General features: G+C 36.5%; 55 protein-coding genes and 1 riboswitch (2 of these 56 only partly in view). Of the genes, 34 read left to right on the forward strand and 21 right to left on the reverse strand.

What is annotated here, in order from left to right; all coding sequences use genetic code 11:
* Positions 1 to 196, forward strand: partial view of a nickel pincer cofactor biosynthesis protein LarC2 gene (larC2, locus tag COJ96_RS06250; RefSeq protein ID WP_098572102.1) — the 3' end only. The gene continues 281 nt to the left of window position 1, outside the view; 196 of the gene's 477 nt are visible here — the last part of the coding sequence; the start codon falls outside the window, past its left edge; it ends in the stop codon at positions 194 to 196.
* A 96-nt stretch (positions 197 to 292) separates the two neighbouring features.
* On the opposite strand, the gene COJ96_RS06255 is transcribed toward larC2, so the two are convergent.
* The 4 genes from COJ96_RS06255 to COJ96_RS06270 form a co-directional block, all read right to left on the reverse strand.
* The gene (locus COJ96_RS06255; RefSeq protein WP_098572103.1) at positions 293 to 571 is read right to left on the reverse strand and encodes a hypothetical protein; all 279 of its coding nucleotides are present in this window, start codon (positions 569 to 571) and stop codon (positions 293 to 295) included.
* 10 nt (positions 572 to 581) lie between these two features.
* The gene (locus COJ96_RS06260) at positions 582 to 1,862 is read right to left on the reverse strand and encodes an ArsB/NhaD family transporter (protein WP_098572104.1); all 1,281 of its coding nucleotides are present in this window, start codon (positions 1,860 to 1,862) and stop codon (positions 582 to 584) included.
* Between the two features lie 153 nt (positions 1,863 to 2,015).
* Complete coding sequence (locus tag COJ96_RS06265; protein WP_098572105.1) at positions 2,016 to 3,131, reverse strand: metallophosphoesterase; 1,116 nt, start codon at positions 3,129 to 3,131, stop codon at positions 2,016 to 2,018.
* Between the two features lie 215 nt (positions 3,132 to 3,346).
* Positions 3,347 to 5,524, reverse strand: a complete 2,178-nt coding sequence (locus COJ96_RS06270) for an MMPL family transporter (protein ID WP_257148450.1) — start codon at positions 5,522 to 5,524, stop codon at positions 3,347 to 3,349.
* Between the two features lie 186 nt (positions 5,525 to 5,710).
* Here COJ96_RS06270 and COJ96_RS06275 point away from each other — a divergent pair, with 186 nt between their 5' ends.
* The 10 genes from COJ96_RS06275 (at position 5,711) to COJ96_RS06320 (ending at position 15,832) form a co-directional block, all read left to right on the forward strand.
* Positions 5,711 to 6,652 (forward strand): DNA-binding transcriptional repressor DeoR, encoded by a 942-nt coding sequence (locus COJ96_RS06275; RefSeq protein ID WP_098572107.1) that lies wholly within the window; start codon positions 5,711 to 5,713, stop codon positions 6,650 to 6,652.
* A 134-nt stretch (positions 6,653 to 6,786) separates the two neighbouring features.
* Positions 6,787 to 7,461, forward strand: a complete 675-nt coding sequence (gene deoC / locus COJ96_RS06280; protein WP_098572108.1) for a deoxyribose-phosphate aldolase — start codon at positions 6,787 to 6,789, stop codon at positions 7,459 to 7,461.
* Between the two features lie 24 nt (positions 7,462 to 7,485).
* Complete coding sequence (locus COJ96_RS06285; RefSeq protein ID WP_098572109.1) at positions 7,486 to 7,656, forward strand: XapX domain-containing protein; 171 nt, start codon at positions 7,486 to 7,488, stop codon at positions 7,654 to 7,656.
* Between the two features lie 25 nt (positions 7,657 to 7,681).
* A complete protein-coding gene (locus COJ96_RS06290) occupies positions 7,682 to 8,080 on the forward strand; it encodes a cytidine deaminase (RefSeq protein ID WP_098572202.1) in 399 nt (132 codons plus the stop codon).
* A gap of 115 nt (positions 8,081 to 8,195) precedes the next feature.
* Positions 8,196 to 8,708, forward strand: a complete 513-nt coding sequence (locus tag COJ96_RS06295; RefSeq protein WP_098572110.1) for a DUF3189 family protein — start codon at positions 8,196 to 8,198, stop codon at positions 8,706 to 8,708.
* 14 nt (positions 8,709 to 8,722) lie between these two features.
* Positions 8,723 to 9,526 carry a pyrroline-5-carboxylate reductase gene (gene proC / locus COJ96_RS06300; protein ID WP_098572111.1) on the forward strand — a complete coding sequence of 268 codons (804 nt, stop codon included), beginning with the start codon at positions 8,723 to 8,725 and terminating at the stop codon, positions 9,524 to 9,526.
* Positions 9,527 to 9,769: 243 nt separating this feature from the next.
* Entirely contained in the window at positions 9,770 to 10,207 is a 438-nt protein-coding gene (locus COJ96_RS06305; protein WP_098572112.1) for a response regulator, read from the forward strand.
* Positions 10,194 to 11,231, forward strand: coding sequence for a HEAT repeat domain-containing protein (locus COJ96_RS06310; protein WP_098572113.1), 1,038 nt, complete (start codon positions 10,194 to 10,196; stop codon positions 11,229 to 11,231). The genes COJ96_RS06305 and COJ96_RS06310 overlap by 14 nt, the downstream gene beginning before the upstream one ends.
* 3 nt (positions 11,232 to 11,234) lie before the next feature.
* Positions 11,235 to 12,647: a glycosyltransferase family 2 protein gene (locus COJ96_RS06315; RefSeq protein WP_098572114.1), complete on the forward strand. Its 1,413-nt coding sequence runs from the start codon at positions 11,235 to 11,237 to the stop codon at positions 12,645 to 12,647.
* A complete protein-coding gene (locus COJ96_RS06320; protein ID WP_306460583.1) occupies positions 12,644 to 15,832 on the forward strand; it encodes a hypothetical protein in 3,189 nt (1,062 codons plus the stop codon). Before COJ96_RS06315 ends, COJ96_RS06320 begins: the two co-directional genes overlap by 4 nt.
* Before the next feature lie 96 nt (positions 15,833 to 15,928).
* On the opposite strand, the gene COJ96_RS06325 is transcribed toward COJ96_RS06320, so the two are convergent.
* The 3 genes from COJ96_RS06325 to COJ96_RS06335 form a co-directional block, all read right to left on the reverse strand.
* Positions 15,929 to 16,516 carry a YitT family protein gene (locus COJ96_RS06325; RefSeq protein ID WP_098572115.1) on the reverse strand — a complete coding sequence of 196 codons (588 nt, stop codon included), beginning with the start codon at positions 16,514 to 16,516 and terminating at the stop codon, positions 15,929 to 15,931.
* A 107-nt stretch (positions 16,517 to 16,623) separates the two neighbouring features.
* Positions 16,624 to 17,631 (reverse strand): inorganic phosphate transporter, encoded by a 1,008-nt coding sequence (locus tag COJ96_RS06330; protein ID WP_098572116.1) that lies wholly within the window; start codon positions 17,629 to 17,631, stop codon positions 16,624 to 16,626.
* 11 nt (positions 17,632 to 17,642) lie between these two features.
* Positions 17,643 to 18,260, reverse strand: a complete 618-nt coding sequence (locus COJ96_RS06335) for a DUF47 domain-containing protein (protein ID WP_026565940.1) — start codon at positions 18,258 to 18,260, stop codon at positions 17,643 to 17,645.
* A gap of 391 nt (positions 18,261 to 18,651) precedes the next feature.
* Here COJ96_RS06335 and COJ96_RS06340 point away from each other — a divergent pair, with 391 nt between their 5' ends.
* Positions 18,652 to 18,909 (forward strand): GlsB/YeaQ/YmgE family stress response membrane protein, encoded by a 258-nt coding sequence (locus tag COJ96_RS06340; RefSeq protein ID WP_098572117.1) that lies wholly within the window; start codon positions 18,652 to 18,654, stop codon positions 18,907 to 18,909.
* Positions 18,910 to 18,960: 51 nt separating this feature from the next.
* Here the strand turns inward: COJ96_RS06340 and COJ96_RS06345 are convergent, their stop codons facing one another.
* Positions 18,961 to 19,884: an RluA family pseudouridine synthase gene (locus COJ96_RS06345; RefSeq protein ID WP_098572118.1), complete on the reverse strand. Its 924-nt coding sequence runs from the start codon at positions 19,882 to 19,884 to the stop codon at positions 18,961 to 18,963.
* Positions 19,885 to 19,991: 107 nt separating this feature from the next.
* Between COJ96_RS06345 and COJ96_RS06350 the strand changes: the two genes are divergently transcribed.
* Positions 19,992 to 20,378, forward strand: a complete 387-nt coding sequence (locus COJ96_RS06350) for a YhcU family protein (protein WP_098572119.1) — start codon at positions 19,992 to 19,994, stop codon at positions 20,376 to 20,378.
* A 193-nt stretch (positions 20,379 to 20,571) separates the two neighbouring features.
* Positions 20,572 to 22,314: a phospho-sugar mutase gene (locus COJ96_RS06355; RefSeq protein ID WP_098572120.1), complete on the forward strand. Its 1,743-nt coding sequence runs from the start codon at positions 20,572 to 20,574 to the stop codon at positions 22,312 to 22,314.
* A 149-nt stretch (positions 22,315 to 22,463) separates the two neighbouring features.
* Here the strand turns inward: COJ96_RS06355 and COJ96_RS06360 are convergent, their stop codons facing one another.
* Positions 22,464 to 22,718, reverse strand: a complete 255-nt coding sequence (locus COJ96_RS06360) for a YhdB family protein (RefSeq protein WP_026565946.1) — start codon at positions 22,716 to 22,718, stop codon at positions 22,464 to 22,466.
* 137 nt (positions 22,719 to 22,855) lie between these two features.
* On the opposite strand from COJ96_RS06360, the gene COJ96_RS06365 reads away from it, so the two are divergent.
* The 5 genes from COJ96_RS06365 to COJ96_RS06385 all read left to right on the forward strand — a co-directional run bounded on the left by COJ96_RS06365 (position 22,856) and on the right by COJ96_RS06385 (position 27,903).
* Entirely contained in the window at positions 22,856 to 23,842 is a 987-nt protein-coding gene (locus COJ96_RS06365; protein ID WP_098572121.1) for a M14 family metallopeptidase, read from the forward strand.
* A 91-nt stretch (positions 23,843 to 23,933) separates the two neighbouring features.
* Positions 23,934 to 25,349: a SpoVR family protein gene (locus COJ96_RS06370; protein ID WP_098572122.1), complete on the forward strand. Its 1,416-nt coding sequence runs from the start codon at positions 23,934 to 23,936 to the stop codon at positions 25,347 to 25,349.
* Positions 25,350 to 25,479: 130 nt separating this feature from the next.
* Positions 25,480 to 26,232 (forward strand): GTP cyclohydrolase II, encoded by a 753-nt coding sequence (locus tag COJ96_RS06375; RefSeq protein WP_098572123.1) that lies wholly within the window; start codon positions 25,480 to 25,482, stop codon positions 26,230 to 26,232.
* Positions 26,225 to 27,331, forward strand: a complete 1,107-nt coding sequence (gene ribD / locus COJ96_RS06380; protein WP_098572124.1) for a bifunctional diaminohydroxyphosphoribosylaminopyrimidine deaminase/5-amino-6-(5-phosphoribosylamino)uracil reductase RibD — start codon at positions 26,225 to 26,227, stop codon at positions 27,329 to 27,331. Before COJ96_RS06375 ends, ribD begins: the two co-directional genes overlap by 8 nt.
* Positions 27,331 to 27,903, forward strand: a complete 573-nt coding sequence (locus COJ96_RS06385) for a 5' nucleotidase, NT5C type (RefSeq protein WP_098572125.1) — start codon at positions 27,331 to 27,333, stop codon at positions 27,901 to 27,903. The genes ribD and COJ96_RS06385 overlap by 1 nt, the downstream gene beginning before the upstream one ends.
* A gap of 59 nt (positions 27,904 to 27,962) precedes the next feature.
* Here the strand turns inward: COJ96_RS06385 and ald are convergent, their stop codons facing one another.
* Together ald and COJ96_RS06395 are read right to left on the reverse strand one after the other, a co-directional pair.
* Positions 27,963 to 29,096: an alanine dehydrogenase gene (gene ald / locus COJ96_RS06390; protein ID WP_098572126.1), complete on the reverse strand. Its 1,134-nt coding sequence runs from the start codon at positions 29,094 to 29,096 to the stop codon at positions 27,963 to 27,965.
* 129 nt (positions 29,097 to 29,225) lie between these two features.
* On the reverse strand, positions 29,226 to 30,383 hold the full coding sequence (locus tag COJ96_RS06395; protein ID WP_251456622.1) for a PucR family transcriptional regulator: 1,158 nt from the start codon (positions 30,381 to 30,383) through the stop codon (positions 29,226 to 29,228).
* A 385-nt stretch (positions 30,384 to 30,768) separates the two neighbouring features.
* Between COJ96_RS06395 and alaP the strand changes: the two genes are divergently transcribed.
* On the forward strand, positions 30,769 to 32,169 hold the full coding sequence (alaP, locus tag COJ96_RS06400; RefSeq protein WP_098572128.1) for an alanine permease AlaP: 1,401 nt from the start codon (positions 30,769 to 30,771) through the stop codon (positions 32,167 to 32,169).
* A gap of 72 nt (positions 32,170 to 32,241) precedes the next feature.
* On the opposite strand, the gene COJ96_RS06405 is transcribed toward alaP, so the two are convergent.
* Both COJ96_RS06405 and COJ96_RS06410 read right to left on the reverse strand, forming a co-directional pair.
* On the reverse strand, positions 32,242 to 34,473 hold the full coding sequence (locus COJ96_RS06405) for an MMPL family transporter (protein WP_098572129.1): 2,232 nt from the start codon (positions 34,471 to 34,473) through the stop codon (positions 32,242 to 32,244).
* Between the two features lie 61 nt (positions 34,474 to 34,534).
* On the reverse strand, positions 34,535 to 35,167 hold the full coding sequence (locus COJ96_RS06410) for a TetR/AcrR family transcriptional regulator (protein ID WP_098572130.1): 633 nt from the start codon (positions 35,165 to 35,167) through the stop codon (positions 34,535 to 34,537).
* Between the two features lie 167 nt (positions 35,168 to 35,334).
* Here COJ96_RS06410 and COJ96_RS06415 point away from each other — a divergent pair, with 167 nt between their 5' ends.
* Positions 35,335 to 36,138 (forward strand): 5'-nucleotidase, lipoprotein e(P4) family, encoded by an 804-nt coding sequence (locus COJ96_RS06415; protein WP_373561660.1) that lies wholly within the window; start codon positions 35,335 to 35,337, stop codon positions 36,136 to 36,138.
* Positions 36,139 to 36,211: 73 nt separating this feature from the next.
* Here COJ96_RS06415 and COJ96_RS06420 read toward each other — a convergent pair whose 3' ends face one another.
* Positions 36,212 to 36,577 (reverse strand): cytochrome-c oxidase, encoded by a 366-nt coding sequence (locus COJ96_RS06420; RefSeq protein WP_098572131.1) that lies wholly within the window; start codon positions 36,575 to 36,577, stop codon positions 36,212 to 36,214.
* Between the two features lie 142 nt (positions 36,578 to 36,719).
* Positions 36,720 to 37,979 (reverse strand): DUF445 domain-containing protein, encoded by a 1,260-nt coding sequence (locus COJ96_RS06425; protein ID WP_098572132.1) that lies wholly within the window; start codon positions 37,977 to 37,979, stop codon positions 36,720 to 36,722.
* A 199-nt stretch (positions 37,980 to 38,178) separates the two neighbouring features.
* Here COJ96_RS06425 and COJ96_RS06430 point away from each other — a divergent pair, with 199 nt between their 5' ends.
* Complete coding sequence (locus tag COJ96_RS06430; RefSeq protein WP_098572133.1) at positions 38,179 to 38,709, forward strand: hypothetical protein; 531 nt, start codon at positions 38,179 to 38,181, stop codon at positions 38,707 to 38,709.
* A gap of 78 nt (positions 38,710 to 38,787) precedes the next feature.
* Here COJ96_RS06430 and COJ96_RS06435 read toward each other — a convergent pair whose 3' ends face one another.
* Positions 38,788 to 39,099 carry a HesB/YadR/YfhF family protein gene (locus tag COJ96_RS06435; RefSeq protein ID WP_098572134.1) on the reverse strand — a complete coding sequence of 104 codons (312 nt, stop codon included), beginning with the start codon at positions 39,097 to 39,099 and terminating at the stop codon, positions 38,788 to 38,790.
* Positions 39,100 to 39,532: 433 nt separating this feature from the next.
* Between COJ96_RS06435 and COJ96_RS06440 the strand changes: the two genes are divergently transcribed.
* Positions 39,533 to 39,829 (forward strand): hypothetical protein, encoded by a 297-nt coding sequence (locus tag COJ96_RS06440; RefSeq protein WP_098572135.1) that lies wholly within the window; start codon positions 39,533 to 39,535, stop codon positions 39,827 to 39,829.
* 142 nt (positions 39,830 to 39,971) lie between these two features.
* On the opposite strand, the gene COJ96_RS06445 is transcribed toward COJ96_RS06440, so the two are convergent.
* The 4 genes from COJ96_RS06445 to COJ96_RS06460 form a co-directional block, all read right to left on the reverse strand.
* The gene (locus COJ96_RS06445; protein WP_098572136.1) at positions 39,972 to 41,336 is read right to left on the reverse strand and encodes a hemolysin family protein; all 1,365 of its coding nucleotides are present in this window, start codon (positions 41,334 to 41,336) and stop codon (positions 39,972 to 39,974) included.
* A 292-nt stretch (positions 41,337 to 41,628) separates the two neighbouring features.
* Positions 41,629 to 42,957: a hemolysin family protein gene (locus COJ96_RS06450; protein WP_098572137.1), complete on the reverse strand. Its 1,329-nt coding sequence runs from the start codon at positions 42,955 to 42,957 to the stop codon at positions 41,629 to 41,631.
* A gap of 144 nt (positions 42,958 to 43,101) precedes the next feature.
* Entirely contained in the window at positions 43,102 to 43,656 is a 555-nt protein-coding gene (locus COJ96_RS06455) for a GNAT family N-acetyltransferase (RefSeq protein ID WP_098572138.1), read from the reverse strand.
* Between the two features lie 148 nt (positions 43,657 to 43,804).
* On the reverse strand, positions 43,805 to 44,932 hold the full coding sequence (locus COJ96_RS06460; protein ID WP_098572139.1) for a histidine kinase N-terminal domain-containing protein: 1,128 nt from the start codon (positions 44,930 to 44,932) through the stop codon (positions 43,805 to 43,807).
* A gap of 216 nt (positions 44,933 to 45,148) precedes the next feature.
* Positions 45,149 to 45,257: riboswitch (TPP riboswitch) on the forward strand.
* A gap of 113 nt (positions 45,258 to 45,370) precedes the next feature.
* Between COJ96_RS06460 and thiT the strand changes: the two genes are divergently transcribed.
* From thiT to COJ96_RS06500, 8 genes are all read left to right on the forward strand, one after another.
* Complete coding sequence (gene thiT, locus COJ96_RS06465; protein WP_098572140.1) at positions 45,371 to 45,952, forward strand: energy-coupled thiamine transporter ThiT; 582 nt, start codon at positions 45,371 to 45,373, stop codon at positions 45,950 to 45,952.
* Between the two features lie 185 nt (positions 45,953 to 46,137).
* Positions 46,138 to 46,362 (forward strand): FeoA family protein, encoded by a 225-nt coding sequence (locus COJ96_RS06470; protein WP_098572141.1) that lies wholly within the window; start codon positions 46,138 to 46,140, stop codon positions 46,360 to 46,362.
* A complete protein-coding gene (gene feoB / locus COJ96_RS06475) occupies positions 46,362 to 48,365 on the forward strand; it encodes a ferrous iron transport protein B (RefSeq protein ID WP_098572142.1) in 2,004 nt (667 codons plus the stop codon). Before COJ96_RS06470 ends, feoB begins: the two co-directional genes overlap by 1 nt.
* Before the next feature lie 21 nt (positions 48,366 to 48,386).
* Positions 48,387 to 48,542, forward strand: a complete 156-nt coding sequence (locus COJ96_RS06480) for a FeoB-associated Cys-rich membrane protein (RefSeq protein ID WP_098572143.1) — start codon at positions 48,387 to 48,389, stop codon at positions 48,540 to 48,542.
* 110 nt (positions 48,543 to 48,652) lie between these two features.
* Entirely contained in the window at positions 48,653 to 49,108 is a 456-nt protein-coding gene (locus COJ96_RS06485; RefSeq protein WP_098572144.1) for a helix-turn-helix transcriptional regulator, read from the forward strand.
* Between the two features lie 194 nt (positions 49,109 to 49,302).
* Entirely contained in the window at positions 49,303 to 51,276 is a 1,974-nt protein-coding gene (locus tag COJ96_RS06490; RefSeq protein WP_180230003.1) for a transglycosylase domain-containing protein, read from the forward strand.
* A 442-nt stretch (positions 51,277 to 51,718) separates the two neighbouring features.
* Positions 51,719 to 53,476 (forward strand): ABC transporter ATP-binding protein, encoded by a 1,758-nt coding sequence (locus COJ96_RS06495; RefSeq protein ID WP_098572146.1) that lies wholly within the window; start codon positions 51,719 to 51,721, stop codon positions 53,474 to 53,476.
* The gene (locus COJ96_RS06500; protein WP_098572147.1) at positions 53,473 to 55,488 is read left to right on the forward strand and encodes an ABC transporter ATP-binding protein; all 2,016 of its coding nucleotides are present in this window, start codon (positions 53,473 to 53,475) and stop codon (positions 55,486 to 55,488) included. The genes COJ96_RS06495 and COJ96_RS06500 overlap by 4 nt, the downstream gene beginning before the upstream one ends.
* A 36-nt stretch (positions 55,489 to 55,524) precedes the next feature.
* Here the strand turns inward: COJ96_RS06500 and COJ96_RS06505 are convergent, their stop codons facing one another.
* On the reverse strand, positions 55,525 to 56,145 hold the full coding sequence (locus COJ96_RS06505) for an NAD(P)-dependent oxidoreductase (RefSeq protein WP_098572148.1): 621 nt from the start codon (positions 56,143 to 56,145) through the stop codon (positions 55,525 to 55,527).
* Positions 56,146 to 56,457: 312 nt separating this feature from the next.
* Between COJ96_RS06505 and COJ96_RS29580 the strand changes: the two genes are divergently transcribed.
* The 3 genes from COJ96_RS29580 to fumC form a co-directional block, all read left to right on the forward strand.
* Positions 56,458 to 56,553, forward strand: a complete 96-nt coding sequence (locus COJ96_RS29580) for an acyl-CoA synthetase family protein (protein ID WP_373561661.1) — start codon at positions 56,458 to 56,460, stop codon at positions 56,551 to 56,553.
* A 153-nt stretch (positions 56,554 to 56,706) separates the two neighbouring features.
* The gene (locus COJ96_RS06510; protein WP_098572149.1) at positions 56,707 to 57,168 is read left to right on the forward strand and encodes a PaaI family thioesterase; all 462 of its coding nucleotides are present in this window, start codon (positions 56,707 to 56,709) and stop codon (positions 57,166 to 57,168) included.
* Between the two features lie 145 nt (positions 57,169 to 57,313).
* Positions 57,314 to 57,671: the start of a class II fumarate hydratase gene (gene fumC, locus COJ96_RS06515; protein WP_098572150.1), read on the forward strand. It continues 1,025 nt past the right edge of the window; only the first 358 of its 1,383 coding nucleotides appear in the window; its start codon is at positions 57,314 to 57,316; the stop codon falls past the right edge of the window.

A 57,671-nucleotide genomic window follows, 5' to 3' on the forward strand; every position in this document is an offset into this window, starting at 1 on the left:
ACACCGGTTAGAAAGAAAGTTTAGGAAAGTTACTACCATGTGGGGTCCTGTGACAGTAAAAGAAGGAATGTATAATGGACAAATTGTTCAATGTGCTCCGGAGTTTGAAGAATGTAAAAGCATTGCACGACTTCATGACATTCCCGTGAAAAAGGTTTACGAAATGGTTTGGAAGGCTTTGGGAAGAGAAGAATAAGCCCGAAGTCTCACCTCATATTAAGCAAGATTCGTAGCTAATAATAGATTTGGAGTATAAAAATGGCTGCCATTCAGAATAATGGCAGCCTCCTTTTTAAACCCATTTAATCTTTTCCACTATTTGTTGCTTAAACAACTGAATGATAAATTCATTATAAAAGTCTTTTCTAACGATTATTTGAAACCTATTATTCGGATGAATATAAAAATGGATATCAGTTAGGATGTTGTTTGTATCAAAATACTCACGAATTTCTTCGATTTTTTTCTTCCATTTGTTATCAACCAAAGTAAGGGTGAATTCAAAATCCTCGCCGTTAGGGGTTTCCTTTAGCTCGAGAAACTGTTCGTTATATTTATACTCTACTTTCATCATAACCCTCCTAAATGAGATATCTTAAATATATGTAAACCGTACAAATAATAATGGATAAAATCATTAATGGAAAAGCAATCAACATGAATTTTCCAAATGTAATCGGATAGCCTTCCTTCGCAGCAAGACCCGCCACAATCACATTGGCACTCGCACCAATTAATGTACCATTTCCACCTAGACATGCCCCTAAAGATAAACTCCACCAAAGAGGTTCTAAATTAGTAACGCCAAGTTCCCCCATATCTTTGATCATTGGAATCATGGTGGCAACAAACGGAATGTTATCAATAAAAGCTGAGGCAATCGCGCTAACCCAGAGTATTAATATTGATGTGGATGTAACATCCCCTCCAGTTAGGTGTACAGAGTAATCTGCTAATAACGAAATTACCCCTGTCTCTATCAATCCTGATACCAATACAAAAAGGCCGATAAAGAAGAATATAGTTGTCCATTCTACTTTTAAAAATGCTTTATCTAAATACTTTTCTCCAGTTAATAGAAGCAGGAGGAAAGCACCAGCTAACGCGACGGTAGCAGATTCAATATGAAAAAGTTGATGCAGGAAAAACCCCAAAATCGTTAGCGAGAGAGCAGTTAACGATTTAACTAGTAACTTGGTATCTGTTATTTCTTCCTTTTCATCTAGGTCCATTAAATTGGCCTTTAAGTCATCTGTTGTTCGAAGCTGTTTCCGATAAATAAATGCTAGGATCGCAATATTAACAAATAGAATAAAGAATGATATCGCTGTTAGATTATTAATAAAGGCCATAAAGGTAAGTTCTTTTACGGCGCTGCCGAGCATGATATTCGGAGGGTCGCCAATCAGTGTAGAGGTACCGCCTATATTCGAGGCAATTACTTCGGTTATTAAAAAGGGAATCGGATTAACCCGTAATTGTCTCGTGATACTGAAAGTAACTGGAACCATTAATAGTACCGTTGTTACATTATCTAAAAAGGCTGACCCCAAGGCTGTAATAATTCCGAGCACCAACAATATTTTTAATGGATCACCTTTCACTTTTTTTGCTGACCAAATCGCTATGTATTTGAACAATCCAGTCTCAGAAGTGATCGCAACAATGATCATCATACCGGTCAATAATCCGAGTGTATTGAAGTCGATATGGTGAAGCGCCTTTTCCTGCCCGACAATTCCTAGTAATACCATCATAATTCCGCCGCACATGGCAATGATCGTTCGATGAATCTTTTCAGTGACGATAAAGGCATAGGTAATTAAAAATACACCAAGTGCGATTAATGCTTGAGTTGACATGTAATAACCTCTTCTCCCAAGTTTTTAAATGGTTCCATTTAAAAAATGACAAAAAGGAGCCTGTGTGACAGACTCCCCCAAATAAAATCACCATTTATATTTTTAACTTTATTTTAATTAACTAAACTTTGAATGTAAAGAAAGTTTTAATTATTAAAGCCCTAATTTATTAATAAAATCAACAGTTTCCTGATGCTCTGGGTTAACTAACTGATAAAGACGTTTATCTCTCTTAACGAGGGATGTCCCAGCATCATTAACAATGGGTCTTGTGAAGGAAGTCCCTTTTAATATGCCCCATTGGCCATTTGTTTTTTTTAATCTGAGATCAATAATTCCAAGATGATTTCCAAAGGCCCCTGCCATTACAACAGGTTTACCATTAATTTGTCCCGTTTCGATGTTAGTATCAGGAGAGTTTTTATACACAGAACTTGGAAAGACATTATGAGAATGCCCTGCCAAAATGACATCGATGCCAGGGATTTTTGATAAATAATAAACAGCATTTTCCGATTCAGCGCTATATGTTCCGTAACTGATTCCTGTATGGGCAAGGGCGACAATGATATCTGCTCCTTTTGATTTCATGATTGGGATAAATTCTTTTGCAGTATCAACAATGGGTTTAGCCATAACTTTACCTTCAAGATTTGCCTTATCCCATTTCATGATTTGTGTCGGCATAAATGCTATTACCCCAATTTTTAAATGATGTTTTCTCCCATTCTGATCAACCACTTTTCTTTTCAAAATAACATACGGAGTAAAGTATGGCTTTTTCTTTTTAACAGAGAAAACATTGGCATTAAGGACGGGCATCTTTGCGCCTTTCACGGCGGCATTTAAGAATTCTAACCCGTAATTAAATTCATGATTACCAATGGCAACGGCATCATAATGTAAATAATTAAAGGCACGATAAACCGGATGAAGTTTTCCCTTACGTATTCCTCGAATTCTCGCTAAATATTCTCCAAGAGGATTTCCCTTCAGATGATCTCCATCGTCAAATAATAAAGAATTTTGTACTTCCTTCCTTGCCTTCTTGATCAGTGTCGCTGTTTTGACGAGGCCAATTCGGTTGTCTACTCTTGTTTGGTAATAGTCATAGTTGACTAAAGATGCGTGCAAATCAGTAGTTTCTAGGATACGTAAATCAACTACACCTGGCAGTGGATGTACAGTTGCAGCCTTAAACGATAAGGCAGGATGAGAGAACTCAAAAAGTGAGAGAATGATAAGGAAAATAAGCGTTTTTTTGTTCAATTAGAATACCTCCTTCATAATCTTGCATTAAAGGTTTTCTTAGTATTCGTTATCTAACTAGAATTATGATAAAGGGACCATAATATAAAATGTGATCAGGTTCACTTAATTGAAAATCATTTTCAATTACAATGGAAATAGAACATCTAAGAGGAACAATGTTAAGAGCTGCTAGTTAGAGTGTGAAATACAAAAAAGTCAGCCTGTATTTTAAATCAGGCTGGCTTTTTGTTAGTCATATGCCGTTTTTTATATTTGATGCCAAAAAACCACCAGTTCCAATCGCCAAGTAGTTTCATGAGAGCTGGAACTAGCACCATCCTCACTATGGTTGCATCAATAAATATTGCTATAGCAATTCCTACACCTAGCTGCTTAACAGGCATGACGCCGGTAAAGGCAAATGCACCCGTGACGACAATCATAATGGCAGCCGCTGAAGTGATAATTTTACTAGTATAAGTCAAACCAAATATAGTCGCTTCACTATTATCTCCAGTTTTTAAGTAAAATTCTTGAATTCTTGAGATAAGGAACACTTCGTAATCCATCGATAGTCCAAAAACAAGAGTAAAAACAAATACAGGTAAAATTAATGCAATATCTACAGGTTTGACACCAAAATGCCCTTGCTGGAAAATCCAGACTAGGATCCCAAAGGTGCAGCTCAGGCTTAAGATATTCATTACAATTGCTTTCAATGGTATAAGAATGGAGCGGAATGCTGCCATTAAAATGACAAAAGTCGAAAGAACAATCAATAAAAGTCCGTCTGGTGCTTTTTGGTAGATTTCAGAAAAAATTTCTTGCTCGAATTTTATCGATCCGCCGAAGGAAGCGTTTAAACCTAGATCCTTATTAGACCAGTCACTTACCCATTGTCTTGCTTTAGCAGAATGTTCACCAGTTTTTAAATATACCTCTAAGAGCATTTTATTATCTCTTATAAAGTAGTCGATAATTGGAGATGCCATTGTTGTTTTCCCGGAGGTGAGTATTTGATAAAGCTGGTTTACATCCTTTATTCCAGTTGCTGAAAAGGGTGAATGAACGGTATTCACCAGTTCATCGTTTTCAATGTTTTTAATCACGTTATTCACTTTTTTTAGGTTATTCAAATCAAGAATGTTACCACTTGATTCCAGGATCACGACGACTTTTTTTTCATCTCGCTTTTCTTTAGCAACAAAATGGTCTTTATAGATCTCTAAGGCAGTTCTTGAAGGGTAATTTGGCGGCAGGGATTCTGTACCAGGGATCGCTAAAACCATTTGTTTAACAGGAATCAATCCTGCTAAAAGAATTGCAAGGGCTGCTACTGACATAAGAATAGGTCGTTTCATGACAAATTTAGCAAACTGGTGCCAAAAACTTTTCGTTTGCTTGTCCACAGCGGGTAAAATACTAAATTTATTAATTTTAGTTCCCAAAACACCTAGCAGCGCAGGAAGAAAGGTTAAGGCACATACCGCAGAAATGAACACAACAGTCATTCCACCAAGCGCAACATTCTGAAAAATATCGATTTTGATAAACCACAATGCAGATAGACCAATAAAAACACAAATTCCAGAAAAGATAATCGAACGACCGGCAGTAGAAACTGTTATCTCAAGAGCATCCTTTATAGACTTTGTTTTCACTTCTTCTTTATATCGATTAATAAATAACAAGGCAAAATCAATACTTAACGCTAACCCGATCATCGGAACAATATTTAAAATAAAGATTGTTAAATCAGCACGATAGCTAAAAAAGTAAACAGTTCCCATTGTACATAATATAGAAACTACGCCAATAACAATCGGGAGTGATGCCGCAATAAGACCTCCAAAAGCAAGAATAAGAACCACTAACGCAATTGGCAGACCGATCATTTCCGCTTTTGCTAAATCTTCTTGGCTTGCAGTATTAAGGTCTTGGACAATAATAGGCTCGCCAGTCATTGTGACCTTTAGGCCCTTTTTATTTACTAGTAGAGTCTTTAATAGGTTGATTTCTGCCCCAAGGTTTTCAGCTTTTTTGTTAAAAGTAAGAAGACCATAGGCATATTGTGTTTTCATCATTCCTTCTCGTTCCAAAGGGGAAATAATTTGCTGTGCAGCATCAAAGCCTGCTAAGTTTTCAAAATTGTTTAAAATGAATTGTCTGAAATCTTCATCACTAATGGCTTTGTCTTTTTCAAAAACAAGAATAATGGAGGATTTTGCATATCCAAAATCTTGCTCGAGAAGGTTGCGTGTTTTATTATATTCTCCGTTATATTCAAAACCATTTCCACTAAGAACGCTTGGCAGTTTTAATGCAAACAAACCTAATAGTAAAATAATGAGACTCCAACTTACCAGAACCCATTTTCGCTTTTCGTAAATAAGTTCACCTAATTTCTGCACAATATCGCCACCTCTCATAATAATTGTTCCCCATTAAAGAGGCTGAAAATTCATGTTCCTGGCTTAGCCTCGTGTGAATAATTGAAATAATATTCATATTGTATTTTACAAATGTTAAATAAAAGTGATATTGTTTCATTTTTTTGTTACAATAAAAGTAAAATAATAAACAATAAGGTGATAATAGTGGATCGTGAAAAGTTAACTAAAGTTATTGAAGCAGCCAAGCTCTATTATCTGTTGGATTATAATCAAAACGAAATTGCTAAGAAACTAGGTGTTTCCCGTCCCACTGTGTCGCGTTTACTCCAACAGGCAAAAAGTGAGGGAATTGTCCAGATTAATATAATGGATCCGACGGAAGATGTTGAGAATCTTGCAGGACAACTTGAAAAAAAATTCAATCTGAAGAAGGCGGTTGTCGCTTCAATTCCACAATATGAAGACCATATTATAAAAAATTATCTAGGAGAAAAAGCCGCCATTTATCTAGATCAAATTGTTAAGGATGATGACATAATTGGTGTAACATGGGGAACCACCCTCTACCATATTGCCATTGAATTAAAACAGAAATTTGTTAAAGGGGTAAAAGTTGTCCAACTAAAGGGTGGTGTCAGCCACGCTGAAACAAATACGTATGCATCAGAGATTTTATATCTTTTTGGAAAGGCATTTCATACTACACCACACAATCTTCCTCTTCCAGCGATAGTGGACCATGTCGTTGTAAAACAGGCAATGGAGGCTGATCGTCATATCCGAAAAATCCTTGACCTAGGTAGTCAGGCGAATATTGCTCTATTTACCATCGGAACAATTAAAACAGATTCCTTACTATTTCAATTAGGCTATTTTACAGAGAGTGACCTAGAGTCCCTATATGGAAAAGCTGTGGGTGATATTTGCTCCCGTTTCTTTGATGAAAACGGGGAAGTTTGTAACGAGAGTCTAAATGAAAGAACACTTGGAGTAAATTTAGATGATCTAAAGAAAAAGGATTATTCCATTCTTGTAGCAGGAGGACCCAATAAAATTGAGGGAATATTTGGGGCATTAAAAGGCGGGTATGCAAACGTGCTTGTTACGGACCAGTTTACAGCACAATTCTTGCTAGATAAAAACTAAATATAAACAGAAGGAAAAAATTTTACGTTTGTTCATAAATGTATTTACAAATGTTCATATTGTTTGATATAGTTACATTGTGATAATTGACTTAAACATTTATATATAATTTCATGATAAGGGAGACGAAGAATATGACACAGAATGTAGTAGGAATGATTGACCATACATTATTAAAGGCTGATGCAACAAAAGAAGAAATTGTAAAGCTAGTGGAAGAGGCAAAGGAATATTTATTTGCGTCGGTGTGTGTGAATCCCACTTGGGTTCGAACAGCAGCTGATATGCTTGCTGAAACTCCTGAAGTGAAAGTATGTACCGTCATTGGTTTTCCTCTTGGAACAGCTACTCCTGAAACTAAAGCATTTGAAACAAAAAATGCGATTGAAAATGGAGCAGATGAAATCGATATGGTAATTAATATTGGTGCTTTAAAAGATAAGCAAGATGACTTGGTGGAAAGAGATATCCTTGCTGTTGTCGAGGCTGCTAAAGGGAAAGCATTGGTGAAGGTTATCATCGAAACTTGCCTGTTAACAAAAGAAGAAAAAATTAGAGCATGCGAAATTTCTGTAAAAGCTGGGGCAGACTATGTAAAAACATCTACAGGTTTTTCAACAGGCGGAGCCACTGTCGAGGATATTCGCTTGATGCGTCAAACCGTGGGTCCAGAAATTGGTGTGAAAGCTTCAGGTGGGGTTCGCAGCCGTGAAGATGCACTCGCAATGGTTGAAGCAGGAGCGACTAGAATTGGTGCAAGTTCTGGCGTATCAATTAGTAAAGGTGAGCTATCCTTAAGCAATTACTAAATAATCAATTGTGAGGTTAATTCGATGAGAGACGTAATAATGGCTTTAATTGCCGGTTTAATAGTTGGTATGTTGTTTAAATTTTTAAAGCTTCCAATACCTGCTCCCCCAGTATTCTCAGCAGTTGTCGGTGTTTTCGGGGTGTACTTTGGCGGTGTGCTTCTTGAGTGGATTACTAAATTAGTTCAGCAATAAAATTCCTTGGCGGAGTGTGAACATGATGGAAAAGAAAGACTTAATTGCAGAAGCAAATAAAGCTAGAGAGCATGCTTATGTACCCTACTCTAATTTCAAAGTGGGTGCCGCTTTATTATCAAAGGATGGCCAAGTATTTCATGGCTGCAATATTGAAAATGCTGCTTATAGTATGACTAACTGTGCAGAGCGAACTGCTTTGTTTAAGGCTTATTCTGAAGGGATTACACAATTTGCTTCACTCGTAGTTGTGGCGGATACTGAGGGTCCGGTTTCACCTTGTGGAGCTTGCCGTCAGGTTATTTCTGAACTTTGTGATGCAGAAATGGAAGTTGTGCTAACAAATTTAAAAGGTGATGTTCAAAAAATCCTTGTAAAAGATCTACTCCCTGGAGCTTTTTCCCCAAAGGATTTAAATAAATAAGTATTCGAGAAGTTTATCCAATGGAGATAAACTTCTTTTTTAGTGCGAAAATTACCTTGAATTGGAAACATTAAAATAGACCATAATATACATAGCAAAAATAAAGGATGATTCCATGATTTATATCTATAATGACTATGGCGGAACTCATACAACTTCCTTAGCAGCGGCCTACCATTTAAAACAATTACCACAATCTGAAAGAAAACTGACAAAAGAAGAGATTTTAAATGTGAAATATTTCAATAAATTAACAAAAGCAGATTTTGGTAAGATCATTTTCCATGGAATGGATGAAGATGGAAACTCTGTTTATACGATTGGACGCAAAAGAAACAAATATGTGGTCCCTGCATTAAAAGAGATGAGTTTATTGCTGCAAGAAAAATTTGAATTTGATGAAAAAATTGTCTTCTCCAATACTTCACCAACTGTTCCTTTTGCCATGACTATGGGCGGAATGTTCTCAAGGGGGTTAAAAATTGATTTTATTGGAGTACCGTTATTAGTTATAGGTGCTAAACAATGTTGTGATAATATATACAGGTTGGTGGAAAATACAAAAGAAATAGGGAAAACAACTTTTGCAGAAAACATCATTGTATTGGAGAATGAGATGTATAAATAGGTGAGGAGATTCAAGTGAAAAAGAAAATAGGTTTTATTGGGGCAGGAAAAATGGCGCAGGCCATGATCGAAGGAATGGTTAAATCTTTAACGATTCCAAAAGAGAAAATTTTGGTAAGTGCTAACACTGAAGATACAACAAAAGTAATCAAACAAAAGTTTGATATATGCACAACATTAAATAATGGAGATGTTGCAAGGTTTGCTGACATCCTTATTATTGCGGTGAAACCAGGTCTATATGCAACTATCATCGAGGAAATCAAAAACGATATAAAACAAAATGTAATCATTGTAACGATTGCTGCTGGTATTACCTTAATGGATATTGAGAAGTCATTTGGTTTTCAGATAAAGACGATTAGAACAATGCCTAATACTCCATCTTTAGTTGGGGAGGGCATGAGTGTAATCTGTGCGAATGATTACCTTACTGAAAATGAAATTATTGAGGTAGAGCACTTGTTCCAGACCTTTGGAAAGACCGAAAGGCTAGAAGAGAAGCTTATGGATGCCGTTCCAGCTATCAGCGGTTCCTCCCCGGCATATGTGTATATGCTTATTGAAGCTATGGCAGATGGTGGAGTAAGGCAAGGAATACCAAGGAATAAAGCATATCGACTAGCTGCTCAAGCTGTTCTTGGGGCTGCAAAAATGGTCCTTGAAACCGGAAAACATCCTGGTGAACTCAAAGATAATGTGTGTACACCAGGAGGGGCAACAATAGAAGCAGTTGTTACCTTAGAGGAAAAGCAATTTCGGGGATCAATCATGACAGCAATGGACAATTGTACAAATAAAGTTAAAAACCTATTATAAATAGGGAGCTTAGGATCCAATTTTTGGGTCCTTTTTTGTGTTTAGATTTCAAGGAAATTCGACAAATTTTATTGTTTTTCGACTTTTTCTGTGTTTTTCGCGTGACACATGGAATTATTAATTATAAACTTTAAATACTTAAAATCTGTTGAAAATATGGGAATAGTAATTGTATGAATCAAAAACAGGAAAGGGCTGTTTTCATACATACTTAAAGGCTCGTCAGTCAGGAAGTAGGTAGTTATGGATTTAAATAATATAGATAAAAAAGAAACCTTGTTCGTTTCGGTCATTGATGACGATGCGATTATTCGAACCATGTTAATAAGGATACTTAAGGGAATGGCTTTTTATCATTTTGAATTAGACATTGAAACATTTGAAAATGGACAACAATTCTTTGAATCAAAACGTTTAGAAGAAAAGGGCATACATTTTTTAATACTTGACGGTATTATGCCTGTTATGGATGGTATCGAAATCTTGCAGAAAGTAAAAAAAATAGATGGTGGAAGAAATATCTATGTCCTTATGTTGACTGGGAGAAAAAGGGAAACGGACATTGAAAGGGCATTAATGCTAGGAGCGGATGATTATATCACGAAACCTTTTAGTATTAAAGAACTTCAAGCTAGGATTGAAAGGTTAATCAAGAGGATGAAATTGCATGATGAAGAATGAGTTATTTTTCTTAACAATTCTAACGATAACCATTCTAGGGTTGTTATTGGTTTTATTAATATACTTAACGATAAGAAAAGCACTAGAAATTAAAAAACGGAAGGCAATTGAACAATATATAGAAAATAATAATACGAAACTTTTTACAATGCTTATAGAAGGCGGATACTCTAGGGGGCTGAATCCGAAATCAGTTCTTGAACAGAAAGCCATCGAGGAACTTTTAAGCAGGTACAGCAAAATTTTAGAGGGTGAGGAGGAAAAGTCACGATTAACAGAACTTGCATCAATGTATCTATTAGAGAGGTATCGCAAGCAACTGAATAGTAAAAGGTGGAGTAAACGTATGAATACTCTCTATCATATTGAAGATTTCAAATTAACTCTCCTGAACGATGAAATCTACATGCTAACAAAGAAAAAAAAGCTCTCCCACGCAGAACTTATTCATTCATTAAGAATCCTTGCATTATTTCAACATGAATCTTTATTTGACCTGTTAATAACCCGTTACCAGAATTTCTCTGAATTTGAATACCGTACGATATTAGTCCACCTCGAGCAGAAGCAATTTGAAAAGTTTATTCTTCATTTTCATAAGAGCAGTCAGCCGTTACAAAAAGCCATCTTAGAGGTAATTTCAATAAAAAAGGAATTAAATTATCTTCCTTTCCTTGAGAATATCTTTTCAGTCTATAAAGGTGAAATCAGGCTCCGAGCCTTAAAGGCATTATCGAATGTGGGCAATGTGAAAAATACAGACCCCTACTTAGAACTACTCTATTCTAGTAAATGGGAAGAAAGAATGATTGCTGCCAAACTTATTGGTTCATTAAAAGAAGTAAGAGGGATATCAAGATTAATCGAGCTTTTGCATGACCAAATGTGGTGGGTTCGGTCCCAGGCCGGAGAGGCTATCTGCCAATTTCCAAATGGTCACCAGATCTTACAGGAAGTGTTAGAAACTTCGAAGGATGTATTTGCTAAGGATATGGCATGGGAATGGCTTCATAAAGGGGTATAGAAAATGGCAATTTTAGAGTGGGGAAATGTTGTAACGCTTTTTGCTTGGTTTATCGCTGTATATATGGTTATTGTCATTTCATTTTACTCTGTTATCTTGATGATCTCTTTTTTTCAGTTGCGGAAGGAATATCAACTTGACAGAGTTCAGGCATATGAGGATTATGCGGATGAATTTTATACCAAACCTGTTTCAATTATTGTTCCTGCTTACAATGAAGAAGCAGGTATTATTCAAAGTGTGCGTTCTTTATTAAGTGTAGATTATCCAACATATGAAGTGATTGTAGTGAACGATGGATCAACCGACCAAACACTTGCAAAAGTAATCGAGCACTATGATATGAAGGAAATAAAAAAAGTAGTAAGAAGGCAAGTGGATACAAAACCAATAGGCAGGATTTATCAATCAGCTATTTTATCGAATTTGTTTCTTATTGATAAGGAGAATGGGGGAAAGGCGGATGCCCTTAATGTGGGTCTTAACTTTTCCCATTACCCTTATTTTTGTTCGTTAGATGGCGATTCTGTTCTTGAACAGGATGCATTTTTAAAGGTGATGAAACCAATAATTGATTCAAATGAAGAAGTGATTGCCTCGGGTGGAAGTGTTCGAATTGCGAACGGATGCCAAATCAAAAATGGTCATATCCAAAAAATCGGTTTATCGAATAAACCTTTAGTTGTTATGCAAATCATCGAATATTTACGTGCCTTTTTAATGGGAAGAATTGGCTTGAGCCGGCACAATCTTCTATTAATTATCTCAGGAGCATTTGGAGTTTTTTCAAAGCAATGGGTGATTGCAGCGGGAGGTTATAAAACAGATACCGTCGGGGAAGATATGGAATTAGTTGTTAGAATCCATCGACTCTTAAGGGAAAAAAAAATAAAGAAAAAGATTGTCTATGTTCCAGATCCTGTATGTTGGACAGAGGTTCCTGAGGATGTGACCTTCCTTCGCAGGCAGAGGAGACGGTGGCATAGGGGACTGCTGGAAAGCTTATGGACACATAGGAAGATCACATTTAACCCTAAATACGGTTCAATTGGTTTGATTTCTTTCCCTTACTTTTGGATTGTCGAATTTTTCGGGCCAGTCATTGAGTGTTTAGGATACCTGTTTATGATCCTTTGTTTATTACTTGGGGGGATCTATATAGAATTTGCCATTTTGTTATTTCTTCTCTCCTGTATATATGGTTCTATTTTTTCAATGACATCGGTTCTCTTGGAAGAATGGAGTCTAACAAGGTATCCAAAAGTATCAGATATCATGAAGTTATTTTTATATTCCTTAACAGAAACCATTTGGTACAGGCCGTTAACGGTGTTTTGGAGATGTGAGGGAATTTGGCAGATGATAATCGGTGATCGAAGTTGGGGAGAAATGAAAAGAAAAGGTGTTTCCGAATGAAAAAGCCAATTAATTTAATCATGTATACCGTTCTTTTTTTAATTATTATCACCTGCCCCTTTTGGCTATGGCAAATTCAACCTGTGAAACATTTAAATGTGTTGATTGTTGATAAAACGGTTCCGAATCCTTCATATCGGGAACATAAAGGTTTGGTTTGGATATTAAATAATGCAAAATATTTTAAGGATGGAAAAAAACCTTATTCATTTACGGAGGATTATAAAGGATTTGAACCAAAGGAAGGAAAGAAATATTCGATCACTTCATTACCCAAGGATTTAAAACAATACGATGTGATTTATTTAACGGATCAATATGGAGTATATAAAGAGGAGTTTTACGGACAAAATCCATCAGGAAGACACTCTACAAAAATTTATGGTGGACTTGAAACAGATGAAGTTAATCAAATAAAAAAAGAACTTATTCAATCGAAAGGGAAAACATTAATAGCAGAATTTAATACGTTTGCAAGTCCTACATCAGAATCGTCGAAGGCTAAGATCTCGAATTTGCTTAATGTAGAATGGTCAGGCTGGATCGGTCGCTATTTTTCCAACCTTAATAGTACAGAGGTACCAGGATGGGTAAGAGAGAATTATGAGAAGCAAAATAAAAAGTGGTCATTTACTGGAAAAGGATTTGTATTTGTCAGTAAAAACAATTATATCGTTATAATTGGAGAAAAAGATGTTAAAAACAATGGTATTCTGTTTGAATTGACTAGAAACGGAAAAAAACATTTTACACAAAGGTTAGAAGGAGAGTACAGTTATTGGTTCGATATTATTGATGCCAGAGATGATAAGGAAATATTGGCTGACTATAAGCTGCCAATCACTAAGGAAGCAAAAGAAACATTGAAGGGATATGGGATTCCAACTTCTTTCCCAGCCGTGATTTATCATCAAAATGCTAGGTATTCCTCCTATTACTTTTCAGGGGATTTTGCAGATGAAACTGATGTTCCAGGAATTTATCAAACCAAAGGTTTGGATGCTTGGAAGAAGAATGTTGGTTCGAATGGTTCTTTCTATTGGGGGACTTATGTACCAATGATGAAGGATATTTTAAAGTATGGATTACACCAGGTAACTCAACAGGAAAAAGTAGACATTGTCGAACTGAATGGTATTAAATCAAACAGCAAAACTGGGAAATCTTATCTTCAGATTCAGAAGGATGGGAAATGGGAAGACCTTTTGATAAAGGGTGTAAACATGGGGATAGGAAAACCTGGTTATTTTCCTGGGGAGACGGCGATTACCAAAGATGAATACCTTCGATGGTTTAAAGAAATTGGTGAAATGAACGCAAATGCGATAAGAATTTACACACTCCACCCACCACAATTTTATGAAGCCTTTCATGAATATAACAAAATCGCAAAAAAGCCATTATTCTTATTCCATGGGACATGGATTAATGAAGAGAATCTGATTCACACACAAGATGCCTTTGCCAAAGTAAATCTAGACGACGCGAAGCTGGAAATAAAAAATATGATAGATATAATCCATGGAAAAGCAAACATTCCAGACCGGCCTGGCCATGCGTCAGGTGAATATAAGTACGATATTTCGAAGTACATTCTGGGAATCATTGTTGGCACGGAATGGGATCCAGCCATGGTCACCAACACAAATGATAAGCATTCAAAAATTAGTCAATTTACAGGGAAATACTTTAAAACAGAAGGGGCTAATCCGTTTGAAATTTGGCTCGCTGGTTTAATGGATTATGCTGCTGATTATGAGGTGAAACACTACCAGTGGCAGCATTCAATGAGTTTTACGAACTGGGTTACAACAGATTTGTTGAAGCATCCCACTGAACCACTGGAGAATGAAGATATGGTTTCTGTGAATCCAAATCATATTAAGGCAACAAAACAGTTTTCTGCAGGAATATTTGCCTCCTATCATATCTATCCATATTATCCTGATTTTCTTAACTATGAAAAGTCATACCTTAATTATGTAGATGAAACGGGGAAGAAAAACAATTATGCTGGCTATTTAAATGAGCTGCGTGCTGTCCATCAAATGCCAGTGCTTGTTGCAGAATTTGGTGTTCCGTCTTCAAGAGGGTTAACACATAAAAATGCATATGGAATGAACCAAGGATTTCATTCAGAAGAAGAACAAGGAAATATAAATAAACATTTATATGAATCGATTGTATCAGAAGGCTATATGGGGGGGCTTGTCTTCTCTTGGCAGGATGAATGGTTTAAGCGAACATGGAATACCATGGATTTTGATAATCCCGACCGGAGGCCATTTTGGAATAACGTGCAAACAAATGAACAGCACTTTGGCTTATTAGAATTTGAACCTGGGAAAAAAGAAAAAGAAATCATTGTGGATGGAAATGCTAAGGATTGGGAATTATCGGGAGTCAAGAAGAGTTATCCTAGCAAAGATAAAAAGGACACTTTAAATGAAGTTCGGTTGACCTCTGACAATGGATATTTATATTTCCTGTTAAAATATAATCGACCAGTTGATTTTCGCAGACAAGGAACCTTCCTTCTGCTTGACTCTATTAAGCAACAGGGCCAAACCCAAATTCCATTAAACGATCATATATCAATCAAAACAGACTTTGGAGTTGATTTTTTAGTAAGTCTTACAGGACATGAGACTTCAAGTATCATGGTCGATAGTTACTATGATGCCTTTTATTATCAGTACGCCCATCTTCTGAAGATGATTGCTGAGGAACCGTATGCCAATCAAAAGAATAATGGTGTATTTCATCCCATCAGGCTTGCTCTTAATAAGGAATTAACAATTCCAACTACCAAAGAGGTAATTCCATTTGCGAGTTACGAGACAGGAAAACTAAAGTTTGGGAACGCCAATCCAAATAGTAAAGAATTCGACTCATTAACAGATGTTAGCATTAGTGATGATAGAAAAGGGATCGAAGGAAGGATTCCATGGCAGCTCTTGAATGTGAAAGACCCTAGTTTAAAGGAAGTAATGGGTGATGTCTGGGAAAGTGGTTTATCTGGCAGTGATGAAACAAGTGGAATTCGACTCGCATTAGTAACAACAGAACTAGGGAAGGTCACTCAAACATTACCTCAAACAAATAAGAATCGGATTCACGAGTCAGATGCATATATATATATAGCTGGAAGAAGTGGGAAGAACCATCATTTAATGAACGGTTGAAGAGATCCTATGGAATTATGAAAGAAACGTATCGAACAATGGACATATTGGGAAAGTAGTATTATGGGAAGGACAAGCTCTGTCCTTCCTTTTGTTTTAATAATAAGGAAAATGTTGATTATTGTTACCTCTTACTGTTAACGCCGTCATAACGCCGACGCATATGATAGTGAGTAGAGAATAAAAGAACTTCTCCAATCCGACAACCTGAATACCGCTTGTGATGACTAGACCATCTATTAAGAAGATGATGATCCCAATATTAACAGAAGTAAATTTAGTTAATAATTGGGCAAGCAAATCTGTCCCGCCTGTACTGGTTTCATAGCGAAGCATTAGACCTATTCCAATTCCGACAAGCAATCCGCCAATAATTGTACTTGGTAATATCCCTATTTCAATTTTACCATTAATAAAGGATAGAAAATCAATACAAAAGGAAGAGATGATAAGTCCATGGAGGCTGTAGTAGAAATAGCGCCTCTCAAAGAACCAGGCCAACACATATAAAGGCAGACTTAATACAATAATACTTAGTCCAGCCGGCCATCCGTAAAAATAATGAATGATTAGTCCTAACCCGATGACTCCTCCATCAAGTAAATGATAGGGAACTAAAAATCCATTTACTCCAAGGCTTAAGAGCAAACTCCCGAGCAGCATTGCTGCTAGTTTTTCTTTCATCAACCATCACCCCAAAACTTGTCCTCTATCATAAAAATATGAGCGTTCGGTACTTTTAGAAGTGATATAGCAAAAAAGAAACCAGAAAAATATTTCTGGTTTCTTTTTTAAAAGAAGATATTAAGGATGAAGTAGATAATACCTGCTAATAGCATTGTGATTGGAAGTGTAATTACCCATGTAATTAACATTCGTTGGGCAGTACCCCACTTAACTCCTTTTAGGCGATGAGAAGCACCTACCCCTAAGATTCCTGATGAGATAACATGAGTTGTACTGACAGGTAAATGAATATAAGTAGCACCGAAGATTATTGCTGCACCGGTTAAATCGGCTGCAACACCATTGATTGGTCGAATCTTCATAATTTTACCACCAACAGTTTTGATAATCTTCCATCCACCAATCGAGGTACCTAGTCCCATTGCAATCGCACAAGAGAGTTGTACCCAAAAAGGAACTTCATCTGTATGAAGATAACCGTTAGCTAACAGAGCCATGGTGATAATCCCCATTGATTTTTGTGCATCGTTTGTTCCGTGTGAATAAGATTGCAAAGCGGCAGTAGCAATTTGAATTATACGAAAAGATCGATTCGTTTTAGTTAAGTTAAAGTTCTTAAAAACAACTTTAAAAATGCTGTAAACAATGTATCCGACTGTAAAAGCTAAAATAGGTGATAGAATTAACGCCTCAAGAATTTTAAGAAATCCTTCAGCCTTTATTACATCAAAACCTTTCGCCGCAATGGCCGCACCCGCAATAGAACCGATAATTGCATGAGAGGAACTACTTGGAATACCGTAATACCATGTGAGTAAGTTCCAAAAAATCGCTGCTAACAGTGCCGCAAAAATAACAATTGAGCCGGTATGACCGCCAGTAAGCGAAAATGGATCAACAATGTCTTTAGAAATAGTTTTTGCTACACCAGTAAATGTCAATGCACCAATAAAATTCATTACCGCTGCCAACAAGATTGCTTGGCGTGGTTTAAGAGCTTTGGTGGATACAGAGGTTGCGATTGCATTTGCGGTATCATGGAATCCATTAATAAAGTCAAATGCAAGGGCACCAATTACAATTAAAATCGTTAAAATTAATACAACGCTCATATGTTTGCTCCTTAAGCATTTTTCATGATAATGGTTTCAAGTGTATTGGCAACTGTTTGACAATAGTCGGCAATATCTTCAAGGTTTTCGTAAATTTCTTTGTATTGGATAATCCGAATCGGGTCTTTTTCAACTGTAAATAAATTTTTAATTGATTGTCGTAAGATATTATCACAGTTGGATTCAAAATCTTTAATCTTAATAGCATGTTCTCTTATTTGTTGCAGCTTTTTATTTGAAAGAAGTTCAACAGCTTTGTCAATTTCATGGACACTTCCTTGAATAGCATCCACAAATTTCTTCATAAAGTCATCCGCATTTGTAATAGAGTACATTTCAAATAATGCTGCACATCCTTCAAGTCCGTCGAGTACATCATCCATACTCATCGCCAAATGAAGAATATCTTCACGTTCGATTGGAGTGATGAAGGCATCATTTAATTCTTTGATTACCTCATGAACGTATGTATCACCTTTTGTTTCGAGTTCTTTCATTTTCTCAGAGAAAATTTTCAAATCACTCACATTTTTTAATTTGTATTCAGTAAAGAAATTTGCGCTTTCCTTTAAGTTTGCAGAAATATTACTAAGTAATGCTGAGAATTTATCGACTTTTTTAAATGCCATGTGAATACCCCCATTTTCAATTAAACAATTGTTAAATACCGACCTCAGTAATTTTATATGAAAAATGTCGAAAAAAGAAACAAATTCTTTATAAATTTACAAAAACTTAACATTAGAATCTTTTGAATCGTTCATTTTATTGGAACAAATTCTATGTATGTTTACAAAATCTTTACATTATATGTTTTTAAATAGTTCTTTTAAAAATATAGACATTTTTACTTTTGCCTACATTTATGTATTTATGTACTTAGTTATCCGAGTTAAGATTTTTTCTTTTTTGAGTATAAAAAAGAAATTAGGGTACTTTATTAATACAGGTAGCAAGAAAATAAATTACTTTTCCAACTGCCTGAGACAAATAATTGGTTACTAAAAAGGAGTGTACTGAATGAGTTTCATTTGGGCATTAATTATTGGTGGGATTATTGGATGGTTAGCCGGTCTTATCGTTGGAAGAGATATTCCGGGTGGCATTATTGGTAATATCATTGCAGGTTTTGTTGGGGCATGGCTTGGAACTGCGGTTTTAGGTGATTGGGGGCCGCATGTCGCTGATTTTGCAATAATTCCTGCAATTATTGGGTCAGCTGTTTTGGTCTTGCTAGTAAGTTTCATTCTGCGAGCCTTTAGAAGAACCGATAGATAATATCTCTTTACTTGAGAAGGCCTCCGAAATGCTCGGAGGCTTTTTTGTGCTTTATAATGAAAGGATATCAATATTCTTAAAAATTACAGGTCGATCCACAAATGGAGCATGACATACAATCTTTTCCTGAGTAAATGGATGAATGAATTCAATCTTTGCGGCATGCAGTGCTTGTCTATTCACAATTGGTTTTCCGCCATACAACGTATCTCCAACTAATGGATGCCCTAAGTAACTTAAATGAACCCTGATTTGATGTGTTCTCCCAGTATCGAGCCAACATTTTATATATGAAAGTTGTTTCTCTTTGTCCACTTTTACTACCGTGTAATGGGTAAGGGCAGATTGACCCGTTGGAGAAATTCTCCTTTTAGTTGCATGATGGCGATCCCGTCCAATCGGTTCGTTAATAGAGCCTCTTTTTTGTTTAACTATCCCATGAACTAACGCAATGTAGGTTCTTTTAATATTTCTCTTAAAAAGCATCTGGTCCAGTATAGCCCCTGCTAGTGAATGTTTAGCAAGGAGAATGGCACCTGATGTATCTCGATCTAATCGGTGAACTTGACGGATGTTCCGATTTTCTCCTTTGGCTTGAAGATAAAATTGTACTGCATTAACCAGTGTATCTTGATCGGTTAGTGGGTTATTCGGATGGCTATTCATGAATGGTGGTTTGTTAATAACCAAAACATGTTCGTCCTCAAAAAGTATGTCTATATCTATAAATTTGGGCAAAATTTCTATACTTTCGTCCTCAAATAGTTTTAATTGCAATTTGGAACCCTTGATAAGAGGCGTAGTCCAGTTCGCGCGTTCTTCATTAATTTTCACCTTATCCTCCATTCTAAAGGTGTGGGTTAATTTTTTAGGGGCTTCCCAGACATTCCGAAAAATTTCCTCTATGGTTTTTCCATTCCATTCTAACGGGACCACTATTTGAAACCATTCTCCCATTCGCATTGTGTTTAGCATTTAATTCTCCTTAAGGTTATAATTACCACGGTCAATACTGACTTAGTTATGTTATTCTTATCATATACAATACGTCAGAAATAAGCGATGGCAAAGGTGGGTTTTAAGTGAAAATTGTATTTGCCTCGACGCCAAGTCAAGAAAAAGAAATTAACGGACTGGTGAGGTACATTTATTCGAATATATTTCCGCTCTACTTTACTGATGAGGAGATTTGTCGTTTTGAGCGATTAAAAGTTCTTCATACATCTGAAGAGTTTAATACATTAAAAGATGCCTTTCAGGTAATGACATGTATTCAAACATTAATCTCCATTCTAGAGTCCTCTCAACCTGATGAGCAGTATGCAACATTATTTAATAAGAATGTGGAGACATTAACGGAGTTTGGTTTACTGTTTCCATTCAAATATGAACATTTCGAAGAAGCAAAAAGTATAAGAATTCCCATGTTAAGTATCTATTCTAAAGCTGATAATGAGTTACTAATATAAGTTAAATAAAAGTCTGCACATGCAGGCTTTTATTTTTTTCTACTAAAAATTGTAGGATATGAGGTAATATAGAAAAAGAACTGAATAAATTTACTTCTGCGAAAATTGTCGTTTAATTTGATAAGATTTTTAAAGGAGTAACAGTGTTGAAATTAGAAACAATAACAGTAGACAAAATTTGGAGGGAATCGACATGAATTGGAAACAGACAGCAAAGAGTTGGATGGAATTTGACGGATTGGATAATGAATTGCAGAATCAATTAAATGAATTAATGAAGGATGAGAGGCAGTTAGAGGAAGCCTTTTATAAAAATTTAGAATTTGGTACTGGTGGTATGCGTGGAGAAATTGGGGTTGGTACCAACCGAATGAACCTTTATACTGTCCGCAAAGCATCAGCTGGCCTAGCAGCATACATAGAAAACCATGGAATGGAAGCAAAACAGCGCGGAGTAGTCATTGCTTATGATTCACGCCATAAATCTCCAGAATTTGCGCTGGAGGCTGCAAGAACTTTGGCCACAAAGGGTATTCAAACCTATGTCTTTGATGAATTAAGACCCACTCCTGAATTATCATTTGCTCTAAGATATTTAAATGCTTATTCAGGCATTGTGGTTACTGCAAGCCATAACCCACCTGAATATAACGGCTATAAAGTATATGGATCGGATGGTGGCCAACTGCCACTAGAAGCTGCAGATGAGGTAATTGCAAAGGTAAATGAGGTTGAAAATGAATTACTCATTGAGGTTGATAGCGAAGAAAAATTAAGAGCAGAAGGATTAATTAAAACGATTGGTTCGGAAATTGACCAAGCTTATACGGAGAAACTATTAACGATATCTGAGAATCCAACTCTTGCTCAGGAAACAGATATCAAAATCGTCTTTACGCCACTCCATGGAACCGCTAATAAGCCTGTCCGTGCTGCACTATCAGCATTGGGATATGAGAATGTAACGATCGTCAAAGAACAAGAACTTCCGGATCCAGAATTCTCAACGGTAAAAAGTCCTAACCCTGAAGAACATGCTGCTTTCGAATTAGCGATTCGTGATGGGAAAAGAATCGGTGCAGATCTTTTAATTGGAACAGACCCTGATGCAGATCGTTTAGGGATTGCTGTATTAAATCCTGAGGGAGAATATGTCGTTCTCACTGGTAACCAAACCGGTGCTTTGTTACTGGATTACATTATTACCCAGAAAAAGGAAAAAGGGACACTGCCAAAAAATGGGGTAGTGTTAAAAACAATCGTTACATCTGAAATTGGCCGGAAGATTGCTGAGGCTAATCAATTAGAAACAGTTGATGTGTTAACAGGTTTTAAATTTATCGCTGAAAAAATCAATCAATATGAGGCAGCTGGCGATCGTAAATTTTTATTTGGATATGAAGAGTCTTACGGATATTTAATTGGTGATTTTGCTCGCGATAAAGATGCGGTACAGGCTGCTCTCTTAGCAACGGAAGTTTGTGCTTTTTATAAGAAACAAGGCATGTCCCTCTATGAAGGATTGATGCAGGTATTTGAAAAGTATGGATATTACCAAGAAGGCTTACGCTCCCTAACCTTAAAAGGCAAGGAAGGCGCAGAGACAATTCAACAGTTATTGGCTTCTTTCCGTGCAGAGCCGATTACCAGCCTTGGAACATTAGCTGCAGCCACTGCGGAGGATTATTTAACAAGTACTCGTGTAACGAACAAAGGGAAAGAATCAATTGATTTACCTAAATCGAATGTTTTAAAGTATACATTTGAGGATGGTTCATGGGTTTGTTTACGTCCATCTGGTACAGAACCAAAGGTGAAGTTCTATTTTGGTGTCAATAGTAACAGCTTAGAAGAAAGCAAAGCAAAGCTAAAAACCATTGAAAATGATTTTATGGCGTTAGTTAACAATAAAATGAAAATGGTTCAGGAAATTTAATTAACAACAATATCCGATTGTGTAACTAAAATCTTAAGACTGTTTTAAAACACGGCTTCCCACTTGGGGAAGCCGTGTTTTTTGGTGGTGGAATTCTTTGGTCCGGTTAGTAAAAAGTTTCTCAATTTCATTTGCATTCACTTGCTAAATTAGGAAAGACTATACATCGGTATCTCATTAGGGTCCGCTTCTACGGTTTCATTCGCATGGTCAATGTAGCGCAGCAGGTTATACAGTTTAGTTTCAATGACGGTGTAATCACGTTCAAAATTGTAAGCGTGCAGGAATTGTTCAATTCGTTTTGATAAGAATTGGTCTTTTGTTCGTACCATTAAAATCAGTAAATTATCCCACTCAGAACGATGGGTATAATACAGCGCTCGATCATAATCCATTTTATTCATTTATTTTTATCTCCTCCTTATTAGGAGTTGAGATTATTGTGTGATATTTTGACGATAACTTTCACAGAAAATGTTGGACATTCAGTATTTACGCTGTTTTCAACATTTACCTGCATAATTTAACAAATGGAGGTCATATGGCTAAAATCATAATCTGTATCATCGTCTTTTTTACCATTCAACAGGAAAATGTGACAAGTGCAAAAATTGTTAATGGCAATAATCGTTATAGTTTCGGAAGATTGGAAGATGACCTTTCAAAACTAACCAAAAAATATAAAAAAAAAATAAAAGTCCAATCAATCGGTACATCCCACTTTGGCCGTGATATTTGGGCAATCAAGCTAGGTACAGGAAAGAAGAATGTGGTCTTAATTGGTTCGCATCATGGCAGAGAATGGATGACTAGCCTATTGCTTATGAAAATGCTTGAATCATATGCATCGACATATAACGAGAGAACCTTTTTTGGCTTCAAGTCCAATCAAATTTTGAATGATGTTTCCATCTGGTTTGTACCTATGTTAAATCCTGATGGTGTTACCATCCAACAGAATGATATGAAAGGTTTTTCATCTAAACATCAGGAGCTTTTGGTCAAGATGAATGATGGCTCAAGAGATTTTCAGCGATGGAAGTCAAATGGCATGGGAATTGACTTGAACAGGCAATATCCGGCAGGATGGGAAAGTCTCAAACCAGAACCAGCATCGCCGTGGTATAAATTCTATAAAGGGAAAGAACCACTGGAATCAAAAGAAGTAAAATCTCTTACAAATTTTATTAAGGAAATCAACCCTACGATTGCCATTGCATATCACACGGCAGGAAGAGAAATTTATTGGAATTATAAAAATGGCGAAAATTTAAAACGGGATGAACGGATTGCCAAAAAAATATCGAAGGTAACCGGGTATAAATTAGCAGTGCCGGATCAAAATGCAACGGGTGGCGGGTTCACAGATTGGTTTATCACTACTTATCATAGGCCGGCGATGACAATCGAAATAAGTTACCTAGTTGGTGAAACCAATCCACCCTTATCAATTTTTCAAAAGGAATGGAAACGAAATCAATATGTAGGATTAAAAATTGCAAAAGAGGCTAAAAAAATATCAAATTAAAGCCATACTTGCCCATTGTTTTTTCTATCTTGTTTCATCATTCTCCTTATTACTTCATACATTGTGGTAAGAGGAAAAGGGGGAATGGCTAATGAATGTGGAAGGACGTAATGCACTGGAATATGCGATCAGTGAAATTACTGAAATCGCAACCGGGTTTGGATTGGATTTTTATCCAATGCGCTATGAAATCTGCCCTGCTGAAATTATTTATACATTTGGGGCCTATGGTATGCCAACCCGATTTTCACATTGGAGCTTTGGAAAGCAATTTCACAAAATGAAACTTCATTATGATCTAGGCCTTAGTAAAATTTATGAATTAGTGATCAATTCCAATCCATGCTATGCTTTCTTACTTGACTCTAACACCCTTATACAAAATAAATTAATTGTTGCCCATGTTTTAGCACACTGTGACTTCTTTAAGAATAATGTTCGTTTTGAAAATACGAAGCGGGATATGGTCGAAAGTATGGCAGCTACGGCTGAAAGGATTCATCAATATGAAATTCAATACGGCAAAAAGGAGGTAGAAACTTTCCTTGACGCGGTATTGGCCATTGATGAACACATTGATCCATCATTGATGAGACCTAAATTATCCTGGTCAATTGGAGATGACGAGTCAGACGATGAACATGAAATTCAAGCGGCAACGCCCTATGATGACCTATGGGGATTAGATGAAAAGGATAAAAAGGAAACAAATCAACCAAGAAAACGGAAATTTCCTCCTAAACCAGAGAAGGATTTATTATTATTTATTGAAACCTACAGTCGAGAATTAACAGATTGGCAGCGAGATATCTTGACAATGATGCGGGAGGAAATGCTTTACTTCTGGCCACAGCTTGAAACAAAAATCATGAACGAAGGCTGGGCTTCTTTTTGGCATCAACGGATATTAAGAGAAATGGATCTAACAAGCGGCGAAGCCATCGAATTTGCTAAACTGAATGCTGGCGTGGTGCAGCCTTCCAAAACGGGAATCAATCCATATTACCTGGGAATCAAGATTTTTGAGGATATCGAAGAGCGGTACAATAATCCAACAGAAGAGATGATACGAAGGGGAGTAACGCCAGGGTCTGGAAGAGAAAAGATATTTGAAGTAAGAGAAGTGGAGTCTGATATTTCCTTCTTGCGAAATTATTTAAATAAGGACCTGGTCATGCGCGAAGATATGTATCTTTTCCAAAAACAAGGCAGGGACTACAAAATAGTTGATAAACAATGGGAACAGGTTCGCGATCAGCTTGTCAATATGCGCGTAAATGGCGGATTCCCGTATATTACGGTTAATGATGGAGACTATTTAAAGAATGGTGAACTTTATTTAAAGCATTGGTATGAAGGCGTGGAACTTGATGTTAAATATCTAGAGAAAGTACTTCCATACATCCAGCAGCTTTGGGGAAGACCTGTCCATATTGAATCGATGATCGAAGAAAGAAAAATGTTGTTCTCCTATGATGGTAAAGGGGTGCATCGCAAATATTTGTAATTTCTTGAGGCTATCTTGTACTATCAAGGTAGCCTATTTTTTATTTAGGATAATAGAAAACAGGAATAACATTTCATGAATATATCTTATTTATTTAAGTGAACACTATGTTAAAAAGGGGATAAAATTGATGAAACAAATGCTAAGCCCTAATGTGCTTTCTGTTTTAGAAGACAAAATTAAATTAATAAAATCACAAAAAGGAACGATATACTTAGTCGGTCCGATTCGGCTTCCCGTTAATTTATATGGTGAAACGGTCGTTTTTAAGTGGTACTGCTGGTTGAATTGTGATGAAGTAACGGAGGATTTTGAAAGAATTATTGAAAAACTATCTTCGGCAAATTTAGCGGAGTTCCAACAATCTAGTGTTTTAGTATACGGAGATTTTGAATACGGAGACGATGCAATCATAAGATTCCATTCGATTTGCCATACAGGTGATATTTTTGGAAGCAAACGGTGTGATTGCGGTTTTCAATTAAAAAAGTCAATGAAGATGATCTCAGAACATGGTACAGGGGCACTATTCTATTTAGCTAACCATGAAGGCAGAGGAATTGGTTTATTTAGCAAGGCAATGGCATATGTTCTTCAAGAAAATGGTTATGATACGGTTGAAGCGAATGAAGGACTTGGTTTTGTAGATGATTCAAGAAATTATGGAGATGCGATTTTAGTTCTTAAAGCATTACGCTCAAAACCTGTAACGCTAATGACCAACAACCCGAAAAAGTTAGAAGCATTAAAAAGTTCTGGTTTAGAGGTCTCAGGCCGGCAGCCTTTGTGGGGAGATGTATCTGAATATAACGAGAAGTATCTTCAGACAAAAATTAGACGTTCGGGTCATTTAAGAGATAAGGAGACTTGTCCAAATGACTAATCATGAGTTCTATATGGATTTGGCTATAAAAAATGCCAAAGCAATGAAAGGCCAAACCGACCCCAATCCACTTGTTGGAGCCGTTATAGTGAATGAAAACCGTGTAGTCGGTATCGGTGCACATTTAAAAGCAGGAGAGCCACATGCCGAGATTCACGCACTACGTATGGCTGGTGAAGCGGCCAAGGGAGGTACCATTTATGTCACATTGGAACCGTGTTCCCATTATGGCAGGACAGGCCCTTGTGCTGTAGCAATCGTTGAAGCAGGATTAAAAAGAGTTGTGATCGCGACACTTGATCCTAATCCTGTTGTTGCAGGTAATGGTGTAAAAATACTTAAAGATGCTGGAATTGAAGTGATCATTGGAGTTCTACAAGAGGAATCCCATCGGATGAATGAAGTGTTCAATAAGTTTATTGTTGAGAAAAGACCGTTTGTCACTTTGAAATCAGGGGTTACCTTAGATGGAAAAATTGCTACTTACGCATCAAACAGTAAATGGATTACTTCTGCAGAATCCAGAACCGATGTTCATCATCTTCGCAATGAAAATATGGCTATACTAGTAGGTGTAAATACGGTAATAGAAGATAACCCTGAATTAACAACGAGGATCCCAAATGGGAGAAATCCTATTCGAGTAATTCTGGATTCAACCTTAAAGATTCCTCTAGGGTCTAAAGTTGTCACTGATAACCTTGCAGAAACGTGGATTTTTACAAGCAAGAATTATGACAAGGCTAAGGAGGAAACATTAAAGTCTTTAGGGATAAAAGTTTTTGTCACTAATGGATTGCAACAAGTTGATCCTAATGAAGTGGTCCAAATTTTAGGTGAGAACTTAGTCTCCTCTGTATTAATTGAAGGAGGAGGTACCATAAATGCAGCTTTCCTAGAAAATAAATGTATTGATAAAGTAATCCTATACTTTGCACCTAAATTAATCGGTGGAAAGCAAGCACCTACTTTCCTTGAAGGAACTGGAATAGAGAAAATGGCTGACGCAATAGATTTAGTGGATACTTCCATCATTAAAATAGGAAAAGACTATAAATTTATTGGCTACCCAAGCTATTCAAAAGAGGGAATTATGTGATGAGATTTGGTTTTGATATTGACGATACATTAATCAATCTACGAGAACATGCTTTTAATATCTATAATAAAAGGTTGAATCAGAATATTCCAATTGAAATTTTTCAAAACTTAAAAAGAGTTGAAATACATGAACCTTTTGGATTGACTGATCTACAAGGGAAAGAAATGTGGAATAATTCATTAGAAGAAATTTATTATACATCATGTCCACCCTTTCCTGATGCAGTTGAAACTTTACAACAACTGGAGAAGAACGGGCACGAAATATACTATATAACAGCAAGGCCTAAAGAACATGGTGAACGAACGAAGGAATGGATGAGAGAAAACGGCTTTCCTGTTAATGATGAAAGATTTTTTTACGGAATGCAGGATCATGAAAAGGTAGAAATCATTAAAAAGTTACATCTCGATTATTATTTTGATGATAAACCTGAAATATTAGATACCTTATTAAACGAATCCATAAAACTTTTTCTTCGCGATCAATCCTATAATCGTCATTTAAACTTACCACGAATTGTAAATTGGAATGAACTTGAGGGAATCATTGGGGAAAAAGTAAAATAATTCAACTGAAAAATAATAAAGAAGGCAGCTGATTAAATAGCTGCCTTCTTTTACTTATATTAAATTGAAGCAAGTTCTTTTTCTAGGGCCTTCTCTACTGTTACATAATCATAGCCAAGATCTTTTGCCACTGCTTCATACGTAATTTCACCGTTAGCCACGTTAACCCCAAGATATAATGCAGCATTTTCAGAAATGGCTTTAAAAACACCTTTATTAGCGATCTGTAATGCATATGGTACCGTTACATTTGTAAGGGCCATTGTTGAAGTCCTAGGTACAGCCCCAGGCATATTTGCAACTGAATAGTGGACAACACCATGTTTGATAAATGTTGGATTATCATGTGTTGTTACATGATCGATTGTTTCAACGATACCACCTTGGTCAATTGCAACATCGACGATTACTGAACCAGGTTTCATTGATTTAACCATTTCTTCAGTAACAAGCTTAGGTGCTTTGGCACCAGGGATTAATACAGCACCGATAAGAAGGTCAGCTTCTGCGACTGCTTCGGCAATATTGAAAGGATTAGACATTAATGTTTTGATTTGATTTCCAAAAATATCATCTAATTGACGAAGGCGATCTGCGCTTAAGTCAATGATTGTCACGTCTGCACCTAACCCGATAGCCATTTTTGCGGCATTGGTTCCTACAATTCCTCCGCCGACAATAGTAACTTTTCCGCGGTTAACACCTGGAACGCCTGCAAGAAGAATGCCAAGGCCTCCATTATTCTTTTGTAAGAACTGCGCACCAATTTGAGCAGCCATACGACCAGCCACTTCACTCATTGGGGTAAGCAATGGAAGAGTACGGTTCATAGAAACAGTTTCATAGGCAATCGCGATGACACCTTTATCTTTAAGAGCTTGAGCCAAATCTGGCTCTGCTGCTAAGTGTAAGTAAGTAAATAATATTAAACCTTGACGGAAGTACTTATATTCACTTGAAAGAGGCTCTTTTACCTTCATAATCATATCAGATTTAGTCCATACTTGCTCAGCGCTATCAATGATTTCAGCACCAGCTTTAGCATAAGCTTCGTCGGTGAAACCGCTTCCAATTCCTGCGTCCTTTTCCACTAATACTTTATGGCCAGCATTTAAGAATGAAACAACACCCGCAGGAGTTAGTGCTACACGATTTTCATTATTTTTAATTTCTTTAGGTACCCCAATAAACATAATCTAATTTCCTCCCCTAGTTACATATAAGTGTCTTGCTATGGCTAAAGTATAGAATGTTTCCTAGAGAATTTCTTTGTTTAGAAAAGAGAAAGATAATCATTCTTTTTGGGGATTTTCACAAACCGTTCAAATCCCCTGATATTTTTCTAGCTTTAAATCTATGAAGAGAATCATCTTTTGATTAGGATCTCTTAAATTTATATCCCCAATTTCCGTGATACGTTTAAGCCGATAGTTTAATGTATTAGCATGGACATTTAGTTCCTTAGCTGCATCATTTATGTTGTTATCTTTATTTAAGAAAACCTCTAATGTTTCGACCAAGTTGCTATTGTGTTTCTGATCGTATTCATGAAGCCTTTTTAAGGCATAATTTTCATAGGCATCAGTTTGTCTTTTTTCTAAAATAAGATCTACTATTTGATAGATGCCAAGCTTTTGATAGGTAAAAATATCTTTAGTCTCTAATGGGAACTTTTCTTTAATTGTTAAAACAGCTAATGTTTCTTTATAGGCCTTGCTTGTTTGTAGAAAATCCTCATAAATACTGCTATAGCTTGGTTTGATTTCTTTGATTCCATATCTCTCACTCATTTGAAGAACAAAGGATTTTGCAAATTGTTCCAGTTCATTGAAAGGGTTCTCAATAGTCGTGGTGGATACCATTAGAATGAGTTGATTGCAGTCTATTGTGTAAAGAATAATTTTTATTCTTTGATTGGTTTTTAACAGATATGATATCGATTGCTCTACTTTGTTCGTGATATTTTCCTGAAACTGAAAAACAAGAACCGCAAAAAAGGCGGGTGGCGTTAATTGTAGTGAGTGGAAATGATCGAAAATCTCCTCTTTTACTTTAAGATGACCTGTTAAAAGTTTCCAAAAGAATTCTTGTGAACGTTCTTCTTTTTTGTTCTTTCTCGTCTGAAGCTGTAATAGTTTATTTTTTGCGGAATCCGCGGCTTTCTTTAAAAGAATAAAATCCCCTTCTGTTAAAACCTTATCAATTTCAATTGCCCAAATAAATCCAATCACTTCGTCTTGTTTCCAAATCGAAATGGCGACTCTATTGTTAAGACCGATGTCACTTATATTTTTCACACGGATCGGTTCTTGGGTCTTTAGTAAAGCAGGAATTGTTCCTTCTTTCCATAATTGATTAATAACCTTTTCCGGCACCCTTCGTCCAATGATAGTAGAAATTCTCGCAGGATCCGTTCGTTCATCGTGTGTACTATAGGCAAGTAGACGGTGATTTGCATCCTCAATTGTAATAGGGCACATTAGTACCTGACTAATAAGGTCAGCAAATTCATCTAAGCTTTCGAAGGCAGTCTTAAATGGATCAGGTAGTCTAGTATTCAGAACGATTACCCCCAGATTAAAATATAAAAAATCCCTTTGTTTAATTTTACAAAAAAAATATGATAATTTCATTTATTTTTACAAAATAAATAATGTGCTATAATGTTAAAATGATTCCGAGTAATTCAAAAAGAGAAAATATTTTCATAATTACTCTTTTTGAAAGCGGTAACAATTAGGTAATAAGGAGGATTAAGTAATAAAAGACTTAAAAGTGAAGACTAAGATTGCTATAGTAAAAAAGCAAAGAAATTATTTCTATGGGATGAGAAAGTGTTAAAGTGTATTTATAAGGGGGATTTATATGAGTAAGAACACTCAGGGTAAAGAGCTTCATCGTGGTTTGGAAGAAAGGCATATCACCTTGATGTCTTTAGGGGCAGCCATCGGGGTGGGACTATTTCTTGGATCTGCAACCGCAATAAAAATGGCGGGGCCAGGTATTTTGGTTGGATACGCGGTTGCTGGACTAATTATGTTTTTTATCATGCGTGCATTGGGCGAAATTGCGATTCAAAAACCGGTTGCTGGTTCTTTTAGTAAATATGCTAGGGATTATTTAGGTCCACTTGCTGGGTATATCACAGGCTGGAATTATTGGTTTTTATGGGTTGTAACATGCATGGCTGAAATCACGGCTGTAGGAATTTACATGGAGTATTGGTACCCAGATGTTCCACGTTGGATCTGGGCACTCTCAGCACTTGTGATCATGGCAGGGGTCAACTTTCTAGCTGTAAAAGCGTATGGTGAATTAGAATTTTGGTTTGCGCTTATTAAGATTGTTACGATTATTGCGATGATTGCCATTGGACTTGGAATGATTTTCTTTGGAATTGGCAACGGGGGAATCGCTACCGGCATTAAGAATTTATGGGAACATGGCGGTCTTTTCCCGAACGGAATTAAGGGTGTTTTGCTATCTTTACAAATGGTTATGTTTGCCTATTTAGGAATTGAAATGATTGGTGTTACAGCTGGGGAAGTTAAAAACCCTGAAAAGTCTCTTTCAAGAGCCATTGATTCGGTATTCTGGCGTATTCTTATTTTTTACGTAGGTGCATTATTCGTGATCATGTCCATCTATCCATGGGAGGAAATTGGTACAAAAGGCAGTCCGTTTGTACTTACTTTTGAACAAATTGGGATCCCGGGGGCAGCAGGTATTATAAACTTTGTCGTACTTACAGCAGCATTGTCATCGTGTAACAGTGGAATTTTTAGTACGGCAAGGATGTTATTTAATCTAGCACAGCATGATGAGGCACCTAAGAATTTCGCGAAAGTAACTAAAAGTGGTGTTCCAGGTGTTGCAGTCATAGCTTCTGCAGGTGCATTACTAATTGGTGTTGTCTTAAATTATATTGTCCCAGCAAAAGTTTTTACTTGGGTAACGAGTATCGCAACCTTTGGAGCGATTTGGACTTGGGGAGTTATTCTTTTATCGCAAATTCGCTATCGAAAAACTTTAAAGCCGGCTGAGGAAAAGGTTTTAAAATATAAGATGCCATTGTTTCCTTTTACTTCTTATCTTTCATTAGCCTTCTTAGCTTTCGTCATTGGTCTCATGGCGTATAATCCAGATACTCGGATTGCACTAATTATTGGACCTTTATTCTTAGTTTTCTTGGTCGCGGTTTACTATACAAAAGGATTCCATAAACGAAATTCAAACCAGGATAAGGTTGATGAACGAGTAAGCTAAAAATTATCATCGTTTACTATAAGCAAAAGCAGTGGGAGAGTTTGATCCCCACTGCTTTTTTTATGGCAAATATTAATTCGTTGAATTTTCTTTTACAGCTGCCATGGCCCTTTTGGACGGCCAGAAGGCCCATTTTCCCAGTAAAACGGTGATGGATGGAACAAGTAATGGTCGTACAATGAAGGTGTCCAATAAAACACCGATTGCAGTAATTGTTCCAAAGTGTACAAGGACTTGAATAGGTAAGGTTGTTAATATCGCAAATGTTCCAGCTAGAATTAAACCAGCAGAAGTGATAACTGAGCCAGATTCAGCAACACCTTCCTTAATGGCTTGTAGAAGTGGCAAAAGCCTGCTTTTTTTCCATATACTCGAAATCATAAAGATATTATAGTCTTCCCCTAATGCCACGATAAAAACAAAGGCATAAAGCGGAATAAATCCTTGGATTGCTTCAACTCCAAAAATATAATGAAGTAGTACCCAACCGAGTCCAAGTGCACTAAAGTATGATAATAGAACCGTTCCAATTAAATAAGCTGTGGCTGTAATTGAACGAAGATAAACAAGCAGCAAAACAGCGATGATACTAATAACGATCGGAATAATGATGCTGCTATCATGATTGGTTGTCTGTTTGGTATCATACTGTTCAGCCGTTAGACCCCCAATCCAAACATGATCAGATGTTTTCACAATTCCAGCATTTTTTAAGCTGTTCTCTACTGTTTTGCGAAGGTCTGGAATATGACTCATTGCTTTATTTGAGTATGGGTTAACATTCATTTCTACATTATAGCTAATTATATTGCTATTTTTTACTCCCTGTTCCTCTTCAGAAACTATTTCAACGAAAGTTAGTTTCTCTAAATCTTCTTTTACAGCGTTTGATTTCCCATCAGTTTGCACGATTACTTGAACAGGTGCTAGTTCACCTGGATTAAAGTGTTCTGAAATGATCTTGAACCCTTCTCTTGATGGCATATCTTTTGGAAAAGAAGAAAGGGTATCGTAGGTATAGACAATTTTGGATGAAAAGAATGCAAAAATACCTAGAAATAATAACGTAATTACCATTAACTCAATTGGTTTTTTCACGATAAGTTTTCCTAGTCGTGCACCAAAACCCTCTTTATTATTTTGAGGCGGTAGTGTTTTTCCTTTCTTTTTGGCGCGTTCTTCTTGCATAGACCTAGTCAGCGGCATGAACGGATAAAAGGAGGCTCTGCCAATAATACTTAAGAGTGCCGGTATTAACGTTAGACTAGCGGCCATCATGATTAGTATAGATAAGCTAAATGGAATGGCGAAGCGGTGGATCGCACCGTATTCAGATAGTAATAACACTAGCAGTGAGAAAACAACCGTTAGCCCGCTCATTGCGATAGCACCAGATGCGCCTTTTAATGAGAGTTTCATAGCGGTTAGCTTATTGTTTTCCTCAAGTAAATTACTTCTAAATCTGGAAATGAGAAATAAACAATAATCAGTTCCTGCACCAAAAAGTAGTACTGTCATGATCGAAAGGGCTTGTGAGTCCATCTCAATCCATCCAGCCTTTGCAATTCCACCTAGAATGGGACTTATGACACCATAGGCAATCCCAACCCCTAATAATGGAATCAAAGCTAAAATCGGTGAACGATAAATTAGTAGTAATAAGACGAGAACAATAGCGACTGTTCCAAATAGTAAGGAGAGGTCTCCTTGACTAAATAATGCTGTTGCATCTGTTGAAACGCCTGCAGGTCCAGTAATTCTTAATAGTAGTTGATCTTTATCCCCCATTTTTGCTTTATTTGGATTCTCCGGAAAAATAGAAGCAGCTTTTTCTTTGAATGTTAATATGCCATCAGCAATATGCTCCTTGTCTGCATCCTTTTTAAACGTAATAGGTAAAATTAAGGTAGTACCATCCTCTGAAAGCTGCTGTTTAAGTACAGGGAGTGGGAATTGATAAAAAGGTACAATAGAATCCTGTGAATCTACTGGATTTTTGTCTAATTCCTTGGAATACTTTTGAATAAGTGAAAGATCACCTTCCGAAATTCCTGTTGATTTATACCAAGTTAACAGGGCCGGAGTACCTGAACTTGTCGGGAATTCTTTCTCTGCAACAATTTTCGCTTGTTGTGAAGGTGTGGTTGATTCTAGATTTTTTGCCATCTCATTCTTTTGAGAATTTGCTTGTGGCAAAGTGGTATTTAAAACGGCTGCAAGAATCAGCCATGTAATAAGAACGACCCATCTGCCTTTCTTCCCACTAACAGCATTACCATACTTCTTAAACCATTGTTTTTCCAATTTGTTCACTCCGATCTTTTTTCCTTATCGATTGATAAGGAATGGGTAAAAAAATATAAAATTATGCTCTAATTCCATTAATAAAAATTTCAACCATTAATTTGGTTTTTTCCTCGGCCTTTTTTTGTCGTTCCTCTGTAGAGATTCTAGTAGTATTTTCTGGCTCTAGAATGGATTTAATAATATTTAATATCAAATAGGCTATTTCAGTAGTATTTGTATTCATCAATTCAGGTTTTTTAATTTCTCCCGTTGAAACCCCGTCATTTATCATTTGCTCAAAAGGTGTTAAAAATGCCTTGGCCCACGATTGAAAGAGGTGGCGTTGTTCGTTCGGATGCAGCTCATGTGAAATATCGTGAAACATTTGTCCCATATCCATTTCAAAATGCGCTGTCATATAGATTGCCATTTGAGTAAGTCTTTCTTGAAAGGTTGTAAACTTAGATAAGAGTACATTTAAGTCAAGTTCAGTTTGATGAAGGGTTTGCTGCATCACAGCAACATACAGTGACTGCTTGTTCTTAAAATGATGATAAATAGCCGGCTGTGTCACACCGCAAATCTGAGCAATTTGTCTTGTAGATACGGCGCGATAACCTAGCTCCATGAATAAGCTCCGTGCAGTATGAATAATCAATTGGTACGTTTCCTTAGGATCTATTGCTTTCGCTTGTATGTTCATCTTGCTCATTTAAATTTGGTCCCTTCATAATGATTACCTTATCAGGTGATAAGTAAAATATATCGAAACTAGAGAAAGAAGTAAAGTGGCAAAAAAGAAGAATCCCGATGGATGATTGGAATTATTGCTATGTCACATACTAATATTGAAAATTAAATGAGGGATAGGTGTTGGTATTGAATAGAATTCTAAAAATTATCACTGCAACATTTTTTATTATTTCTTTAACCAATTTTCACGCGCAAGCAGCAACAATGGCTAGTTTGTCTGAACAAAATACGATGTCCGTGCTTTGGTTTCAAAAAGCTGGGGAGGCAAAAGGTTTATATTATCAAGGCTATAACATTGGAAAAATGAGATTGGACAAAATCCTGAGTGAAAGAAGGGGCAGGAATGCCTTGAAACCAGCAATTGTCCTTGATATCGATGAGACCATACTAGATAACAGTCCGCACCAAGCATGGTATGTGTTGGCCGGACGGAAAATACCTTTTAATTGGAATGAATGGTTTAAGCGGGCTGAAGCAAAACCACTGCCGGGTGCCATTGAATTTTTGCAGTACGCAAAATCGTTAGGAGTGGAGATTTTTTACATTTCCAACCGTTATGAATCACAAAAAGATGCTTCGATTAAGAATTTGCAAAGTGTGGGTGCGCCACAAGCGGATGTTGATCATGTATTATTAATTCAACCTGGTGAAGTTGGGAAAGAAACACGCCGCCGTCAAGTGGCGAAAACACATGAAATTCTTTTATTATTTGGTGATAACCTCGGGGACTTCAGTGAATTTGATAAATTATCATTTACAAAAAGAAATGAGATGGTCGATAAGTATAGGGAAGAATTTGGGGAAAAATTAATCCTCTTTCCCAACCCGATGTATGGAGATTGGGAAGGGGCTATTTATAACTATAACTACAAGATATCGGATGAAGAAAAGAACAAACTTAGAAGAAAATTATTAGAAACTTACCGCTAGAAATGAAAAGACGCCAAAAAGATGGCGTCTTTTGTTGTACATTGTAAAATATCGAAAAGTACTAAAAGAGCAGCTAACTCCTTACATTTTTAAGAATGTTAATGGCAAAGACAATGATTCCTAATACCATCAATGTACCTCCAGTAGCCACTGCAGGCGCAGCACTTTCGGTCCCAGATACTAAAAACGAGAGTCCTATCATCATAATAGGTAAAGAAATATTATGAATCCAGAAGTGAACCTTTGCGAGTGTTGTTTCTGCAGCACTTGGAAAACCAACGTAGATGAGACCAGCAACAGCCATAGTCAGCCAACCTAATAGGTTAATATGGGCATGAACAGGGGTGAAGTCAAAACTTTCCTTCATAGACATATACATACCCATGCAAACCCCAATGACAAAATACACCACAGAAATTTTAATTAACCTTATTGCCATTTTTCAGCCTCCTTTTTACGTTAGAAGTATGACTACAGTAGTAAATATGTAGGATTTTTCTGAAAAAGAACTTTGATTTAAGAGGACAAAATAAGAATTTAATAAAAAAAAGCTGCACACTTTGCAGCTTTTTGGTAGAGAATTAAAAAATCGCTTTAATACCAACTAAGACAAGCCCTATTAAGAATCCACAGACCGCACCATTTACTCGGATCCATTGAAGGTCTTTTCCAACGTTTGTTTCAACCATTTTAATGAGTGTTTTATCATCCAGTTTTTCTAAATTTTCTTTGACAAGTATGCCAATTTTTGAGTGATTTTTATCAACAAAACTAGAAATATGGTTCTTAATCCAGGCTTCAATCGCAAGAATTTTTTCTGGATCTGATTTGATCCCATCTAAGCCATTTTTAACAATTGGCAGGAGAAAGTCATCATAAAAGTTGGGTTTATCAATAAAACCATAAGCTCTTTGTTCTATCTGAGCTAATAAGCTAGTAATTTGTTCTTGGAGATTCCATTTATCAACCAGTTGTGTTTTAAGATTATTAAGTTCATCGTAGACCTTCTGATCATTTTTTAACGATTGCAGTTTATGGTCAATATGAATCATTAATGTTTGGCGATTTTGATTTAGCGGGTCTTTGAAGCTAGCTACCCCTTTTAAAATAAGGCTTTGGATTATACTCCCTAATTTCTCTTCGTTAACCAAATTACTAAACGATTTTAAGGCGAATTGCATAAATCCATCCGCTTTAATATTTTCGACAGCATCGACCGCAAGCCCGCCGAGTTTATACTTTGTACTATCCTTTCTTGCCCATTCATCAACTTCTTTAAGTAAGTAATCAAGAGCTTTTTCATCATAATTTCTGATCTTAACTTGGTCTATTAGCAAAGGAAGAAAATTCTTACTATCGATTTCGTGGATTCTATCTTTTATTTCTTCTTCTAGCAGTGGAGCAAATCTTGATATATCAAAAATTTTTAGCAAATGTTTAGCCATCGTGATGAAATTCTTTTGGACTGCTGGAGAAGGTAATTCATTGTCAATGATGTCAAATATTTTATCAGTAAAATTAATGGTCTCAATTTTTCTACGGATGCTTTCTTTGGTGAGCCAATCATTTTCTAACATGGAAATGATTCCAGCGATAATTCTATTCCGATTTTTTGGCAGCAGGGCTGTATGTGGTATTGGAATACCTAGTGGATGCCTGAATAATGCTGTTACGGCAAACCAATCGGCAAGTCCACCTACTAGACCCGCTTCAAATCCCCCCTGCAGGATAATTCCCCAGATTGACTCTTTTATTGGAATTGTGGCTAGAAAGCCGATCCCCATCACAACAAGGAAAATGGTTGCTAAATGCTGTGTTTTTTTATTCTTACTTTTTACCATCTTTGAAACCCCTCATTTTTGAGAAATATTATTGTCTATTGCTATTATCTCAATTTTACTAAAAAAAAAGCAAAAAAAATTACTTATTATTGGATTATTTGCTAAATCTTATGACGGAAACACTTAATGCTTTTTTAATATAATAAAATATTGTAAAATGAACTAGGTTTCAAAAATAGCAAATTAGGGAGTAATGGAAATGAAAAAGTTCTTGTTATTTGTGTCAGCGATTATGATGGCTATTGGCTTATCTGCCTGCTCAAGCAATGATGAAGCAAAAACAGACAAGAAGGAAACAACGGAAAAAACAGCATCTAAAGTAGATGTAAAAAAGGAATTAGTCAGATTTTATATGGATCTTGGTAATAAAATTAACGCAAAAGATGCAGATTTAAATGCTTATGTTGCAAAGGCAACTAAAGAAGATGCAACACCTGAGGAATTACCGAATGCTGAAGATCGAGCTAAAGCAAGTGAATCGGCAGCTTCGGTTGCAGCCGAATTAAATACTTATCAAATTCCTGCATCATTAAAAGATAAAAAAGCTGATCTTGATGCGGCGATTAAGGATTTTGCGGCTTCATACCAAGCTAAAGCAGATGAATTAAAAAAGGAAACCCCTAATTTTGATGCAGCTACTGTAACCTTCACACAGGGGGAGGAAAAACTTGGTAAAGTATTTGAAAGTGAAAAATTACTCCCGCCAGGCCTCGACAAACAAGTGAATTAATATCCAATCCAAACTCATAGATAAAAAACAAGCCACATAAATAAATGCTGGCTTGTTTTTTATTGTCTTAATATCGAATTAATTTACCGCTAAGCTTGGGAGTTTGTGGTATGTGACCATAATTTCATCTAGATGGTTATCCATAGTTAAGGATGTTTTAGTATCTTCAAAGAACCAAACATCATTTTCTTCAACAAAGAAGGTAATCCCATTAATTTCTTTAGAATATCCAACATGAACAGGGGATTCCGCTGAAAAAGCAAGGGTAAAGCCTTTATGCTTTATTCCAAACCCAGCGTATTGTGGAAACATCCGAATACAAAATGGTTTGTTAAATTCGAATTCATTTGTAAACCATGTGGCAGCTCTTTCATCAATAGAAATGAACATCTAAAAGCACCAACCTTTTCCTATTAAGTATTGATCCAATAAGGAAAGAAATGGATGTCTTGGTTTAAGCTAGTATCGTCTGTTTCCATTTCCCTATAATGAAAGATTATAACTTTTATATAGTTTTGCATGTGATTTTATTCACGGACAGGTCCTTCGATATTAAGATTTTTTAAAATGTTCATTTATTTTTCTTAAAACGTTCACTTGTGTGCAAAGAATCACAACTTTTTTTTCAAAAAAGGTTTTAATAACTAATAAATAGTACTTTAATGGAGGAATATATGGATAAAAGTGTGGATGCGGGGGATATGTATTAAGGGTTTGGAAAATTTAAATCATTGTTCACTTCAATCAAGTGTTGCTGATATTGTAACATATTTATAGTGAAAATAATGATAAGATAAGGGCAAGAACGAAGGGGGGACCTCCGATGGTACAAGAAATCGATAAGCTAACAGATAATGTTAATGACATAAAAAGTTTATTCCGTACCTTAAATGAAACATTAGAAAGTATTGAAAGACGGTTATCCCGGCTTGAAAAAATGGATAGCATAGAACACCGTGTAGAAGTAAATCAAATTGACCTTTCTGATATCAAGGAATCGCTTCAACGCATTGAAGAAACACATAGTAACGAAATTCAACATATCAACCGACGGCTTGATTCTCATTTAGTTAAAATTGCTAAAATAGAAGAGGAAATGATTATATTTAAATCTAGATAATCATTGCAGGAAGCGGGTTAAAGGATCAGATTGATAAAAATCTGGTCCTCATTGTTTTTAGTTAGAAAACGTTTGCTGGGTCTAAGGTCCTGTGGAATCATATAAAAAACCAGACGGGTAAAAATCCGTCTGGTAGAATGTTTTAAGAAAGCACTTCTGAATTGGATATTGAAACTTGTTGACTAACATTCTCGTCATTACTGGCATCATTACTGGCGTTTTTCGTGACCTCAATATAACGAATATGATGCTCTTCCATATCAAGAATTTTAAAGGAATAAGTGTCATGAAGGAGGACATCGCCCTCTTTAGCTTCGTAATTTTCGGTTAGAATCCAGCCGCCAATTGTATCCACATCTTCATCGTCAATTTCTACTCCCAAAAGGTCATTAACCTCACTAACTAAAACTTTAGAGTCAATAATATAGTGGTGCTCTTTAATTTTGCGTACCTCTGGAATTTCGTCCATATCGAATTCATCACGAATTTCCCCAACAATTTCTTCGAGGATATCTTCAACGGTTACAAGTCCCGAAGTACCACCATATTCGTCCATTAATATTGCCATGTGAACGCGGTCTTTTTGCATTTTTACTAATAGGTCATGGATTGGAATCGTCTCTATTACTCTAATAATTGGTCGAGTATAGTTTTCCAGTGTCCGCTCTGATAGTTTTTCATTGCCAATTATATCTGTCATTACTTCTTTTATATTGATAAGACCGATTATATGGTCCTTATCCCCATCAATGATGGGATATCGTGTAAATTTTTCCTCGCGTAATACCTGAAGAAAGGTTTCAAGTGTATCTTCTTTAGATAAGGATACGATTTCTGTTCTTGGAACCATAACTTCTTTGGCAATACGGTTATCAAATTCAAAAATTTTATTTACATACTTAAACTCAGATTGGTTAATTTCACCACTTTTGTAGCTTTCAGAAAGGATAATTCGAAGTTCTTCCTCTGTATGTGCAATTTCATTTTCTGATACAGGCTTAAGACCGAAAAATTTAGTCGTAATTCGTGCAGAGCCATTAAGCAGCCAAATAACGGGATACATTACCTTGTAAAATAGTACAAGCGGACGTGCCACCAACAAAGTAATCCATTCTGCCTTCTGAATTGCTAATGTTTTAGGAGCAAGTTCCCCTACAACTACATGTAAAAAGGTAATTGCTGCAAATGCAAAGCCAACAGATAATACTTGGTTAAAGCTTGCTGGAATATTCAGACTTTCGAATATTGGATGGAGAATCTTTTCAAAAGTTGATTCACCTAGCCAACCTAAACCAAGGGCTGTGATGGTTATTCCCAGCTGACAGGCCGAAAGGTATTCATCCAGATTAGATATTACTCTTTTAGATGTCACTGCACTCGAATTTCCCTCTTCAATTAACTGATCAATTCTTGAGCTCCTAATTCGGATAATTGCAAATTCTGAAGCAACAAAAAAAGCAGTTAACGCAATTAAAATGGCTATAATAACCAAGTTAAATATGTCCAAATAAGTTCCCTTATCCTGTTTTTAGACAGGTAAGGAGTCACCTCCCAGTTTGATAAAAAAATTGGCTCTTATTTCCTTGAATTAATTTCTAGTTTTCTCCTAATCTCGTCTAATGGTCATCATACCACCTCGACAATTTAATAAATTAACAATAATTATAAAGAATTTGAACTATACAGTCAAACGTTCTGGTTAGTATATTAGTTGATAACTATATTTTATGGAGAAACATAGTGAATATGAACAATAAAGACGAAATATTACAAAAATTTAGATGAAAAACAAACAGATCCTACTCAAGAGCAGCATCTGTTTGTTTTTCATCTGAATCTGCTTTAAAAACCTCTATGTACAAGATATGGTGTCCTTCAATCTCCTGAATTTGAAATACAAAATCTTCATGTTCAATGGAGTCACCTTTATGTACATCAAATTTTTGTGTTAAAAACCAGCCGCCAATCGTATCGACATCTTCCTCATCCAGTGTGGTACCGAGAAGGTCGTTTACTTCACTAATTAAAACTTTACCATCTAAAATAAAATGTCCATCATTTTTTTTCTGGATAAGAGGAAGCTCATCCAAGTCAAATTCATCGCGTATTTCACCAACAATTTCTTCGAGTATGTCTTCAACCGTGACAATACCTGCTGTCCCGCCATATTCATCCGATAAAACAGCCATATGGGAACGATTTTTTTGCAGTTTGAGCAGAAGTTCCTGAATCGGTATGGTTTCAATGACATGAATAACGGGTTTTAGATAGGGAAGCAACGGTCGGTCTCCAGTGCATTTTTGCTGGATACAATCTGTTAAGACTTCTTTTATGTTAATAACCCCTAAAATATTATCCTTGTCACCATCAATAAGTGGATATCTTGTATACTTTTCTTCCTTAACGATTTCAATAATTTCTTCCATGGATGCATCTTTTGAAAGTGTTACGAGTTCAGTTCTGGGAACCATAATTTCTTTAGCAACCCGATTATCAAATTCGAATATTCGGTCCATATATCGATATTCAGATTGGTTAATTTCACCACTTTCATAACTTTGTGAGAGAATTAATCTTAATTCTTCTTCAGAAAGGACAATATCGTGCTCGGATGCGGGCTGTACCCCGAAAAGTCCAGTAACAAACCGCGCCGACCTATTTAGTATCCAAATAAACGGGTACATCAATTTATGAAACAAAATTAACGGTCGAGCAAAAAACAAGAGAATTTCTTCTGCTTTCTGAATCGCAATCGTTTTGGGTGATAATTCACCAATGACGACATGGAAAAAAGTGATGACAATGAAAGCAAGGATAAACGAAATAATGTGTTTAAGTGATAAAGGGATATGAATTAGGTCAAAAACTGGATCTAACAGTTCCCGAATAGTAGGCTCCCCGAGCCAGCCTAAAATAAGGGAGATAATTGTAATGCCCACCTGGGTGGCGGATAAATAACCATCCAAATTTGAAATTACCTTCTTAGCTGCTTCTGCTTTTGGATTACCTTCCGATAATAATTGATCAATTCTTGTGGATCGAACCTTTACCATCGCAAATTCTGAAGCAACAAAAAGGGCGGTAAAGGCTATTAGGATAACAATAATTAATACATTCATCCAAATCATCTATCACCTTACAGGTGTAAGGTATGCCACCTCACTTCCGTTGGTCTCTAAACATTATTTCAAAAAAAAAATCTATTAGCAAATCGAACAGAAAAAATGCTGCCAATTCGGCAACATCCATGAAACTGATAGTCAGTTTTTTATTTAAATAAGAACTCGTTTGTTCCAGTCCCGGGCAAGCATACTGTAAATAAAAAGGTCATGAAAGCGGCCGTATAATTGTTCGCCTTCTCTAATGATACCTTCTTTTATAAAACCGAGTCTTTCAGGTATGGCACGGCTTTTTTTGTTTTTGATACCACAGCGGATTTCAACACGATTTAAACCTAATTGGAAAAATGCATAGTTAAGCAGGAACTGAACGGATCGAGTCATTATTCCATGACCTTCTGCCTTTTTTGAAAGGTAATATCCGATACTTGTCATTCGGTTGTGCCAATCTATTTGTTGTAAGCTAATTGAGCCTACCAACTCACCTTTATAGACGATCCCCACATTAAATCCACTATTTTCTGCAAATTGATTTAGCCATATCGGAATAATGGATTCAAACTGATACGGGGATTTCATGCTATCCACCCATGGCAGCCATTCACGCAGATGTTCACGGTTTTCCTCCACCATTTGATAAAGACTTGATGCGTGATGTTGTTGAAATAGCTGGAGTTCAATATCATTATCAACCCTTAATGTAAACATTAGTCAAATCTCCCGATAAAAAATTTTTAGTTCATCATATGCAAAGCAGGTTGTTATCGGGAAGACTTAATATTAAGAAATAAAAAAATCCCTGCTTTATATAAAGTGGGATTGGTTATTCTAGCTATAAAATTACTTGTATATAAGATTAGGTTAGGGCTGCAACCGGTAAGAGAATCGAGAATGTAGTTTTATCTGGAGATGAATCACATTCTAAATTTCCCTTATGTTTTTCAATAATTTCCTTGCAAACAAACAAGCCGAGACCTGTACCTAGTTTTTTCGTCGTAAAAAATGGTTCGAAAATGGATTTTCTAAGTTCAGCAGGAATCACAGGCCCATTGTTGGAAATATTAATTTTGATGAACTGATGTTGTAGACTGCTATTGATCTCGATTGTAGGATTCGGATTCTCAGCATGATTCAAAACATCAATCGCATTAAAGATGATATTAATTAATACCTGTCTAATTTCATCTGCATACCCATTAAGAGTAATATCTTCACTGAGTTCTTTTCTTATTTTTACTTTTCCATCAAGTATGCTTGGATATAGGAAGTTTAAGACTTCCTCCACTAATGTATTTAAATTGAAGTTATCCTTTTCTTTACCAATTAACTCCTTTTTTGACAGAAGGAGAAATTGTGATATACGAAAATTAAGTTGATCCAATTCACTTGAAATGATATCTAAATATTTCATCTCCGGATGATCAGCTTTCAGTAATTGGATAAATCCTTGAACAGATGTCAAGGGGTTTCTAAACTCATGAATAAAGCTTGAGGTCATTTGCCCAAGCAATGTTAATCGATCCTGATGTGTAGAATCAATGTGCATTGTTTTTTCTTCAATAATTTTGTTTTTTGCTTCTGAGTAATGGGAAACAGCATAGTATAAAAATTTATCGAAACAAAAATTTACATTGTTTAATGCTTCCTGCATGGCTGCCCATGGAATCCCAGTAATACTTAAATGGCTGTATAGAACTGTTCTGCCAAGATTAACATTATAAACAAAATCACCAAGGTTAATATCAGCCAAAACTCTTTCTTCCGATACTTCAATAGCAAGTTTTTCAATTATGTCTAAAAGGTCTTTTTCCGTCATTTTATGCATATTAAGTAAAACATCGAGCAGAGCCTCGCCGTTTTCGTGAATTTTTAACTTAAAAGGATCCGTATTAGTGGTAACAATGGCATTTTCCCAATCTTGAATTAATTTCTGTTTATTTTGATTGAAAAAATCAATTAAATCTGTTTGGTTTTCCGTGAACATGCCGTCTTCCCCCTATGTTATTGACAAAAAACTCCTTACTGTACTTATTCGAGACATAAATAGAAATACCTCCTTTATTTTAAAATAAAAGTCTTGAATTTTATTCATATAGTCTTAATTGCTGATTCGACTAGGTAATAATAACGATAAGAAAGTATATTTTCCTTGTAAATGTGAATAAAGAAGAGTATATTTTTTTCTATGGAAACAATTGAATACTTCCACAGGGGGAGCTGCTATTCTTGCGGCTGAGAGTGAACGGTTAAGTTCTGACCCTATGAACCTGTTAGTTAACACTAGCGTAGGGATGTGGTTTGCCGATTATGAAAGCAATGCAGACAATCCTTAGCGTCGTGCATTGCTTTTTTTGTTCTTTATTTTATTGCACATCTTGTAATAGGAAGACTTCTAACGAGTCCAAAAATTGGGGGAGACGTTGTGAATCAAAAAAGAAGCAACACATTATTTATCGCTGAGGTGGCAGTTTTTTCTGCTTTAGCTTATTTATTGGATTTTCTAGCCGGAATTCTATCTTTAAAGATATGGCCACAGGGAGGTTCGGTGTCAATTGCCATGGTACCTATCTTCTTAATTGCTTATCGTTGGGGGATAAAAGGCGGCTTGTTAACAGGATTTTTACTAGGTTTATTGCAGGTTATCCTTGGATTCGCTCAAGTATACACATTCTTACAAGGATTTATTGATTATTTTCTTGCCTTTACAGTTGTAGGGTTAGCGGGTGTCTTTACTGGTCTGGTGAAGGAGGCGATATCCAAAAATGAAAAAGGTAAGTGGATGACATATGTGATTATCGGTGCATTCTTAGGAAGTGCCTTAAGATACATCTGCCATGTTATTTCTGGCATCGTGTTCTTCGGTGAATATGCGCCAAAGGGACAGCCGGTGGCCATTTACTCACTCCTATATAATGGAACATTCATGCTGCCAAGCTTTATCATCAGTGCAATCATTATCATCATTGTAATGAGTGCGGTACCAAAGAGATTATTTTCAAAATAACATTTATAAGTAATACGAATGGAAAAGGGCTTCAAGCTCTTTTCTATTTTTTTTATAAAGCGATTGTCGTTGATTCATGAAAATTCTTCAAACTTTTGACAAATTTATTAAGCTTTTTAACTCAAAAAAGTGTTAAAATACAAGAAAGATAATCATTCTCAATTAGTGGAGATAGGGTGATATACATGTTTGGTTCATTAAAAGTAGGAGATAAAGGGAAAATTATTGATATTTCTCTTGTAGGTCACCTGGTACAAAGACGATTACTTGACTTAGGGATTACTGAAGGCTCTGAAGTGTGTGTAAAGTGTGTCATGCCATTTGGCGGTCCAATTATGATTGAATCTTGCGGACAATGTGTGGGTATTCGCCGTAGAGAAGCAGTTCGAATGAAAGTGGAGAGAATATAATGGACATCGCACTTATTGGAAATCCTAATACTGGGAAAACTTCATTATTTAATAATCTAACAGGTTCCTATGAGTATGTTGGTAATTGGAGCGGTGTCACAGTTGAAAAAAAAGTTGGTGTTTTTAAAAATAATATTGGTCATTTGACTGATTTACCTGGTGTCTATACACTTAATCCCTTATCGAAGGATGAAGGGGTAGTTACATCCTTCTTTCTTAATGAATCAGTGGACCGCCTGCTAAATATATTAGATGCTTCACAATTAGAACGAAATTTACATCTAACCTTGCAATTGCTTGAGTTTGAAAAACCAGCATTTATTGGACTTAATATGGTCGATGTAGCAAATAAACGCGGAATTCAAATTGATACATCTAAACTTTCTGAGCTTCTCGGAGTACCGGTTGTTCCTGTTGTGGCGAGAAATGGAAAGGGCTGTGATAAATTAGTTGATGTCATATCGACTCAATCAATCCAGCCTGCTAAAAAGAATCTTATTTACTATGGTAAAGAGGTAGAAGCTGCAATTGTTGCTTTGACGGCTGAGATTCATGGCAAAACCAACCTTTCTGGACGATTTCTAGCTATTCAATATTTTGAAGGTAATGAATATGTTAGAAACTATGTAAATATTATTGTTGGCGAGAAAAAGCTTAATGATCTAATTGTTAACTTGGAGTCAACCTTACAAACACTTTATAATGTAAAATCATTAGCAAACTATATTTATCAAAAAAGAAGAGAAGCAATAGAAAAAATCGTTGTCGAAGTGGCCGTAAAAAGTAACTTTAACATTCCGCTTTCTGAGAAAATTGATATGATCGTTACCAATCGCTTTTTAGGAATGCCTATTTTCTTACTGCTTATGTATGTCATGTTTATGCTGACTTTTGATTGGCTCGGAACACCATTATCTGATGCTTTGGACGGATTTTTAACAGGGCCCATTACGACAGGATTTGAGTCGGTTTTAAACGCCATTCATGCTTCTAATTTTATTCATGCATTAATTATTGATGGTTTAGTTGCTGGGGTAGGCGGCGTACTCGTATTTGTGCCGCAAATTTTTATCCTATTTTTCTTTATTTCTTTATTAGAAGATTCCGGGTACATGGCCCGTGTTGCATTGGTAATGGACCGAATTATGGAGTCAGTTGGGTTAAATGGGAAGGCATTTATCCCTATGATGATTGGCTTCGGTTGTAATGTACCAGGAATAATGGCTGCCAGAACAATAGAGACACCACGGGAAAGGCTGGTTACCATATTGCTTACCCCGTTAATGTCCTGTTCAGCACGATTACCCGTGTATGCGTTATTTGTTGGAGCTTTTTTTGCAGGAAATAAGGCTTTAGTTGTGCTAAGCCTATATGTCCTTGGGATTGTAGTTGCATTGGTCTTAGCTAAAATCTTTTCGTCTACATTACTAAAATCGGAAACTTCATTATTTGTTATAGAACTGCCCCCTTACCGTCTTCCCCAGTTTCAATCACTGTGGAGGAGTACTTGGGATAAAGGAAAAGGGTTTGTTAGAAAAGCTGGAACATTTATTTTTGCGGGTTCTGTCTTTATCTGGTTATTATCTTATGCTGGCCCCAATGGTTTAAAGGTTGACATGGATGATAGTTATTTAGCCGCGATTGGGAATATGATTGCCCCAATTTTTGATCCAATTGGATTTGGAACATGGCAGGCATCCGCTTCGTTAATTACAGGGTTCTTGGCAAAAGAGGCCATTATATCTACCATGAATATTATTTATTTTGTTCCGAATGATGCAAGTTTGCAAGGGTTATTGGCGGACTATTATACTCCGCTTGCTGCCTATAGTTTCATGGTTTTCATTTTGTTATACATCCCATGCCTTGCGACAGTAGCAACGATCTATAAAGAAACAAATTCAAAAAAATGGACAGCTTTTTCTATGATTTATGCATTTGCAATTGCTTATGTGCTTTCTTTGATCATCTATCAAGGCGGCAAATTGTTAGGACTTGTTTAATTCTAGAAAGAGGTGGAGCAAATGATTGCCAATATATTAATTGGAGCAGCTATTTTTGGATATGCATCATGGGCTTTAGTTAGGTTTATTAATAAATCAAAAAAGGGAAAATGCGGGGCATGCGATTTGAAAAATTCATGTTCTAGCAATTGCGAAATACCACCTAAATCCCTATAAATAATTGAAACTGTTATCTAAAAAGATAACAGTTTTTTGATGTTAGGATTTGAAGATATAAACAAACTAGTGTAAAATTACACTAGTTGTAATTGAAGGAAGGGCTTAACTTGACCAGAGATGAAATTATAATGCAGGTTTCTGAAAAGCTTCGCCTTATACGGACGGAAGTTGGCTATACACAGGATAAAATGGCAGACATTATTGGTGTTTCTAAGAAAACACTTGTTCAAATTGAGAAAGGTAGAGTTTTAGCCAATTGGTCTACTGTCGTTTCGATTTGTGCACTTTTTCGTGAAACTGAAACAGTCCAATTTTTATTTGGGAATGAGCCGCTGGAGGTGTTAGAAACGGTTGCCCGCGAAGGGATAGATATTCGGAAGTCAAAAACGCTTGGCGGCCGGATTTGGTGGAGAGTTGTATCGAAAAAGAACGGGTATATTCTTCAACAAAATATTCTCAGTAAACATTTTCGGATTTTGGATGAAGAAAATTATCGGATCTTTAGCAGTATTGATGAAAAGGTATCAAAACACCGTTTTAAAGAATTAACGAAAAATGAATAAACGACTGAAAAAAGATGGGAATCCGCCATCTTTTTTCTTTTTTTTGGAATACTAAATATTGTCATAAAAACTTTCCCTATCTACGAAAATTAACCAATGATAGATTACTGATAAAGGATGTTTTTCAATTGGTATTAAAAGAGAAAATTAGGACTATCTTTAATAACTTGAAAAAGTGGCACTTGCTCCAAATTATGGTGCTTTCCATGTTAATCATTATCTTAAGTTTTTTTGGACTACTTTATTATTTTTCTAAGGATGCAGATATATCAGGACTTAAGAACGAACTGCCACAAGCTACCGTGTTTTATGATGTGAATGGGGATATAGCTAGTAAAGTGTCGGCGAATAAAAATGAAGGTGTCTCTATTAAGCAGGTTCCTAACTCAATGAAAGATGCGATTGTTGCGATTGAGGATCGTCGATTTTATCAACATAGCGGTGTGGATTTGATTGGGACATCAAGGGCGCTCGTCCGTGACTTAAAAGCTAGAGGAATGGTTGAAGGAGGCAGTACGATAACGCAACAATTAACTAAGAATACACTTCTCACTTCACAAAAAACCTTAAATAGGAAAATGGAGGAAGTTTTTTTAGCACTACAGATTGAGCGGGAATATTCAAAGCTAGAAATTTTGCAAATGTATTTAAATCAAATTTATTTTGGTAATGGTGCATGGGGGATTAAAAAGGCTGCGAGCAAATATTTTGCCAAAGAGGTTAAAGACCTTTCAATCAGTGAATCCGCATTACTTGCAGGACTAATTAAAGCACCATCTGCCCTGAATCCTTATGAGCATATGGAAAAGGCGACTGAAAGGCGAAATCTAGTATTAGTACAAATGAAGAAACAAGGATATATTTCCGATTCTCAGTATGAAAAAGCCATACATGAAGAAGTAATTTTGAATGATAAAGGCGGTGACCCGTTCCGAGGCAAGTTTCCATACTATGTTGATCAGGTTTTAGAAGAGGCTATAAACTTATATGGATTATCACAGGATGAATTACTAACAGGCGGCTATCAAATCTTTACAGAGCTTGAACCTGAAATGCAAACAGCCATGGAAGAGACTTATCAAAATGATTCTTTATTCCAAGAAGGAATAGATATCCTTGTTCAAAGCGGTGGTATCCTCCTAGACCCCAAGACAGGTGGGATTAAGGCAATTGTTGGCGGCAGGGGAAAACATACGTTTAGAGGTTATAATCGAGCTTCGCAGTTAAAGGCTCAGCCTGGTTCCTCCTTTAAGCCATTAGCGGTTTATACACCTGCATTGGAGGAAGGTTGGAAGATGACTGATATGTTAAAAGATGAACCAATGACATTTGGGAGTTATCAACCAAGTAATTACGATGATCAATATTCCGGTCAGGTGCCCATGTATGAAGCTGTAAAAGAATCTAAAAACGTTTCCGCGGTTTGGCTATTAAATGAACTTGGGGTTGAAAAAGGATTAGATTCCATTCAGCGGTTCGGAATTTCATTGGACAAAAATGACCGTAATTTATCCCTTGCCTTAGGTGGTTTACACAAAGGTGTCTCTCCTTTGAACATGGCTGAAGCTTTTTCTGTCTTTCCCAATAACGGAGTGAGAATGAAGGCCCATGCGATTAAAAAAATTATTGATGCTGACGGAAAGGTTGTGGCTGTCTGGAAGGCAAAAAAAGAAAGAGTCACAACCAAGGCCGTAACCGATAATATGACGACCATGCTCCTTGGTGTAGTAGAACAAGGTACTGGTAAGGCTGCACAAATACCTGGCAGAGAAACGGCAGGAAAAACTGGTTCAACTCAGGTTCCAATAGAAGGGATAAACGGCCTGAAGGATCAATGGTTTGTTGGGTATACCCCGCAGCTGGTTGGGGCGATCTGGGTTGGCTATGATAAAACAGACAAAGATCATTATATCACGCCTGTCAGTAATAAAGGTTCAGCAGTTGTTTTTCGGGAAGTTATGACGAAAGCCTTAGCGAATGCGCCTGCTGAAAGCTTTAATGTCCCGCATATCTCCACATTGATTGAAAAGAAAAAGCAGGAAGATGCTGCTAAGAATCGGTTTAATTTTCAAGAGAATTTTACTAACGAGGTTCAGAAATGGGAGGAGAAATGGAATAAACAAAAGGAAAAATGGAGAAAAAAATGGAATGATAAGGGAGGGCATTAATATTCCTCTAGATAAAGAAAACTATTTGAGACAATTCAGAAAAATGGGAATTGACAATTAAAAGAACTGGTGATAACCTACAAAGGAAGAAAAAAGGAAAGGGAGGGTTACAAAGATGACTAATTTCAATCATGTTTCTTTAACAATTAAATATTTGAATGTAACCTGTCCTGAAGAATTTTCCTGTTAATTTATCAATGTGAAGAAATTGATTAATGACAAAAACACAGGTTACGTTTTCTTTAATACGTGACGTGTGTTTTTTTGTCCCTTTTTTTAAAAAGGAGGCATACTGCACTGTTGCGGTATGTCTTTTTTTATAGTTCAAAACAAATTTGAGGGAGGAAATATGGATGAGGTATTTGGCAGGGTCTTGGAAGGGAAATACAGCAGGAGCAATAGAGGGCGGATAGTATAGTATAACATAAGGGGGAAGTTAGTTATGTTTGCGGTGTTAAAAAAATTAAGTTGGTTCTTTAAAGAAAATTGGCAGCGATATGTCATTGCAGTTACACTATTAATTTTAGTGGGTATATTGGATGTGATTCCGCCTAAATTAATCGGATTGGCAATTGATGATATTCATGTGGGCAGTATAAGTCATAAGAAAATAATACAATATCTTGGTATTCTATTGGCAATCATGGTTTCATCTTATGCAATAACCTATGTCTGGATGTACCGACTGTTTGGAGGAGCCTTCCTTGTAGAAAGGAAACTTAGGTCCCGGTTCGTTACTCACTTACTAAAAATGACTCCGATATTCTATGAAAAAAATCGGACTGGAGATTTAATGGCGCGTGCGACCAATGATTTAAAGGCCATTTCAATCACAGCAGGTTTTGGGATTCTGACACTTGTAGATTCAAGTGTATGGATGCTGACATTACTGTTAACAATGGGAATTTTAATTAGTTGGAAGTTAACACTGGCGGCAATTATTCCGTTGCCAATTATGGCGATTTTAATGCAAATGTATGGAAAAAGAATTCATACTCGCTTCATGGAAGCCCAAGATGCGTTTGGTGAACTGAATGACCGTGTACTTGAATCAGTCGCAGGAGTTAGAGTTATCCGTGCTTTTGTTCAAGAAACCGCAGATAGCAAGCGCTTTCATCAACTTACGGAGGATGTCTATCACAAGAATATTAACGTTGCAAAAATTGATGCATTATTCGACCCAACGATTAAGGTGCTTGTTGGTATTAGTTATCTAATTGGCCTCGGGTATGGTGCCTATTTAGTATTCCATCAATCAATTACATTGGGCAATCTTGTGTCGTTTAATGTGTATCTAGGGATGATGATCTGGCCCATGTTCGCAATTGGCGAGTTAATCAATGTGATGCAGAGGGGGAATGCTTCACTTGACCGCGTTAATGAAACACTTAGCTATGAGGAGGAAGTGGTCAATCCTCTAGACCCTGTTTACATAAAACGTGCTGATCGAATTGATTATCGAAAGGTAACTTTCCGTTATCCCTCTTCTAAGAATGATAACCTAAACCAAGTTGATGTTATGCTGTTACACGGGCAGACATTGGGTATTGTTGGGAAAACAGGCTCAGGAAAGACCACCTTTATTAAGCAGTTATTAAGACAATATCCACTAGGCGATGGAGAGGTAACCATATCTGAGGTATCTTTAGAGGAGCAAACCATAAATCAAGTTCGCGACTGGATTGGTTATGTGCCTCAGGATCATGTACTGTTTTCTCGCAGTGTGAAAGACAATATCCTTTTTGGCAGGAAAGATGCAAGCGAAGAGGAATTAGAAGAGGCCATTGATTTAGCGGCATTTCGAAAAGATCTTGCCCTTCTTCCAGAAGGATTAAGTACGCTCGTTGGAGAAAAGGGTGTAGCCTTATCAGGAGGGCAAAAACAACGGATCTCCATAGCGCGCGCGCTGATCAAAAATCCAGAAATCCTAATCCTCGATGATTCCTTATCGGCAGTTGATGCCAAAACAGAAAAGCGAATCATTGATAATATTAGAAAGGCAAGAAATGACAAGACCACCATCATTACCACACATCGAATGTCCGCTGTCCAACATGCCGACCATATTATTGTTTTAGATGATGGTAAAATTGTAGAAGAAGGGACACATGAGCAGCTTCTTGAACATGATGGGTGGTATAAAGAACAATTTATTCGCCAGCAGATTGCAGGGAAGATAGAGGAAGAGGTGCAAGCATGACAACAGGGAAACGATTAGCTAAATACGCATTGGCGTATAAAAAAATTATTTTCGCAGCATTGGTCATGCTGACCATTTCTGTCGTAACCGATCTCGCTGGCCCGTTTATTGCTAAAAATATCATTGATCAGCATATTTTAGGAATTGAATCTGTTTGGTATGAAACATCAAGCGGCGAAAAAGCAGTAAATTATGAGGGGAAATTTTATAAAAGAGCTAAGTATGTATCTAGTAGTGAACAAAGGGGAAAGCAAATCCAAATTTTGCAAGTCGGATCCAAGTTTGTTTTCATCGACAAAAAGATTGAATTTGATGGAAAGAGGACCTTAAAGGCCGGAACATTGGAGATAAAAAATGGGGTTAGAAAGGAAGAATATCATGCTAAAAAACTTAGTCTTTCTGAAATCCTAGCATTTTATCAGCCTGAGATTCTCCCAATCGTTCAACTTTTAACCATTTATTTTGGACTCTTGGTTGTTTCAGCTGTTTTTCAGTACGGTGAACGTTTCTTATTGCAAAAATCTGCCAACCGTATTATTCAAAAAATGCGTGAAGATGTGTATGGTCAGATTCAACGCCTGCCAATAAATTATTTTGATAACCTGCCTGCTGGGAAAGTAGTAGCAAGAATTACGAATGATACAGAGGCAATCCGTGAGTTATATGTTACGGTTCTTGCCACCTTTTTTACAAGTTCCATTTATATTACAGGCATTTATGTGGCTTTGTTTATTTTAAATGGAAAGCTTGCAGCCATTTGTTTATTGTTATTACCAATTCTTTATGTATGGATGTTGATTTACCGGAAGTATGCTTCAAAATATAACCGTGTGATTCGGTCGAGGAACAGCGAAATAAATGCGATGATTAATGAGTCAATCCAAGGGATGAGTATCATCCAAGCGTTTAGTCGTGAAAAAGAAACAAAAGCTGATTTTGAGAAACTTAACCATGAACATTTTACGTACCAAAATAAACTATTAAGTCTTAATTCATTAACCTCGCACAACTTGGTCGGTGTCTTAAGAAACCTTATTTTTGTAGCATTTATTTGGTATTTCGGCGGTCAGGCACTCAATACTTCTACGATCCTTTCACTAGGGATGCTTTACGCTTTTGTTGATTATATCAACCGGCTTTTCCAACCGGTTCAGGGGATTGTCAATCAATTGGCCAATCTAGAACTTGCTCTAGTGGCGGGAGAACGTGTATTTAAATTGATGGATGAACCAGGTGAAAATGTAAGTGGTGAGAGAATTGCCCGTTTTAAAGGAAATGTAACTTTTGATCATGTATCATTTGGTTATAAAGACGGGGAATACGTTTTAAAGAATATTGATTTTGAAGCGAATCATGGTGAAACAGTTGCTCTTGTTGGTCACACGGGATCTGGAAAAAGTTCCATTATGAATTTACTTTTCCGTTTTTATGATTGTCAAAAAGGAAAAATTACCATTGATGGAAGAGATATTGCAACGATCCCCCGTCAATCTATTCGTAACCATATGGGTATTGTTTTGCAGGATCCCTATTTATTTACAGGAACAATATTTTCAAATGTAAGTCTTAATGATCCGGCGATAACCAAAGAAAAAGTAGAGAAAGCATTAAAAGATGTAGGGGCTGACAAGGTATTCAAGAACTTAGAAAATGGTTATGATCAGCCAGTCCTAGAGAAAGGGAGTACCCTCTCAAGTGGGCAGAGACAGATTATTTCCTTTGCACGAGCGCTGGCTTTCGATCCAGCTATACTTATACTGGACGAAGCTACCTCAAGTATTGATACAGAAACGGAGACTGTGATTCAAGAGGCCATGGAAGTTCTGAAAAAAGGGAGGACCACCTTTATTATTGCCCACCGATTATCAACAATCCGGAACGCTGACCAGATTATTGTTTTAGATCGTGGGATGATTGTTGAAAAGGGCACACATGAGGAATTAATGAAGAAAAAAGGTAAATATTATCAAATGTATCAACTCCAACAGGGTGGTACAAATTTGGCTGGATAGAATTCGCCCCTTAACATGAAATGTTAAGGGGCGTTTTTAATAGGTTAGACCTACTCGTGAACCGATAAATTCATTGCTAAATAGCTGATCATAGGCAAAATCCGCTGTATCGTAAATAGAGATGGACGAAGGATCATCAGGAAGAAAGTCTTTTTCATATCTGTAATATCCTAATCTCTCTCCAATAGGCAAATAAGTGGGGCAAACAATTGTCCAATCCAGCCCTGAGTCTTTTAATAATAAAAAGGCCCGTAAATGTTCTTCCGCATCACGTGTGCTTTTCCGCTTTGATTCAGACGATTGAAATCGATATAAATGGGGGGCAGACCGAGCCTGGAGAATTCCAGCCGTTCCAATGGTAATAATTCGGTGTATTCCAAGCGCTTTCATATTTTTAATGATAAAGGGCATCGATTCAGACAGTACCGTGGTACCTGCTGTATTTAGAGAACTAATCACTACATCCGATCCTGTTAAGCTACTTGCAATATCCGTTTCATTTAGTACATTACCTTCCTTAACAAGAAGGCCATCTCTTTTAATGTTTAGTTTACTGCTGTCTCTCACCAGTACTTGAACGGAATGTTGATTAGTTAAAGCATTTTCTAAAATAATCGAACCCACTCTGCCTGTTGCTCCGAAAAGGCAAATGTTCACAAAAAGTTCACCTCTTAATTAATAAAGTGTAATATTCATCACTTGCGGCACCCTCCGCTTATGATATTTTAAAGATGTTTTAGCATTTACTTATATAGGGGTGGGAAGTATATGTCAGAGTATTCGGTAGTGCTATTGATCGGTAGTTTTTTAATCCTTTCTTATTATATCGGATATACAATTATTAAACATTAAATTAACTGCAGATAAGTGTCTGAAGTTCAGACTGGCGATAAATTCGAATTAAATCGGATTTATCGCCAGTCTTTTTTTATGATTATTAAAATAATAGATCAAAAGAGGTAAGTTTATTTGAAGGTAAGGGTGCTAGCTCCAAGAAGTATTCCTCGGTCTGAAGGAAAAGCGGTACGCATTGTGGATGAGCGAATAGTTGAAGGAATTAAATGAGAATTTAAATTTTTAAAAATTTTTCGGTTTTTTGTATAACAGTAAATCACTATGTCGTTATCGGTGTGTTATAATAGTGGAATAAAATAGACGATGTCTAATCTCACAAGGTTTCCTTGGAGCATACATACCAAAAAAACAGGAGGAGTCAATATGAAATCCAGTATGACTGAACAGGAAGTTCATCAAAAATATTACAAGCAAATTTTTGAAACACTCGAACAAGAGCCTTATGCCCAGTTTCTCGGTATGAAATTAATTGAGATGGGAGAGGGGACTGCAACGGCTGAGTTAGAAGTAAATGACCATATGTTGAATTCACACGGCACGGTTCATGGTGCTATTATCTTTTCTTTAGCTGACTATGTATTTGCAGCAGCGAGTAATTCTTATGGGAAAACTTCTGTTGGATTGTCAACAAATGTTAATTTTATGTCTCCTGGCCGGAGAGGATCCCGTCTAAGGGCTATAGCCGAAGAAGAAAAGCGAAACAACCGTACGGCATGGTATAAAATCCGTGTAGAAAGTGATGGAGAACTATTAGCTACGATGGAAGCATTGGTTTATCGTAAAAGCCACTATTTTGTTCCAGTAGAAGAGAGTGAAAGTAATTAACTCCACATTCGATTTCTTTTCTCTACACTCAGAACTGCAGACAACTGTCTGCAGTTTTTTTGATTACATCCCTACTTTCCTTAATAAAATAGATAGGAATGGGTATATATATTGAAGTACATGAATTTGTGAGGTGTGTTGATAAGTGGAGAATTATCGAATTGAAAAGGATACGCTCGGTGAGGTTCGTGTGCCCATTGAGAAATATTGGGGTGCGCAAACACAACGGAGCAAGGAGAATTTTAAAATTGGCTCAGAAAAGATGCCGTTGGAATTAATATGTGGCTTGGTTTTTATTAAAAAAGCAGCAGCCAAAGTAAATTTCCAATTAGGAAAACTAAGTGAAAATAAAATGAAGGCGATTCAAAAAGTATGTGATTCTATTCTTGCAGGAGATATGGATGAACACTTCCCATTAGTGGTCTGGCAGACGGGTAGTGGGACTCAATCCAACATGAATGTAAATGAAGTGATAGCCAACAGGGCAAATGAATATTTAAAGG

The sequence above is a fragment of the Bacillus sp. AFS073361 genome (assembly GCF_002567005.1).
GTDB lineage: Bacteria > Bacillota > Bacilli > Bacillales > Cytobacillaceae > Neobacillus.

What these genes read in the sequence shown, in the direction of transcription:
- COJ96_RS06255 (WP_098572103.1), bottom strand. Translation starts at nt 571, where the DNA reads ATGAAAGTAGAGTATAAATATAACGAACAGTTTCTCGAGCTAAAGGAA.
- COJ96_RS06260 (WP_098572104.1), bottom strand. Translation starts at nt 1,862, where the DNA reads ATGTCAACTCAAGCATTAATCGCACTTGGTGTATTTTTAATTACCTAT.
- deoC (WP_098572108.1), top strand. Translation starts at nt 6,787, where the DNA reads ATGACACAGAATGTAGTAGGAATGATTGACCATACATTATTAAAGGCT.
- COJ96_RS06285 (WP_098572109.1), top strand. Translation starts at nt 7,486, where the DNA reads ATGAGAGACGTAATAATGGCTTTAATTGCCGGTTTAATAGTTGGTATG.
- COJ96_RS06290 (WP_098572202.1), top strand. Translation starts at nt 7,682, where the DNA reads ATGGAAAAGAAAGACTTAATTGCAGAAGCAAATAAAGCTAGAGAGCAT.
- COJ96_RS06295 (WP_098572110.1), top strand. Translation starts at nt 8,196, where the DNA reads ATGATTTATATCTATAATGACTATGGCGGAACTCATACAACTTCCTTA.
- COJ96_RS06305 (WP_098572112.1), top strand. Translation starts at nt 9,770, where the DNA reads ATGGATTTAAATAATATAGATAAAAAAGAAACCTTGTTCGTTTCGGTC.
- COJ96_RS06310 (WP_098572113.1), top strand. Translation starts at nt 10,194, where the DNA reads ATGATGAAGAATGAGTTATTTTTCTTAACAATTCTAACGATAACCATT.
- COJ96_RS06315 (WP_098572114.1), top strand. Translation starts at nt 11,235, where the DNA reads ATGGCAATTTTAGAGTGGGGAAATGTTGTAACGCTTTTTGCTTGGTTT.
- COJ96_RS06320 (WP_306460583.1), top strand. Translation starts at nt 12,644, where the DNA reads ATGAAAAAGCCAATTAATTTAATCATGTATACCGTTCTTTTTTTAATT.
- COJ96_RS06325 (WP_098572115.1), bottom strand. Translation starts at nt 16,516, where the DNA reads ATGAAAGAAAAACTAGCAGCAATGCTGCTCGGGAGTTTGCTCTTAAGC.
- COJ96_RS06330 (WP_098572116.1), bottom strand. Translation starts at nt 17,631, where the DNA reads ATGAGCGTTGTATTAATTTTAACGATTTTAATTGTAATTGGTGCCCTT.
- COJ96_RS06335 (WP_026565940.1), bottom strand. Translation starts at nt 18,260, where the DNA reads ATGGCATTTAAAAAAGTCGATAAATTCTCAGCATTACTTAGTAATATT.
- COJ96_RS06340 (WP_098572117.1), top strand. Translation starts at nt 18,652, where the DNA reads ATGAGTTTCATTTGGGCATTAATTATTGGTGGGATTATTGGATGGTTA.
- COJ96_RS06345 (WP_098572118.1), bottom strand. Translation starts at nt 19,884, where the DNA reads ATGCTAAACACAATGCGAATGGGAGAATGGTTTCAAATAGTGGTCCCG.
- COJ96_RS06355 (WP_098572120.1), top strand. Translation starts at nt 20,572, where the DNA reads ATGAATTGGAAACAGACAGCAAAGAGTTGGATGGAATTTGACGGATTG.
- COJ96_RS06360 (WP_026565946.1), bottom strand. Translation starts at nt 22,718, where the DNA reads ATGAATAAAATGGATTATGATCGAGCGCTGTATTATACCCATCGTTCT.
- COJ96_RS06365 (WP_098572121.1), top strand. Translation starts at nt 22,856, where the DNA reads ATGGCTAAAATCATAATCTGTATCATCGTCTTTTTTACCATTCAACAG.
- COJ96_RS06370 (WP_098572122.1), top strand. Translation starts at nt 23,934, where the DNA reads ATGAATGTGGAAGGACGTAATGCACTGGAATATGCGATCAGTGAAATT.
- COJ96_RS06375 (WP_098572123.1), top strand. Translation starts at nt 25,480, where the DNA reads ATGAAACAAATGCTAAGCCCTAATGTGCTTTCTGTTTTAGAAGACAAA.
- ribD (WP_098572124.1), top strand. Translation starts at nt 26,225, where the DNA reads ATGACTAATCATGAGTTCTATATGGATTTGGCTATAAAAAATGCCAAA.
- COJ96_RS06385 (WP_098572125.1), top strand. Translation starts at nt 27,331, where the DNA reads ATGAGATTTGGTTTTGATATTGACGATACATTAATCAATCTACGAGAA.
- ald (WP_098572126.1), bottom strand. Translation starts at nt 29,096, where the DNA reads ATGTTTATTGGGGTACCTAAAGAAATTAAAAATAATGAAAATCGTGTA.
- COJ96_RS06395 (WP_251456622.1), bottom strand. Translation starts at nt 30,383, where the DNA reads ATGTGCCCTATTACAATTGAGGATGCAAATCACCGTCTACTTGCCTAT.
- alaP (WP_098572128.1), top strand. Translation starts at nt 30,769, where the DNA reads ATGAGTAAGAACACTCAGGGTAAAGAGCTTCATCGTGGTTTGGAAGAA.
- COJ96_RS06410 (WP_098572130.1), bottom strand. Translation starts at nt 35,167, where the DNA reads ATGAGCAAGATGAACATACAAGCGAAAGCAATAGATCCTAAGGAAACG.
- COJ96_RS06420 (WP_098572131.1), bottom strand. Translation starts at nt 36,577, where the DNA reads ATGGCAATAAGGTTAATTAAAATTTCTGTGGTGTATTTTGTCATTGGG.
- COJ96_RS06425 (WP_098572132.1), bottom strand. Translation starts at nt 37,979, where the DNA reads ATGGTAAAAAGTAAGAATAAAAAAACACAGCATTTAGCAACCATTTTC.
- COJ96_RS06430 (WP_098572133.1), top strand. Translation starts at nt 38,179, where the DNA reads ATGAAAAAGTTCTTGTTATTTGTGTCAGCGATTATGATGGCTATTGGC.
- COJ96_RS06435 (WP_098572134.1), bottom strand. Translation starts at nt 39,099, where the DNA reads ATGTTCATTTCTATTGATGAAAGAGCTGCCACATGGTTTACAAATGAA.
- COJ96_RS06440 (WP_098572135.1), top strand. Translation starts at nt 39,533, where the DNA reads ATGGTACAAGAAATCGATAAGCTAACAGATAATGTTAATGACATAAAA.
- COJ96_RS06450 (WP_098572137.1), bottom strand. Translation starts at nt 42,957, where the DNA reads ATGATTTGGATGAATGTATTAATTATTGTTATCCTAATAGCCTTTACC.
- COJ96_RS06455 (WP_098572138.1), bottom strand. Translation starts at nt 43,656, where the DNA reads ATGTTTACATTAAGGGTTGATAATGATATTGAACTCCAGCTATTTCAA.
- COJ96_RS06460 (WP_098572139.1), bottom strand. Translation starts at nt 44,932, where the DNA reads ATGTTCACGGAAAACCAAACAGATTTAATTGATTTTTTCAATCAAAAT.
- COJ96_RS06470 (WP_098572141.1), top strand. Translation starts at nt 46,138, where the DNA reads ATGTTTGGTTCATTAAAAGTAGGAGATAAAGGGAAAATTATTGATATT.
- feoB (WP_098572142.1), top strand. Translation starts at nt 46,362, where the DNA reads ATGGACATCGCACTTATTGGAAATCCTAATACTGGGAAAACTTCATTA.
- COJ96_RS06480 (WP_098572143.1), top strand. Translation starts at nt 48,387, where the DNA reads ATGATTGCCAATATATTAATTGGAGCAGCTATTTTTGGATATGCATCA.
- COJ96_RS06490 (WP_180230003.1), top strand. Translation starts at nt 49,303, where the DNA reads ATGGTGCTTTCCATGTTAATCATTATCTTAAGTTTTTTTGGACTACTT.
- COJ96_RS06495 (WP_098572146.1), top strand. Translation starts at nt 51,719, where the DNA reads ATGTTTGCGGTGTTAAAAAAATTAAGTTGGTTCTTTAAAGAAAATTGG.
- COJ96_RS06500 (WP_098572147.1), top strand. Translation starts at nt 53,473, where the DNA reads ATGACAACAGGGAAACGATTAGCTAAATACGCATTGGCGTATAAAAAA.
- COJ96_RS06510 (WP_098572149.1), top strand. Translation starts at nt 56,707, where the DNA reads ATGAAATCCAGTATGACTGAACAGGAAGTTCATCAAAAATATTACAAG.